The organism is Pandoraea soli (genome assembly GCF_902459595.1).
Classification (GTDB): Bacteria; Pseudomonadota; Gammaproteobacteria; order Burkholderiales; family Burkholderiaceae; genus Pandoraea; species Pandoraea cepalis.
The window spans coordinates 1-57,671 of record NZ_CABPSG010000010.1 but is presented as its reverse complement, the minus strand read 5'-3'; the positions used below and the strand labels follow the sequence as shown (position 1 = coordinate 57,671).

Annotated in this window: 49 protein-coding genes and 1 pseudogene (1 of these 50 running past the window's edge); 24 read left to right on the top strand and 26 right to left on the bottom strand. The window is 64.4% G+C overall.

Annotated features, from left to right (window positions below):
* Positions 1-202: the 3' portion of an inorganic phosphate transporter gene (locus PSO31014_RS16955; RefSeq protein ID WP_017232284.1), read on the top strand. 809 nt of this gene lie to the left of the window's left edge; only the last 202 of its 1,011 coding nucleotides appear in the window; its start codon lies beyond the left edge, outside the window; its stop codon occupies positions 200-202.
* Between the two features lie 369 nt (positions 203-571).
* Here PSO31014_RS16955 and PSO31014_RS16950 read toward each other — a convergent pair whose 3' ends face one another.
* From PSO31014_RS16950 to PSO31014_RS16900, 11 genes are all read right to left on the bottom strand, one after another.
* Positions 572-1,390, bottom strand: a complete 819-nt coding sequence (locus PSO31014_RS16950; protein WP_150552693.1) for a C40 family peptidase — start codon at positions 1,388-1,390, stop codon at positions 572-574.
* Between the two features lie 231 nt (positions 1,391-1,621).
* Complete coding sequence (locus PSO31014_RS16945; RefSeq protein ID WP_150552692.1) at positions 1,622-3,364, bottom strand: PhoH family protein; 1,743 nt, start codon at positions 3,362-3,364, stop codon at positions 1,622-1,624.
* A gap of 332 nt (positions 3,365-3,696) precedes the next feature.
* The gene (locus PSO31014_RS16940) at positions 3,697-4,158 is read right to left on the bottom strand and encodes a peroxiredoxin (RefSeq protein ID WP_150552691.1); all 462 of its coding nucleotides are present in this window, start codon (positions 4,156-4,158) and stop codon (positions 3,697-3,699) included.
* A gap of 58 nt (positions 4,159-4,216) precedes the next feature.
* A complete protein-coding gene (locus PSO31014_RS16935; protein WP_150552690.1) occupies positions 4,217-5,122 on the bottom strand; it encodes a polysaccharide deacetylase family protein in 906 nt (301 codons plus the stop codon).
* Between the two features lie 200 nt (positions 5,123-5,322).
* Entirely contained in the window at positions 5,323-6,372 is a 1,050-nt protein-coding gene (locus tag PSO31014_RS16930) for a bifunctional UDP-4-keto-pentose/UDP-xylose synthase (protein ID WP_130025768.1), read from the bottom strand.
* A gap of 7 nt (positions 6,373-6,379) precedes the next feature.
* Positions 6,380-7,303, bottom strand: a complete 924-nt coding sequence (locus PSO31014_RS16925) for a formyltransferase (RefSeq protein ID WP_150552689.1) — start codon at positions 7,301-7,303, stop codon at positions 6,380-6,382.
* Positions 7,300-8,322, bottom strand: a complete 1,023-nt coding sequence (locus tag PSO31014_RS16920) for a glycosyltransferase (protein ID WP_150552688.1) — start codon at positions 8,320-8,322, stop codon at positions 7,300-7,302. The genes PSO31014_RS16925 and PSO31014_RS16920 overlap by 4 nt, the downstream gene beginning before the upstream one ends.
* On the bottom strand, positions 8,319-9,485 hold the full coding sequence (locus PSO31014_RS16915; RefSeq protein ID WP_150552687.1) for a DegT/DnrJ/EryC1/StrS family aminotransferase: 1,167 nt from the start codon (positions 9,483-9,485) through the stop codon (positions 8,319-8,321). Before PSO31014_RS16915 ends, PSO31014_RS16920 begins: the two co-directional genes overlap by 4 nt.
* Positions 9,486-9,573: 88 nt before the next feature.
* Positions 9,574-9,945 carry an SMR family transporter gene (locus PSO31014_RS16910; protein ID WP_150552686.1) on the bottom strand — a complete coding sequence of 124 codons (372 nt, stop codon included), beginning with the start codon at positions 9,943-9,945 and terminating at the stop codon, positions 9,574-9,576.
* 142 nt (positions 9,946-10,087) lie between these two features.
* Positions 10,088-11,788, bottom strand: coding sequence for a glycosyltransferase family 39 protein (locus PSO31014_RS16905; RefSeq protein ID WP_174976559.1), 1,701 nt, complete (start codon positions 11,786-11,788; stop codon positions 10,088-10,090).
* A gap of 56 nt (positions 11,789-11,844) precedes the next feature.
* Complete coding sequence (locus PSO31014_RS16900) at positions 11,845-12,231, bottom strand: Mth938-like domain-containing protein (RefSeq protein WP_130027810.1); 387 nt, start codon at positions 12,229-12,231, stop codon at positions 11,845-11,847.
* A gap of 324 nt (positions 12,232-12,555) precedes the next feature.
* Here PSO31014_RS16900 and PSO31014_RS16895 point away from each other — a divergent pair, with 324 nt between their 5' ends.
* The 6 genes from PSO31014_RS16895 to moaE are packed head-to-tail and all read left to right on the top strand — an operon-like array spanning position 12,556 to position 18,721.
* Positions 12,556-13,782 carry a pyridoxal phosphate-dependent aminotransferase gene (locus PSO31014_RS16895; protein ID WP_017232271.1) on the top strand — a complete coding sequence of 409 codons (1,227 nt, stop codon included), beginning with the start codon at positions 12,556-12,558 and terminating at the stop codon, positions 13,780-13,782.
* Positions 13,783-13,819: 37 nt separating this feature from the next.
* Positions 13,820-15,130, top strand: coding sequence for a homoserine dehydrogenase (locus PSO31014_RS16890; protein ID WP_150552684.1), 1,311 nt, complete (start codon positions 13,820-13,822; stop codon positions 15,128-15,130).
* Between the two features lie 40 nt (positions 15,131-15,170).
* Positions 15,171-16,637, top strand: a complete 1,467-nt coding sequence (gene thrC, locus PSO31014_RS16885) for a threonine synthase (protein WP_150552683.1) — start codon at positions 15,171-15,173, stop codon at positions 16,635-16,637.
* Between the two features lie 40 nt (positions 16,638-16,677).
* Positions 16,678-17,889 (top strand): molybdopterin molybdotransferase MoeA, encoded by a 1,212-nt coding sequence (locus PSO31014_RS16880; protein WP_150552682.1) that lies wholly within the window; start codon positions 16,678-16,680, stop codon positions 17,887-17,889.
* 39 nt (positions 17,890-17,928) lie between these two features.
* Positions 17,929-18,186, top strand: coding sequence for a molybdopterin converting factor subunit 1 (gene moaD, locus PSO31014_RS16875; RefSeq protein ID WP_150552681.1), 258 nt, complete (start codon positions 17,929-17,931; stop codon positions 18,184-18,186).
* Between the two features lie 52 nt (positions 18,187-18,238).
* Entirely contained in the window at positions 18,239-18,721 is a 483-nt protein-coding gene (gene moaE / locus PSO31014_RS16870; protein WP_150552680.1) for a molybdopterin synthase catalytic subunit MoaE, read from the top strand.
* 57 nt (positions 18,722-18,778) lie between these two features.
* On the opposite strand, the gene PSO31014_RS16865 is transcribed toward moaE, so the two are convergent.
* Entirely contained in the window at positions 18,779-19,264 is a 486-nt protein-coding gene (locus tag PSO31014_RS16865) for a group III truncated hemoglobin (protein ID WP_150552679.1), read from the bottom strand.
* Between the two features lie 283 nt (positions 19,265-19,547).
* Between PSO31014_RS16865 and clpB the strand changes: the two genes are divergently transcribed.
* Positions 19,548-22,193 carry an ATP-dependent chaperone ClpB gene (gene clpB / locus PSO31014_RS16860; RefSeq protein ID WP_150552678.1) on the top strand — a complete coding sequence of 882 codons (2,646 nt, stop codon included), beginning with the start codon at positions 19,548-19,550 and terminating at the stop codon, positions 22,191-22,193.
* A 228-nt stretch (positions 22,194-22,421) separates the two neighbouring features.
* The gene (locus PSO31014_RS16855; protein ID WP_150552677.1) at positions 22,422-22,907 is read left to right on the top strand and encodes a gamma-glutamylcyclotransferase family protein; all 486 of its coding nucleotides are present in this window, start codon (positions 22,422-22,424) and stop codon (positions 22,905-22,907) included.
* A 59-nt stretch (positions 22,908-22,966) separates the two neighbouring features.
* Here the strand turns inward: PSO31014_RS16855 and PSO31014_RS16850 are convergent, their stop codons facing one another.
* Together PSO31014_RS16850 and PSO31014_RS16845 are read right to left on the bottom strand one after the other, a co-directional pair.
* Positions 22,967-23,770, bottom strand: a complete 804-nt coding sequence (locus tag PSO31014_RS16850; protein WP_174976548.1) for a VUT family protein — start codon at positions 23,768-23,770, stop codon at positions 22,967-22,969.
* Entirely contained in the window at positions 23,767-24,633 is an 867-nt protein-coding gene (locus PSO31014_RS16845; protein WP_150552675.1) for a hypothetical protein, read from the bottom strand. The genes PSO31014_RS16850 and PSO31014_RS16845 overlap by 4 nt, the downstream gene beginning before the upstream one ends.
* 240 nt (positions 24,634-24,873) lie before the next feature.
* On the opposite strand from PSO31014_RS16845, the gene PSO31014_RS16840 reads away from it, so the two are divergent.
* Both PSO31014_RS16840 and aceA read left to right on the top strand, forming a co-directional pair.
* Complete coding sequence (locus PSO31014_RS16840; protein ID WP_174976558.1) at positions 24,874-25,785, top strand: DMT family transporter; 912 nt, start codon at positions 24,874-24,876, stop codon at positions 25,783-25,785.
* 354 nt (positions 25,786-26,139) lie between these two features.
* Positions 26,140-27,462 (top strand): isocitrate lyase, encoded by a 1,323-nt coding sequence (gene aceA, locus PSO31014_RS16835; protein WP_150552673.1) that lies wholly within the window; start codon positions 26,140-26,142, stop codon positions 27,460-27,462.
* Between the two features lie 234 nt (positions 27,463-27,696).
* Here aceA and PSO31014_RS16830 read toward each other — a convergent pair whose 3' ends face one another.
* Together PSO31014_RS16830 and PSO31014_RS16825 are read right to left on the bottom strand one after the other, a co-directional pair.
* The gene (locus PSO31014_RS16830) at positions 27,697-28,134 is read right to left on the bottom strand and encodes a universal stress protein (RefSeq protein ID WP_017232258.1); all 438 of its coding nucleotides are present in this window, start codon (positions 28,132-28,134) and stop codon (positions 27,697-27,699) included.
* Between the two features lie 234 nt (positions 28,135-28,368).
* Entirely contained in the window at positions 28,369-29,310 is a 942-nt protein-coding gene (locus PSO31014_RS16825) for a LysR family transcriptional regulator (protein ID WP_150552672.1), read from the bottom strand.
* Between the two features lie 119 nt (positions 29,311-29,429).
* Here PSO31014_RS16825 and PSO31014_RS16820 point away from each other — a divergent pair, with 119 nt between their 5' ends.
* The 3 genes from PSO31014_RS16820 to pip all read left to right on the top strand — a co-directional run bounded on the left by PSO31014_RS16820 (position 29,430) and on the right by pip (position 33,159).
* On the top strand, positions 29,430-30,137 hold the full coding sequence (locus PSO31014_RS16820; RefSeq protein ID WP_150552671.1) for a haloacid dehalogenase type II: 708 nt from the start codon (positions 29,430-29,432) through the stop codon (positions 30,135-30,137).
* Positions 30,138-30,232: 95 nt separating this feature from the next.
* Positions 30,233-31,831, top strand: a complete 1,599-nt coding sequence (gene aceB / locus PSO31014_RS16815) for a malate synthase A (RefSeq protein WP_150552670.1) — start codon at positions 30,233-30,235, stop codon at positions 31,829-31,831.
* A gap of 377 nt (positions 31,832-32,208) precedes the next feature.
* Positions 32,209-33,159 (top strand): prolyl aminopeptidase, encoded by a 951-nt coding sequence (pip, locus tag PSO31014_RS16810; protein WP_174976557.1) that lies wholly within the window; start codon positions 32,209-32,211, stop codon positions 33,157-33,159.
* A 177-nt stretch (positions 33,160-33,336) separates the two neighbouring features.
* Here pip and PSO31014_RS16805 read toward each other — a convergent pair whose 3' ends face one another.
* Entirely contained in the window at positions 33,337-35,091 is a 1,755-nt protein-coding gene (locus tag PSO31014_RS16805; RefSeq protein WP_246176750.1) for a DEAD/DEAH box helicase, read from the bottom strand.
* On the opposite strand from PSO31014_RS16805, the gene PSO31014_RS16800 reads away from it, so the two are divergent.
* The 5 genes from PSO31014_RS16800 (at position 35,090) to PSO31014_RS16780 (ending at position 38,962) form a co-directional block, all read left to right on the top strand.
* Positions 35,090-35,362 (top strand): hypothetical protein, encoded by a 273-nt coding sequence (locus PSO31014_RS16800; RefSeq protein WP_150552669.1) that lies wholly within the window; start codon positions 35,090-35,092, stop codon positions 35,360-35,362. The two genes, PSO31014_RS16805 and PSO31014_RS16800, sit on opposite strands and share 2 nt — an antisense overlap.
* Positions 35,363-35,519: 157 nt before the next feature.
* Positions 35,520-36,290 carry a tRNA (adenosine(37)-N6)-threonylcarbamoyltransferase complex dimerization subunit type 1 TsaB gene (tsaB, locus tag PSO31014_RS16795; RefSeq protein WP_150552668.1) on the top strand — a complete coding sequence of 257 codons (771 nt, stop codon included), beginning with the start codon at positions 35,520-35,522 and terminating at the stop codon, positions 36,288-36,290.
* Positions 36,290-36,769 (top strand): ribosomal protein S18-alanine N-acetyltransferase, encoded by a 480-nt coding sequence (gene rimI / locus PSO31014_RS16790; protein ID WP_150552667.1) that lies wholly within the window; start codon positions 36,290-36,292, stop codon positions 36,767-36,769. The genes tsaB and rimI overlap by 1 nt, the downstream gene beginning before the upstream one ends.
* On the top strand, positions 36,756-37,820 hold the full coding sequence (locus PSO31014_RS16785) for a uracil-DNA glycosylase (RefSeq protein WP_150552666.1): 1,065 nt from the start codon (positions 36,756-36,758) through the stop codon (positions 37,818-37,820). Before rimI ends, PSO31014_RS16785 begins: the two co-directional genes overlap by 14 nt.
* Positions 37,781-38,962: a DUF1853 family protein gene (locus PSO31014_RS16780; RefSeq protein WP_174976547.1), complete on the top strand. Its 1,182-nt coding sequence runs from the start codon at positions 37,781-37,783 to the stop codon at positions 38,960-38,962. The genes PSO31014_RS16785 and PSO31014_RS16780 overlap by 40 nt, the downstream gene beginning before the upstream one ends.
* A 25-nt stretch (positions 38,963-38,987) precedes the next feature.
* Here the strand turns inward: PSO31014_RS16780 and thiD are convergent, their stop codons facing one another.
* On the bottom strand, positions 38,988-39,812 hold the full coding sequence (gene thiD, locus PSO31014_RS16775; RefSeq protein ID WP_150552664.1) for a bifunctional hydroxymethylpyrimidine kinase/phosphomethylpyrimidine kinase: 825 nt from the start codon (positions 39,810-39,812) through the stop codon (positions 38,988-38,990).
* A 1-nt stretch (position 39,813) separates the two neighbouring features.
* Positions 39,814-41,106, bottom strand: a complete 1,293-nt coding sequence (gene lplT, locus PSO31014_RS16770; RefSeq protein WP_017234102.1) for a lysophospholipid transporter LplT — start codon at positions 41,104-41,106, stop codon at positions 39,814-39,816.
* Between the two features lie 338 nt (positions 41,107-41,444).
* On the opposite strand from lplT, the gene alr reads away from it, so the two are divergent.
* Positions 41,445-42,515, top strand: coding sequence for an alanine racemase (alr, locus tag PSO31014_RS16765; RefSeq protein ID WP_150552663.1), 1,071 nt, complete (start codon positions 41,445-41,447; stop codon positions 42,513-42,515).
* 23 nt (positions 42,516-42,538) lie between these two features.
* On the top strand, positions 42,539-43,912 hold the full coding sequence (gene radA, locus PSO31014_RS16760) for a DNA repair protein RadA (protein ID WP_150552662.1): 1,374 nt from the start codon (positions 42,539-42,541) through the stop codon (positions 43,910-43,912).
* A gap of 79 nt (positions 43,913-43,991) precedes the next feature.
* Here the strand turns inward: radA and PSO31014_RS16755 are convergent, their stop codons facing one another.
* The 7 genes from PSO31014_RS16755 to dapC form a co-directional block, all read right to left on the bottom strand.
* A complete protein-coding gene (locus PSO31014_RS16755) occupies positions 43,992-45,932 on the bottom strand; it encodes an ATP-binding cassette domain-containing protein (RefSeq protein WP_150552661.1) in 1,941 nt (646 codons plus the stop codon).
* A 173-nt stretch (positions 45,933-46,105) separates the two neighbouring features.
* Positions 46,106-47,533 (bottom strand): cardiolipin synthase, encoded by a 1,428-nt coding sequence (gene cls / locus PSO31014_RS16750; RefSeq protein ID WP_150552660.1) that lies wholly within the window; start codon positions 47,531-47,533, stop codon positions 46,106-46,108.
* Positions 47,534-47,644: 111 nt separating this feature from the next.
* Positions 47,645-48,538: a 50S ribosomal protein L3 N(5)-glutamine methyltransferase gene (gene prmB / locus PSO31014_RS16745; protein WP_150552659.1), complete on the bottom strand. Its 894-nt coding sequence runs from the start codon at positions 48,536-48,538 to the stop codon at positions 47,645-47,647.
* Between the two features lie 20 nt (positions 48,539-48,558).
* Positions 48,559-49,710 carry a succinyl-diaminopimelate desuccinylase gene (gene dapE / locus PSO31014_RS16740; RefSeq protein ID WP_150552658.1) on the bottom strand — a complete coding sequence of 384 codons (1,152 nt, stop codon included), beginning with the start codon at positions 49,708-49,710 and terminating at the stop codon, positions 48,559-48,561.
* A gap of 4 nt (positions 49,711-49,714) precedes the next feature.
* On the bottom strand, positions 49,715-50,062 hold the full coding sequence (locus PSO31014_RS16735; protein WP_150552657.1) for an ArsC family reductase: 348 nt from the start codon (positions 50,060-50,062) through the stop codon (positions 49,715-49,717).
* Between the two features lie 87 nt (positions 50,063-50,149).
* Positions 50,150-50,977 carry a 2,3,4,5-tetrahydropyridine-2,6-dicarboxylate N-succinyltransferase gene (gene dapD, locus PSO31014_RS16730; protein ID WP_150552656.1) on the bottom strand — a complete coding sequence of 276 codons (828 nt, stop codon included), beginning with the start codon at positions 50,975-50,977 and terminating at the stop codon, positions 50,150-50,152.
* Positions 50,978-51,001: 24 nt separating this feature from the next.
* Positions 51,002-52,204 carry a succinyldiaminopimelate transaminase gene (dapC, locus tag PSO31014_RS16725; RefSeq protein WP_150552655.1) on the bottom strand — a complete coding sequence of 401 codons (1,203 nt, stop codon included), beginning with the start codon at positions 52,202-52,204 and terminating at the stop codon, positions 51,002-51,004.
* Between the two features lie 349 nt (positions 52,205-52,553).
* Here dapC and PSO31014_RS16720 point away from each other — a divergent pair, with 349 nt between their 5' ends.
* From PSO31014_RS16720 to PSO31014_RS16710, 3 genes and pseudogenes are all read left to right on the top strand, one after another.
* The gene (locus tag PSO31014_RS16720; protein ID WP_150552654.1) at positions 52,554-53,540 is read left to right on the top strand and encodes a DMT family transporter; all 987 of its coding nucleotides are present in this window, start codon (positions 52,554-52,556) and stop codon (positions 53,538-53,540) included.
* 123 nt (positions 53,541-53,663) lie between these two features.
* Positions 53,664-57,179 (top strand): chromosome segregation protein SMC, encoded by a 3,516-nt coding sequence (smc, locus tag PSO31014_RS16715; RefSeq protein WP_150552653.1) that lies wholly within the window; start codon positions 53,664-53,666, stop codon positions 57,177-57,179.
* A 39-nt stretch (positions 57,180-57,218) separates the two neighbouring features.
* Positions 57,219-57,671 (top strand): annotated as a pseudogene (locus PSO31014_RS16710) (cell division protein ZipA C-terminal FtsZ-binding domain-containing protein); the annotation flags it as partial.

Genomic DNA, 57,671 nt, shown 5'->3' with positions numbered 1-57,671 from the left:
GTTCTTCGCGTCGTGGCTCGGCGTGCCGGTCTCGACCACGCACACCATCACCGGCGCCATCGTGGGCGTTGGCGCTACGCGCAAGCTCTCGGCAGTGCGCTGGGGGGTGGCAGGCAACATCGTCTGGGCATGGGTGCTGACGATCCCGGCCTCGGCGTTCATCGCCGCGATCGCCTGGTGGGTCGGCAAGCAGATTCTGTGATGTTGGTTCGGCGGGCTGCCGTCTCATGACGGTGTGACCTGCCCGGGCAACGAAAAAAGCGGCTTCGGCCGCTTTTTTTGTCTCCTGCTTCAGCCTCGCGAGCGGCGTGGCGACATTGACAGGTCGTATCGACACCATCGAGAGAATCAATTTCTATAGCGAATAGCGATCAATTACTATTTTACCATAGTGTTTAATCGATCTCGTGGGAGGCTAACATGACTGCATTGATCCATCGTTGCTTGCATCGCCGTCCGGTCACCACGCTGGTGGGCATGGCGATCAATGTCGGCGGCGCCGCGACGCTGCTTGGGCACTTGCGCTGACCCTTCAATCCACTCTCAACCGATTCTCGTCTGTCGGAAGTGATTACATCGAGCTGTTGGCGAAGCGAGCGATCGGATCGTCGTCCTGCGGGGCTGGGGCGGCAAGATTGGCTGTGCGACTCGGCACCAAGACCTGCGGCGTTACCATCGGGGATGGCGTCGCCCCGGTAACCGGGTGGTTCGGTGCTGTGTTCGGCGGGGTCACAGGCTCGCTCGGCGGCGTTGCCGCGGCGGGCGTCTGAGCGAGCGAGGCCGGCGCCGACCGATTCACGTAAGTCGTATTACCCGCGGGGGCCTTGTTCGCTGCGACGCGTCGAACACCATCGATCCGGCGCGCCCAATACGGAATGAAGAGGCTCTCCAGGCGCACCATGCCGCCAGTGTTCGGCGCGTGTACGAACTGCCCCTGACCCACGTAAATGCCTACGTGCGAGTGGGCGCGTCCCGTCGTGTTGAAGAAGATGAGATCGCCCGAGGCGAGGTCGTCGCGCGCCAACGGTGTGCCCACACCACTCATGTCGGCCGTTGTGCGGGGCAGGTTCACACCAGCGGCGCGCGCCACGACATAGCGCACGAGACCGCTGCAATCGAAACCGGAATCCGGGGTATTGCCGCCGTAGCGGTAAGGAATGCCAACGAGGCTCATCGCTTCGAGCGTGATTTCCTCCTGACCCGCGCTGCGCTCCGGCCCCATCGTACGGTTGCCATAGTTCGCACTGCCGCCTTGTCGGATTGATGGGCCCGACGAACAAGCCGCGACCAGCAACGTCAGCGCCAGCGCGCCCACGCAACGGCCCCACGCGTTCGGCGGGATAGCCGGATGCGTCACGTCGCGAGCGAGGAGGCGAGGGAACAGTCGCATGCGCCGAGTTTACGACGCTTAGCGGGCCGATGCACCGTAAAAGCGCCGAAAGACGGGCGTTCTGTGGCATCGACGTCACAAATCAGCGGATTCCCGGGCGACGTTGTTGTCGGTACGCTCCGCCTTGGCGACGCCAGCGGTCAAAAAAAACGGCGCCCGAAGGCGCCGTCTTGTTGAGCGTGGAGCGTAGGGCGAAGAGTGAACAGACTCGCCGTCCGCGGTCGGCAGACGTCAGAGGATTTCCGCTGCGTAGTCGGCCAGACGCGAACGTTCGCCGCGCGCCAGCGTGACGTGCCCGCTGTGTCCCCATCCCTTGAATCGATCGACCACGTAGGTGAGGCCCGAGCTGCCTTCGGTCAGGTACGGCGTATCGATCTGCGCGATGTTGCCCAGACAGATCAGCTTGGTACCGGGGCCTGCGCGTGTCACGAGCGTCTTCATCTGCTTCGGCGTAAGGTTCTGCGCCTCGTCGATGATGACGAACTTGTTCACGAACGTGCGACCGCGCATGAAGTTCATGCTCTTGACCTTGAGTCGCGAGCGAATCAGTTCCTGCGTGGCCGCGCGGCCCCATTCGCCGGCGGAATCGTCGGTCTTCTGCAGCACTTCGAGGTTGTCGTCGAACGCGCCCATCCACGGTTGCATCTTCTCTTCCTCGGTGCCGGGCAGGAAGCCGATATCTTCACCGACAGGCACGGTGGCGCGCGTGATGATGATTTCGTTGTAGCGCTTCTCGTCGAGCGTTTGCGCCAGACCGGCAGCCAGCGCCAGCAGCGTCTTGCCGGTACCCGCCTGGCCGAGCAGCGTGATGAAGTCCACTTCGGGATTCATCAGCAGGTTCAGCGCGAAGTTCTGCTCACGGTTGCGCGCCGTGATGCCCCACACGTTGTTCTTGTGGTGGCCATAGTCGCGCAGCGTTTGCAGCAGCGCCGTCTTGCCGTTGATCTCGCGAACCTGCGCGTAGAACGGCGCCTCGCCGTTGTTCGTCTCCAGATAAACGAACTGATTGATGAGGAAGCTCGCGCAGAGCGGCCCGGTAATGCGGTAGAACGTGGTGCCGGTGCGATTGTCCTGCCAGCTCTCCATGCCCTTGCCGTGCTTGGTCCAGAAGTCCGTCGGCAGGGGCATCACGCCCGAGTAGAGCAGATCGCTGTCCTCGAGGACCTTGTCGTTGAAGTAGTCTTCCGCGGGCAGGCCGAGCGCATGCGCCTTGACGCGCATGTTGATGTCCTTCGACACCAGCACGACCTGGCGATCGCGGAACTTGTCCTGCAAGGCCCGTACGACGCCGAGAATCTGATTGTCGGCCTTGCCTTGCGGCAATCCGTCGAGCGGCGGCACGTCGGTCAGGTCGGTCTGGAAGTACAGGCGGCCCGTGGCGTCCTTGTTGCCGAGCCGCGAGAGGAGAATGCCTTCGGCCATCGACTTCGTGCCGCTCTCGGCGACCAGCCCGTCGAGGGTGCGGCTCACCTGACGCGCATTGCGCGCCACTTCCGACATGCCCTTCTTGTGGTTGTCCAGCTCTTCCAACGTCATCATCGGCAGATAGACGTCGTGCTCTTCGAAGCGGAACAGGCTGCTCGGGTCGTGCATGAGCACGTTCGTATCGAGCACGAAGAGCTTGGCGGGCTCCTGATCCTTGACGCGTGCACGTTTCGACCCCGTGCCCGTCGCCGTCGGCTTCACGGCCTTGAGAGAGGGCGTCGCGCCGTTCGACTCGGCCGCCGGGGGCGACTGGGGCGAACGCGCGGCAGGCGACGGCTGTACTGTCGTCTGCGGTGCGGCCGCAGGTTTCGGGACGACTTTCAATTCGGTCGTGCCGGCACCCGTGGCACCGGACGTCTCGCCCAGTGCGAGTTGCTCAGACGAGGGGATCGGTTTCTTGGCCTCCGTGCGCGAAGGTTTGAGGCGAGTGGGGAATTGTTCCGGGGCGAGCAACGAGCCCGGTTTGGTCGGCGCCGATGGCAATGGCATAGATTTCCCGTTCAAGAAAACACAACACGACTCGGCCGGGACAGACTGCGGTACCCCACGTCCCGGCAACAAAAAAGCCGCCTGCCCGGACGCACCGGAGAGGCGGCTTGGCTGAAGGCGCCGCCGTGGCAACGCCTGCAATAGTCTGGTTCAATGCGCTTCATCATTACGGCTGACTATAACGTCTCTTGTCGTGCTTGTATAGCGCCGAATGTCCGCACTGGCGGTCGCTTTCGGTCCTCATGCAACACCTGACAGAAGCGCGCTTGCGCGGGGCCGGCGACGACACCCGGCGCCTGATGCGCCAAGGCATTGCCAAGGCCTGTCGCGGATCAGAGCGCCTGCACGACGCTCAGCACTTCGGCAACGTGATCGGGCACGCGTACGCTGCGCCACTCGTTGCGCAACACCCCTTTTTCGTCGATCAGAAACGTGCTGCGTTCGATCCCCAGATGTTCCTTGCCATACAGTTTTTTCAGCTTGATGACACCGAACAATTGGCAAATCGCTTCGTCGCCGTCCGAGATCAGCGGGAATGGCAGTTCGAGCTTTCTCTGGAAGTTTTCGTGCGAGCGAAGGCTGTCGCGCGACACGCCGACGATTTGCGCCCCGGCGGCCTGGAACTGATCGTAGTTGTCGCGGAAGTTCATGCCTTCCGTCGTGCAGCCGGGGGTATTGTCCTTCGGGTAAAAATAGATCACCACCTTCTGGCCGCGATGCGCCTTGAGCGAAAAATCGCCGCCGGTGGCCGGTGCGGTGAAATCGGGCACGGGGGTGTCGATGGCTACCGTCACTATGGTCTCCTTGGGTGGCCTTGCAAGGCCGGAACGGGGAAGTGGATCGAAAACGGGTTCAGGCAGTGGCCTGGCCCTCGAGAATCAGATCGCCCGAGCGGCCCGGAATTTCGCCCCACACGACGGGATGCGCCGGTAGCGAGGCAAGATCGAGCGTCTCGTAATATTGACCCATCGTCACCAGGGCGTGTCCTTGGCGGCGCCATCCGGCCAGCAATTGACGGAACAGCGGGGCCAGTTTCTGACCTTCGAGTTCTGCGTGAAGGGTGAACACGTGATCTTGCGCCGGATCGCGGGTCAGGGCAAGCAGATGCTCGGCCACGCCGTGGATGTCGCGACCGTCGATGCCCAGCAACTCGTCCACCGTCGGCAGCGTCGTCGGCATCTGTACATGCTGCAGCCGTACGCCATCGACGATTGGGTAGTGCGGGGCCGCGCCGCGTCCGTCCGACGCATACTTCATGCCCCAGGCGTCGATCTGCCGAAACGCGTGAGGATTCATCTGCCAGCCGGCCGCGCCATGCGTGCGCGGCGGCGCACCGAAGACCTGGATGAAACGCGCATGCGCCTGCGACATCTGATGCTGCGTCCAGGCAGCGTCGCGCGTGCGCACATTGTCTTGCCAATACGTGTGGTCCCACGTGTGGATGCCGGTCTCGTGGCCCGCGTCTCGCACGGTGCGCATGACGTCGGCCGCACGCCGCCCGATATCCGGGCCGGGGAGCAACGTGCCGTACATGAGCGTTTTGAAGCCGTAGTGCTCAACCACTGACGTGCGCGAGACCTTCTTCAGGAAGCCGGGACGGAAGACGCGCTTGAGCGCCCAACCGGTGTGGTCCGGCCCGAGGCTGAACAGGAACGTCGCTTGCGCGTCATGCTCGGCCAGTGCGGCGAGCAGATTGGGCACGCCTTCGCGTGTGCCGCGCAGCGTGTCGACGTCGATCTTCAGGACAATGTTGGCCATAGCCGCCCTTGAGTGAGATATCGCGATGACCTCAAGCGATATCCTGAACTGCGAAACAAACTACCGAGTCAAAAACGCCCGATGCGCCGAGGGCGCACCGGGCGTGCAATGCGATGGACTGCAATGGGCGGCAATGCGCTGCCCGCAACCCCGAGGCGAGAGACCGGACGGAGGCCGCCCGGGCGTGCCTCGACTGTGCCTTACTCGGCCTCGACCAGACGGCGCGCTTCGGCAACATGGCCACGATACGCTTCGAAAATCTTGCGCAGCGCGTCGTCCATCGACGTGGTCGGTGCCCAGCCGAGTTCCTGCATGGTGTTCTCGATCTTCGGCACGCGATTTTGCACGTCCTGATAGCCGTTGCCGTAGTAGGCGCCCGACGAGGTCTCGACGAGTTGAACCTTCTTGGCCGTGTCGGCGTACTCAGGATATTCGGCGGCCAGCTTGAGCATCATGTTGGCCAACTCGCGCACCGAGAAGTTGTTCGTCGGGTTGCCGATGTTGTAGATCTTGCCGCTGGCGATGTTGTTCTTGTTATCGATGATGCGCACCAGGGCGTCGATACCGTCGTCAATATCGGTAAAGGCACGCTTCTGGCTGCCGCCGTCGACCAGGCTGATGTTCTCGCCGCGAGCGATGTGGCCGAGGAACTGCGTGACCACGCGCGACGACCCTTCCTTCGGCGTGTAGATCGAGTCGAGGCCGGCGCCGATCCAGTTGAACGGGCGGAACAGCGAGAAATTCAGGCCTTCCTGCATGCCGTAGCCCCAGATCACACGATCCATGAGCTGCTTCGAGCAAGCGTAGATCCAGCGCGGCTTGTTGATCGGGCCGTAGATCAGCGGCGAGTTTTCCGGATCGAACTCGCCGTCGGTGCACATGCCGTAGACCTCGGAGGTCGACGGGAACACCAGGTGTTTGCCATACTTCACGGCCGAGCGCACGATCGGCAGGTTCGCCTCGAAGTCGAGTTCGAACACACGCAGCGGGGCCTTCACATAGGTGGCCGGCGTGGCGATGGCGACGAGCGGCAGGATCACGTCACACTTGCGGACGTGGTACTCGACCCACTCCTTGTTGATCGTGATGTCGCCTTCGAAGAAGTGCATGCGCTCGTGGTTGATCAGATCGCCGAGGCGATCGGTGAGCATGTCCATGCCATAAACTTCCCAGTCGGTCGTCTCCAGGATGCGCTTCGACAGATGGTGGCCGATGAACCCGTTGACACCGAGAATCAGGACTTTTTTCATATTGCGGTCAGTGATTGAGCTGGGAAAACTGTGCCGGCGTGACTGCTTTGCCGTCCAGCATTAGTTCATGAATGACGACAGCATTTGCGTCGCCACAAACGCCAAGGAGCGCATTATCCACTACTTGCAGTCCGCAGGGCAAACCGGCGGGCGCCGGCGCGCGTGACAAACGGGCGTGCGTGACAACCCAGCGACGGTCCGCCACATCGGTAAACGCCCCCGGATAGGGCGGCGCGACCGCGCGAATGAGGTTGTAGACGTCCTTTGCGGGTTTCGACCAGTCGATGCGGCCGTCTTCCGGCTTGCGTCCGCCAAAGTAGCTACCTGCGCTCAGTTCGTTCACCTGTCGCGGTGCCGTGCCGGCGATCAGGCCCGGCAGGCAGCGCCAGAGCGTCTGCTCGGCGGCAACCGTGACTTTCTCGAAGACCTCGCCCGCCGTATCGTCCGGCAGGATCGGCACGGCGGTCTGGTCGATGATGGCGCCGGCATCCGGCTTGGCGGCCATCTCGTGCAGCGTTGCGCCCGTTTCTGTTTCGCCTTGCAAAACCGCCCAATTCACCGGTACGCGGCCGCGATACTTCGGCAGCAGCGACCCGTGCATGTTGAAGGCGCCGCGCGAGGCGATTTCGAGCACCGCCACGGGAATCATGTGGCGGTAGTAAAAGGAAAAGATGAAGTCCGGCGCGATGGCGCGCAATTGCGCGGCGAGCGCGGGATCGGTCGGATCGTCGGGGGTGACGACCGGGATGCCGTGCTCGGCGGCGATACTGGCCACGCTGCCGAACCAGATGTTCTCGTTCGGATTGTCCTGATGGGTGACGACGAGTGCGACGTCGACACCGCGCGCGAGTAGCACCTGCAGGCAGCGCACGCCGACATTGTGATACGCAAAGACGACGGCTTTGGCGGCTTGGGGCACTTGAGCGCTCATGAGGCGTGCGATCCCAGTTCCGTGGCGCCGGTCGTCTGACGCACGCTCGACGTCGCGCCGGTCCCCTTGTCCGGTTGGCCGGACGACGTGTCTTCCAGCACGGCTTGCACCAGATAGCGCGGACGCTGGCGAACCTGTTGGTAGATGCGGCCGATGTACTCGCCGAGCAGGCCCATGCCGAACAGGATCACGCCCAGCAGACAGAACGTGACGGCGAACAGCGTGAACACGCCCTGAACTTCCGAGCCGAAGAGGAAGCGGCGGGCGATCAGCACGACAAACAGCAGGCCGGAGGCCGCCGAGAGCGTAATGCCGACGCCCGAGAGCCATTGCAACGGCACCACCGAGAAGCCAGTGACGAGGTCGAAATTCAGACGAATCAGGCTATAGAGCGAATACTTCGACTCGCCGGCGAAGCGCTCTTCGTGGGCGACGTCGACTTCGGTGGGGTTTTGCGCGAACGTGTAGGCCAGCGCGGGAATGAACGTGTTGATCTCACGGCACTGATTGACCGTGTCGACGATATGGCGGCTGTAGCCGCGCAGCATGCAGCCCTGATCGGTCATGCGAATGCGCGTGATGCGCTCGCGCAGGCGGTTCATGGCGCGCGAGGCATGGCGGCGGAACCATGTGTCCTGACGGTTCATGCGCACCGTGCCCACGTAGTCGTGACCGGCCGCCAGTTTCTCGACGAGCTTGCCGATTTCCTCGGGCGGGTTCTGCAGGTCGGCATCAAGCGTGACGACCCATTCGCCGCGCGTGTGTTCGAAGCCGGCCAGAATGGCCATGTGTTGTCCGTAGTTGCCGTTGAACAGCACGACGCGCGTCGTGTCCGGGCGCGCGCGGAACTGCTCGGCAAGCAATGCGGCCGAGCGGTCGCGGCTGCCGTCGTTGACGAACACCACTTCATAAGCCACGCCCAGCTTGTCGAGCGCCGGATACAGCCGGGCGAAGAGGGCGGCGAGCCCGGCCTCTTCGTTATAAACCGGGATGACGATGGAGAGTTGTGGACAGGTCATTTTTGATGGTCGGCGCAGAGGGCGTTGACGGCTTCGCAGACGCGCGCAACGTCGGCATCCGTCATGGCGGGGAAGAGAGGCAACGTCAGGATCGAACGGCCCAGACGCTCCGTATGCGGGAACTGCCCTTCCCGGAAGCCGAGCCTGCGGTAGAGCGTAAACAGGTGGATGGCCGGGTAATGCACGCCACTGCCGATGCCGCGCGCCTTGAGTTTTTCCATGAAACCCGCGCGGTCGATCGTGAGGCGCTCCAGCGGCAGCTCGACCTGGAACATGTGCCAGTTCGAGTTCGTGAAGTCGGCGTGCGGCAGGCCGAGGCCGAGCGCCACGGCCGCGCCGCCCGCGAACGTATCGAAATACAGCCGCGCCAGCGCCGTGCGACGGTGATTGAATTCCGCCAGATGCGGCATCTGGCCGAGGCCGACGCGTGCGGCAACGTCCGTGAGGTTGAACTTGCCGCCGAGCACGTCGACGTCCATGCCGTCGAAGCCCGTGCGGGTCACGCCCTGCAGACGGTACTTCTCGGCCAGACGGGCTTCGTCCTCATTGTTGAAGACGAGTGCACCGCCTTCGATGGAGGTCAGGTTCTTGTTGGCGTGGAAGCTGAACGAGACGAGGTCGCCGAAGGCGCCGATGCGCTTGCCGCCCCAGGTCGAACCCATGGCTTGCGCGGCGTCCTCGATCACGCGAAGGTTGTGACGGCGCGCGATGTCGTACAGCCGGTCCATGTCGAGCGGCAGCCCGGCGAGATAGACCGGGATGATCGCGCGGGTCTTGGGGGTGATCGCCTTTTCGAGCAGATCGAGATCGAGATTGCGGGTCGCCGGGTCGACGTCGACGAATACGGGCGTCGCGCCGACTTCCAGAATCACGTTGGCCGTGGCGACCCACGACAGCGACGTGGTGATCACTTCGTCACCGTCTTGCACGCCGGCGAGGCGCAGGCCGATTTCGAGCGTCGCGGTGCCCGAGTTGAAGACGCGCACCGGGCGTCCGCCAAAATAGTCGGACAAGGCCTTCTCGAAGGCCTGCACTTGCGGGCCCGAGGTGATCCAGCCAGAACGCAGCACCTCGGTAACGCCGGCGATGGTGGCGTCGTCGATGCTCGGCCGCGTGAACGGCAGAAACGGTAGATTCGGTTGGGCGGTTGCCGAGTCGCTCATGATTAAGACCAAGCCTCAGATAAACAGGGGGAGAAGCGCCAGCGCTTGCTTGTTGCTGCGCGTCCGTGATTACGGTCCGTCAGCAGCCTTAGCTGCGCGCAAGAATATAAACGCCGACCAGGATGATGCCGATGGCCACGACACGCTGCATCGACAGCGCCTCGCCAAACAGGTACCACGCGGCAAAGGCGTTCACCACGTAGCCGAGCGAGAGCATCGGGTACGCGATCGAGACCTCGACGCGCGAGAGTGCCAGAATCCAGACGACCACGCTGATCGCATAACACACGAGCCCGCCCATGATCGGCACTTGCGTGGCCAGCTTGAGGCCGATGGGCACGATGTTGGCACGCGTGAACTCAAGCGCGCCGATCGAGTTGGCGCCGGCCTTGAGCAACAACTGGGCGCATGCATTGAGCAGTACGCCCGTGAGAATAAGTGAAAACGTAGCGAGATTCATGGAACGTTGATGAACGTTTGTGAATAATTATGGATACCGCAAATTGGCTGGCGCTTAGTTTCCCTAAGCGCGTCAGCCGGTTTTTGTCGCCGTCTCCGGCCAGAGCCGTCGACGCAAACGGATCAAACGATAGCCGGATGCACTATTTTACGTTGTCTTCCGCCAGGGGTTTGGCGATCACGACGCGGCGGGCGTCACGCGCGACGATCCGCATGGGCAAGTGCTCGGCTTCGAGCTTGCCGAATGTGTCCGGATCGACCAGCGCGAGCGCTTTCGGATCGGCGCGCCAGCGGGCGTAGAAGTCGTCGAGCGTGGACAGCCATTTCTGCGGCTCCTGCTTCACACCGAATTCCAGTTCGTCCGGGTGCTGCACCATGATCATCGTGCGGCCGAGGTAGTACGGCAGGGTGTGATCGAGCACATTGACCGAATAGAACGGCACATTCGGCCCGAGACGCTGCATCTCGGCCTTGATGGCCGGCACGAGCAACACACCTGAGCTTTGGCGCCCGAATACTTCGTGTCCCATGCCGCCGACGGTCACGAACAACAGCATGCCGCCGGCAAAGGTGAGCAGCGCGCGCCGCGCACTATGGCGCGCCAGTCGCCATGCCACGAGCGTGCCGGCCAGGCCGATGCCGATCGCGACATACAGCCAGATCTGGAACGCCTTGTACAACTCGTTCGGATTGCGCACGCTCGCGGGACGTCCCGCGAAGATGGCCACCATCACGAGCGCGGCAATCAGCAGGATCGCATAACCAGCCAGGTGCAAGCGCACGGTGTCGCGCCGCAATTGCGCCAGATACAGGCCGAAGAGCAGCGCCATGGCCGGCGCAATGGGCAGCAGATACGAGATCAGCTTCGAGTGCGAGGCGCTGAAGAATACGAAGATGAACGCCGACCACACCCACAGCATCAGCGCGGGGGCGAAGCCGTTGGGCTGGCGGGGCATGCGCAGCGTGGCGCGTACGGTGCCCGGCAGGACCGACAGCCAGGGCAGGAAGCCGACGAGGAACACGGGCACGAAGTACCACGGCGCGCCATCGCGGTTATGCCCCTCCATCGCGAAGCGGCGGAAGTGTTCGTTGATGAAGAAGAAGTCGAAGAATTCGGGGTTGCGCATTTGCACCAGCACGAACCACGGGGCCGCCAGCGCGAAAAAAACGATCAGGCCGCTACCCAGGTACAGGCGTCGCCACAAGGCCCAGTCCCGTGCAATGAGCGTATAGAGCACGAGCACGGCGCCCGGCAGCACGATGCCGACGAGCCCCTTGCTCAGCACGGCGAGCGCCATGGCCGCCCAGCACAGCCACATCCAGGCGCGCACGGCGGGGCGCGGAAGTCCCGGGCGCTGTGCCAGAAGCAGGGCGCACAGCGAGAGTCCCATGAAAAACGACAGGCCCATGTCCAGCACGTTGAAGTGCCCGAGCAACGACCACAGCGGCGCGCTGGCGAGTGCGACGGCCGCGAACAGACCCACACGGGCATTGAACACGCGCCGGCCGGTAAAACCGACCATCAGCACGCCCGCGAACCCCGTGAGCGCGGTCCACAGCCGGGCTTGCCATTCCCCAAGCCCGAACGCCGCGAACGTGAGCGCATTCATCCACGTTTGCAGCGGCGGCTTCTCGAAATATTTGTAGCCGTTGTAGCGGGGCGTGATCCAGTCGCCCGTGACCCACATCTCGCGCGCCATTTCCGCGTAACGGCCTTCGTCGCTCGCGATCAGGTGGCGGTAGTCGAGCACGCCGAACCATACGAGCGCGAACACCACGAGCAGCAGCCAGAAGGCGGCCGGCGAGAGCGGGTAGGCCGCGGGCGGCGCGGCGGGGGCGGGCAGGGCAGAGGACGCGAGCGGGGCAGCAGCCGGCAGGCCGGAGGCGAGCGGGCGGCGGCTCACGCAGTCGCCTCGGTCTCGATGAGCAGGGCGAGCACGACGCGGCGCCCTTCGCTCATCAGGATGTTGTAGGTGCGGCAGGCGGCCTGGGTGTCCATGGAGTCGACGCCAACGCGCCGGCTGGTGAGCGACGTGGTCAGGCGCGGATGCGCGAAGCGCAGGCGCTCACCGCTGCCGAAGATCACGACTTCGGGGTCGAGGGCATGCAATTGGTCGAAATGGGCGGATTCGAGCGCGTCGAAGCGCGACACCGGCCAGGCCTGGATCTCGCCCTCGGGCGCAATGATCACGCTGTGCTCGTGACGAATCTTGTTGACCTCGACATAGCCCCGGCCGTAGCCGGTGACCGTGTTCAATGCTTGCGACGGGTCTTGATGCAGTTTCACTTTAGAAAGATTCCCTGCCCAGGGCTTGCCCCGGGGGTGGATGCACGTCGGCAGATCGTTCAACGGGCGGGCATCTTGCCTCGCATGGCGCAAACCGTCAATGATGCATTGCCGAACTCTGTCATAATTGGCTAAATTATAGCTTTTTGCCGTACGCAGCACGGCAAAACCGTTGCAGTGCGGCATTTGCCACGCCTAAACCGGGGAAATGCGGTGCCCTGTGCGCTTCGCGCACATCGCCGTCCGACCGCCGGTGCGCCGTGCGTCCCGCCTGCTTGCCGGCTCGTCCGGACCCCTGCGCCGCCCGTCAAGACCACAACCGCCGTGAAACCGATCCTCAAATCGCTGAAATTGCAGAATGTCTGCTACGACATTCGTGGCCCCGTGCTCGAACATGCCAAGCGCATGGAAGACGAGGGGCATCGCGTCATCAAACTGAACATCGGCAATCTGGCGCCGTTCGGTTTCGAGCCGCCCGACGAAATCGTGCAGGACATGATCCGAAATCTGCCGAATTCGGCCGGTTACTCGGACTCGCGGGGCGTGTTCGCGGCGCGCAAGGCGATCATGCACTACTGCCAGCAAAAGCGCATCAAGGACGTCCAGCTCGACGACATCTACCTCGGCAACGGGGCCTCCGAGCTGATCGTGATGGCCATGCAGGCGCTGCTCAACGACGGCGACGAAGTGCTCGTGCCCGCGCCCGACTACCCGCTCTGGACGGCAGCCGTCAGCCTGTCGGGCGGCACGCCGGTGCATTACGTCTGCGACGAGCAGGCGGACTGGCAACCGGATCTCGCCGACATCCGCAAGAAGATCACGCCGAATACGCGCGCGATCGTCATCATCAACCCGAACAACCCGACCGGCGCGCTCTACTCGGACGAACTGCTCAAAGACATCGTCGCCCTCGCGCGCGAGCACAAGCTCATCATTTACGCCGACGAGATCTACGACAAGATCGTCTACGACGGCGCGGAGCACACCTCGATCGGTTCACTGTCCGAGGACGTGCTCACCATCACGTTCAACGGCCTGTCCAAGAGCTATCGCGCGTGCGGTTACCGCGCGGGCTGGATGGTCGTGTCGGGCGACAAGCGTCCGGCGAGCGACTACATCGAAGGGCTGAACATTCTGGCCTCGATGCGCCTGTGCCCGAACGTTCCCGGCCAGTACGCCATCCAGACGGCGCTCGGCGGCTACCAGAGCATCAAGGACCTGATCGTGCCGGGCGGACGCCTGTATGAGCAGCGCGAGATCGCGCACCGCATGCTCACCGACATTCCCGGCGTGACCTGCGTGAAGCCAAAGGCCGCGCTGTATCTGTTCCCGCGTCTCGATCCGGCGATGTATCCCATCGCCAACGATCAGGACTTCATTCTCCAGTTGCTGCTCGAAGAGAAGGTCCTGCTGGTGCAGGGCAGCGGCTTCAACTGGATGCATCCCGACCATTTCCGCGTAGTGTTCCTGCCTCACGAGGGCGACCTGGAAGACGCCATCAGTCGCATTGCCCGCTTCCTTGACGGTTATCGCCGTCGCCACGGCAAGTGATGCGCGCCACCCGATTTCGACTTTTGAGTAAAACTGCATGAAACCGATCAAAGTGGGCCTGCTCGGCCTTGGCACGGTAGGCTACGGCGCCTTCCAGGTACTGGCTCGCAACCAGGAAGAAATTCAACGTCGCGCCGGCCGGGGGATCGAGATTACGAAGGTCGCGGTGCGAAATGTCGAACGCGCCCGAGGCCTCGTGGGCAGCGCCGCCGTCGTGACGGGCGATCCGTTCGACGTGGTCAACGATCCGGACATCGATGTCGTGGTCGAGACCATCGGCGGCTACGACCTCACGAAGGAACTGGTCCTCAAGGCGATCGAGAACGGCAAGCACGTGGTCACGGCCAACAAGGCGCTGCTGGCCCTGTACGGCAACGAGATTTTCGCCGCCGCGCGCAAGGCCAACGTGATGGTCGCCTTCGAAGCGGCCGTCGCCGGGGGCATTCCCATCATCAAGGCGCTGCGCGAGGGCCTGACCGCCAACCGCATCGAGTGGATCGCCGGCATCATCAACGGCACCACGAACTTCATTCTTTCGGAGATGCGCGACAAGGGCATCGACTTCGACGTGGCCCTTGCCGACGCGCAGCGTCTGGGCTACGCGGAAGCGGACCCGACGTTCGACATCGAAGGCGTTGACGCCGCGCACAAGCTCACGCTCATGAGCGCCATCGCGTTCGGCGTCCCGGTGCAGTTCGAGCGCGCGTATGTCGAAGGCATCACCAAGCTCTCGGCGCTGGACATCAAGTATGCGGAGGAGTTTGGCTACCGCATCAAGCTGCTGGGGATCACGCGTCGCACCGAGGCCGGTATCGAATTGCGCGTGCATCCGACGCTGATTCCGGCCAAGCGCCTCATCGCCAACGTGGAAGGCGCCATGAACGCCGTGCTGGTGCAGGGCGACGCCGTGGGCGCCACGCTGTATTACGGCAAGGGCGCGGGCGCCGAGCCGACCGCCTCGGCCGTGGTGGCCGACATCGTCGACGTGACGCGTCTGCAAACGGCCGATCCGGAGCATCGCGTGCCGCACCTGGCGTTCCAGCACGACGCGCTGTCGAACACCCCAGTGCTGCCCATCGACGAGGTCACGACCAGCTACTACCTGCGTCTGCGCGTGGTCGATCGCGCGGGGGTGATGGCGGAAATCACGCGCATCCTCGCCGATCTGGATATCTCCATCGACGCCTTGCTGCAGAAGGAATCGCGTGAGGGCGAGCATCAGACCGACATCATCATCCTGACGCACCAGACCCAGGAAAAGCACATCAATTCGGCCATCGCGAAGATCGAGTCGATGGACACCGTGCTCTCGAAGGTCACGCGCATCCGTATGGAGGCGCTCAGCTGAGCGCCGGCCACACGAACCGATACGACAGGACACGATCCCCATGAAATACATCTCCACGCGCGGCGCGGGCCTCACCTCGGGCGAGCCGCAATCGTTCTCCAGCATTCTGCTTGGCGGCCTGGCCCCGGATGGCGGTCTGTATCTGCCGACGCAATACCCGCAGGTGACGGCTGACGAGCTGCGCGCCTGGCGCCAGTTGTCGTACGCGGAGCTGGCCGCGAAGGTGCTGGCCAAATTCGCAGGCGACATTCCGGCCGAGATCCTGGCCGACCTGACGGCGCGCACGTACACCGCCGAGGTGTACCGCAATGTGCGTCCGGGCGAGGATGCGGCCGATATCACGCCGCTGCTGCCGCTGGGGGTCGAAGGGGGCACGCAACTCTCGCTGCTGGCGCTCTCGAACGGCCCGACGCTGGCGTTCAAGGACATGGCCATGCAGTTGCTGGGCAACCTGTTCGAGTATGCGCTGGCGCAGCACGGCGATGCACTCAACATTCTCGGCGCGACGTCGGGCGACACGGGCAGCGCGGCCGAGTATGCCATGCGCGGCAAGGAAGGCATTCGCGTCTTCATGCTCTCGCCGGCCGGCAAGATGAGTGCGTTTCAGACGGCCCAGATGTACAGCCTGCAGGATCCGAACATCTTCAACCTCGCGGTCGAGGGCGTGTTCGACGACGCACAGGACATCGTCAAGGCGGTGTCGAACGATCATGCGTACAAGGCGCGCTACAAGATCGGTACGGTCAATTCGATCAACTGGGCGCGGGTCGTGGCGCAGGTCGTGTACTACTTCAAGGGCTACTTCGCCGCTACGGGCGGTCAGTCGGGCCACGACGGTGAGGTGTCGTTCACGGTGCCGTCGGGCAACTTCGGCAACGTTTGCGCCGGCCATATCGCCCGCATGATGGGTCTGCCGATCCGCAAGCTGGTCGTGGCCACGAACGAGAACGACGTGCTCGACGAGTTCTTCCGCACCGGTCACTACCGCGTGCGCAAGTCCGCCGAAACCTTCCACACCAGCAGCCCGAGCATGGATATCTCGAAGGCGTCGAACTTCGAACGTTTCCTGTTCGATCTGCTCGGTCGCGATGCGAAGGCGACCGCCGAGCTGCTCTCGAAAGTCGAGCGCGAAGGCGGCTTCGATCTGTCGGGTACCGAGGCGTTCGCGCGTGTGGCGCGGTTCGGTTTCGTTTCGGGGCGCAGCACGCATGCCGATCGCGTGGCGACGATCCAGGACGTGGCCAAGCGCTACGACGTGGTCATCGACACGCACACGGCCGACGGTGTGAAGGTCGCGCGCGAAGCGCTCGAACCCGGCGTGCCGATGGTGGTGCTCGAGACCGCCCAGCCCGCGAAGTTTGCCGAGACGATTCGCGAGGCGTTGCATCGCGAGCCGCCGCGCCCGGCCGGATTCGAGCAGCTCGAATCGCTGCCGCAGCGCGTCGAGACGGTGCCGAACGACGTCGCGAGCGTGAAGGCCTATATTGCTGAGCATACCGGCCTGTAAGGCGGCGCTCGCCCTGTCCCCTGACTTTCCCGCCTCTGCCATGCTGAGTACACAAGACGCCCTGGATGCCGTGCTGGCAGCGGCTCGACCGCTGGATCGGCAGGAGACGGTCGACACGCTTGCGGCCAACGCTCGCGTGCTGGCCGCCGACGTAATCGCCACGCTCGATGTGCCGCCGATGGATACGAGTGCCATGGACGGCTACGCCGTGCGGGTCGCGGACCTGACCGGGGATGAGGCCGTGCTGCCGGTCTCGCAGCGTATTCCGGCGGGGCATGCCCCTGAGACGCTCGCCCGCGGCACGGCGGCGCGCATCTTCACGGGCGCGCCGGTGCCGCCGGGGGCCGACGCCGTCGTCATGCAGGAGCAGTGCGAAGCGCGTGAGGACGGCACCGTCGTGATTCGCCATAGGCCTGCGGTCGATGAGTTCGTCAACCGGCAGGGGTCGGATATTCGCCGTGACAGCGTCGTGCTCGCCGCCGGGACTCGGCTGCGCGCCCCGGCGCTGGGGCTGGCGGCGTCCGTAGGCATGGCGAAGCTGCAAGTCGCGCGTCGCTTGCGTGTGGCCGTCTTCTTCACCGGTGACGAGCTGACCATGCCCGGCGAGGCGCTGCGTGCAGGCAGCATCTACAACTCGAACCGCTTCGTGCTGCGCAACCTCCTGGAAAATCTGGGCTGCGAGATGACCGATTACGGCATCGTGCCGGACAATCTGGCCGCCACGCGTGCAATTCTGCGCGACGCGGCCCGTGGCAACGACCTGATCATCACGTCCGGCGGCGTGTCGGTGGGCGAGGAAGATCACGTCAAACCCGCCGTGGAAGCCGAAGGCCGCCTCAATCTGTGGCAGATCGCGCTTAAGCCGGGTAAGCCGCTGGCGTATGGCGAGGTCAATCGGCCTGGCGGCGAGACGGCGCATTTCATCGGCCTACCCGGCAATCCGGTGTCGAGCTTCGTGACGTTCCTGCTCTTCGTGCGCCCATTCATTCTGCGCTTGCTGGGGGCGACGGCGGTGACGCCGCGTCGCATTCCCATGCGCGCGGACTTCACGCAGACGAAGGCGGACCGTCGCAATGAATTCGTGCGCGCCCGTATCAACGAGCAAGGCGGCCTCGACGCGTTTCCCAACCAGAGTTCGGCGGTACTGACGTCGACCGTCTGGGGCGACGGCCTCATCGACAATCCGCCGGGGCATCGCATCGAAGCCGGCCAGACGGTGGCGTTCCTGCCGTTCTCCGACCTCCTATATTGAGAGACAGGTACGTCGCCGATGTGGCGTGCCAGCCAGACTATGCAGATCGAACTTCGTTTTTTCGCCAGCGTCCGCGAGGCACTGAATGTCGCTGAGGAGCGTGTGGATGTTCCCGCCGGGATTGCCACCGTGGGAGACGTGCGCCAGTGGCTGTGTGGCCGCGGCCCCGTCTGGGCCGAGACGCTCGGCGCGCAGCGCGCGCTGCGCACGGCGCTCGACCATACGATGGTGCCGGCGGCCACGCGCTTGACCGACGGGTGTGAAGTCGCGTTCTTCCCGCCTGTGACGGGCGGTTGAGCCACATGTCGTCGCCAGCGTAGCGATTCACGGGACAGGAGATACCGCCAGCATGCCGATTCGTGTACAGACCGAGGATTTCGACCTGTCGGAGGAGATTCGACGGCTGCGCGCCGGCGATCTACGCGTGGGCGCCGTGGCGAGCTTCGTGGGCACGGTGCGTGATTTGAACGACGGCAACGACGTTTCGCGCATGACGCTCGAGCACTATCCGGGCATGACGGAGAAGGCGCTGGCGGCGATCGTCGAGCAAGCGCTCGCGCGTTGGCGCCTGTTCGACGCACTGGTGATTCACCGCTACGGCGAGCTGGGCCCCGGCGATCAGATCGTGCTGGTGGCCGTCACGTCCGCCCATCGGGGCGACGCGTTTGCCGCCTGCGAGTTCATCATGGACTATCTGAAGACCGAGGCGCCGTTCTGGAAGAAGGAAGCGACGCCGCAAGGCGAGCGCTGGGTCGATGCGCGCGAGACGGACACGGTTGCGCGCGAGCGTTGGGCGACGAGCGATGCGTCTGGGGTCGCCGAAAAACGCTGACTTCCCCTTTTATTGTCCGTCAACATCGGCGAAGATTTTGAATTTTCGCCGATCGTGTCATTCGCGAGGTCGTACTGACCTTGCCTGCTTCACGCTGTCGAGTAGCGCACGCTGCGCTGGCGGCAGCGTGTATTCCCATCCGAACAGATTCAACTGAAGACTCTCCGCGATCCGGATGGCCGGTTCCGCGAAGGCGAAGGCGGCCTGCGGTTCGAAGAGCCTGTCCAGCGTATCGAAGAAGAGGGCGAGCCAGCGGCTGAAATGCTCGCCGCTCAGGTGGCCGAACGGCTGATGCGCCTGCGTCACATTGCCGCGGTAGCGTTTGGCGCCGAGCACGATGCTGGACCAGAACGCCACCATTTTTTCCAGATGCATGTCCCAGCGGCCTTCGAGTGCTTGCCGAAAGACAGGGCCGAGCATCTCGTCGTCGCGGATGCGCCCGTAGAAGGTGTTCACGAGCAGTCGCACGGCGTCTTCGTCGATCTCGGCGAGGCGCGTTGCGGGCCACGGATCCGGCGGCTGGCGGGAGGTTTGTGCTGACATTTCTAGTGGCACCCGGGCGAGCGCGCCGGCGATTCCCGACGTCTTGGCGTCAGCGCGACGCATGGTGCCGGAGGCTAAAAATGGCTATTATGAACTTCAAAATCGAGCGTGTCCTGCGGTCGTTTCACGCCCCCCGTATGGTGGCATCTCGCCCGCGGCTGGCTCGGTGCCCATCCGTTCCGGCGTCGCACGACAATGTCAATCGTCGCGCTGCCATGCCCCTTGAAACCGCAGGGGCTTGTCCGCACATCCGATCCAGAAAGATTTCTTACCGGAGCCCTAGATGCGACAAGACAAATTCACCACGCAGTTCCTGGAAGCGCTGGCTGATGCTCAGAGCATGGCAGTCGGTCGCGACCAGCAATACATCGAGCCGCTGCATCTTCTCGCAGCGCTGATCGCACAACCCGAAGGCGCCGCGCGCTCGTTGCTGCAGCGTGCCGGCGTGCAGGTGCAGCCGCTCGCGCACGACATCGAGACGGCCCTCGCAAAGCTGCCGCAAGTTCAAGGCACCGACGGCAACGTCCAGGTCGGCCGCGAACTCGCGGGCCTGCTCAATCAGTCCGACAAGGAAGCGCAGAAGCATGGCGACAGTTATATCGCCAGCGAAATGTTCTTGCTCGCGCTGGCCGACGACAAGGGCGAAACGGGCAAGCTGGCGCGGGCGCGTGGCCTGACGCGCAAGTCGCTCGAAGCCGCCATCGAAGGCGTGCGCGGCGGACAATCCGTCAACAGCCAGGATGCCGAGAATCAGCGCGAAGCCCTCAAGAAATACACGCTGGACCTGACCGAGCGCGCGTCGCTTGGCAAGCTCGATCCGGTGATCGGCCGCGACGACGAAATTCGTCGCACGATCCAGATTCTGCAACGCCGCACGAAGAACAACCCGGTGCTCATCGGTGAGCCGGGCGTGGGCAAGACCGCCATCGTGGAAGGGCTCGCGCAGCGTATCGTCAACGGCGAAGTGCCGGAGTCGCTCAAGAACAAGCGCGTGCTCGCCCTGGACATGGCGGGGCTGCTCGCCGGCGCGAAATTCCGTGGCGAATTCGAAGAGCGGCTGAAGAGCGTGCTGAGCGACATCGCCAAGGATGAAGGCCGCACGATCCTGTTCATCGACGAAATTCACACGATGGTCGGGGCCGGCAAGGCCGAGGGCGCCATGGACGCGGGCAACATGCTCAAGCCGGCGCTCGCGCGGGGCGAACTGCACTGCATCGGCGCGACCACGCTCGACGAATACCGCAAGTACATCGAGAAGGACGCCGCGCTGGAGCGTCGTTTCCAGAAGGTGCTCGTCGACGAGCCGAGCGTCGAGGCGACCATCGCCATTCTGCGTGGTCTGCAGGAGAAATACGAGCTGCACCACGGGGTGGAGATCACCGACCCGGCCATCGTGGCGGCGGCGGAGCTCAGCCAGCGCTACATCACCGACCGGTTCCTGCCGGACAAGGCCATCGACTTGATCGACGAGGCCGCGTCGAAGATCAAGATGGAGATCGACTCGAAGCCGGAAGTGATGGACAAGCTGGACCGTCGCCTGATCCAGTTGAAGATCGAGCGCGAAGCCGTCAAGAAGGAAACCGACGAAGCCTCGCAAAAGCGCTTGGCGCTGATCGAGGAAGAGATCTCGCGCCTGGAGCGCGAGTACGCCGACCTCGAAGAAGTGTGGACCGCGGAGAAGGCAGCGGTACAGGGCAGCGCGCAGGTCAAGGAAGAGATCGAGCGCGTGCGTGCCGACATTACGAAGCTGCAACGCGAAGGCAAGCTCGACAAGGTGGCTGAACTGCAATACGGCAAGCTGCCACAGCTCGAAGCCCGGTTGAAGGACGCCGACGCGGCGGAAGCGGCGGGCCAGCAGTCGCATCCACGCCTGTTGCGCACGCAGGTGGGCACCGAAGAGATTGCCGAAGTGGTCTCGCGGGCGACCGGCATCCCGGTCTCGAAGATGATGCAGGGCGAGCGTGAAAAGCTGCTCCACATGGAAGACAAACTGCACGAGCGCGTGATCGGGCAGGACGAGGCGATTACCGCCGTGGCCGACGCCATCCGGCGTTCGCGCGCCGGGCTGTCGGATCCGAACCGTCCGTATGGCTCGTTCCTGTTCCTCGGGCCGACCGGTGTGGGCAAGACCGAGCTGTGCAAGGCGCTGGCGATGTTCCTGTTCGACGCCGAGGACCACCTCATCCGCATCGACATGAGCGAGTTCATGGAGAAGCACAGCGTCGCGCGGCTGATTGGCGCGCCTCCGGGCTATGTCGGTTATGAAGAGGGCGGCTACCTGACGGAAGCGGTGCGTCGCAAGCCGTACAGTGTGATCCTCCTCGACGAAGTCGAAAAGGCGCACCCTGACGTGTTCAATGTGCTGCTGCAAGTGCTCGACGACGGCCGCATGACCGATGGCCAGGGCCGCACGGTGGACTTCAAGAACACGGTGATCGTGATGACGTCGAACCTCGGATCGTCGATGATTCAGTCGATGGTCGGCGAGCCGCAGGAGCGCATCAAGGATGCCGTGTGGGTGGAAATCAAGGATCACTTCCGTCCGGAGTTCCTGAACCGTATCGACGAAGTCGTGGTGTTCCACGGTCTCGACCAGAAGCACATCGAGTCGATTGCCACGATCCAGATCGAGATCCTGCGTCAACGTCTGGCCAAGCTTGAAATGACGCTCGACGTGACCAAGGCGGCACTCACGCATGTGGCGCGCGAGGGCTTCGACCCGGTGTTCGGTGCGCGGCCGCTCAAGCGGGCGATCCAGCAGGAGATCGAGAACCCGATCGCCAAGCTGGTGCTGGCGGGCAAGTTCGGGCCGAAGGACACCATCCCGGTCGACTGGCGCAACGGGCGATTCACGTTCGAGGGCGACGCCGCCCGGCCGGTGAACGCGGCGACCGAAGCGACCGACGCGACGCCACCGGTCGCCGAGTAAGCGCGAGCGCGGTTCCCGCAACTTGCATGGACCGCATGATCCGTCCCCGCGTACCGGAATGTGCGCGGGGATTTTTTTCTCTAAGGGTTGCGCGCGCGATCCTGTCCTCGGTCAGTCAGTCGAAAGGACGACCATTGGCTCGGACAGCGGGCGTGTCGGACGCGGTATGTGTCGTTGAGGGCCGACGCGTCGCCTGCGGTCCCACTTTTTCGGCTTTGGATGCTCGAGATGAACACTGCAACGCGTGACCGGCATGATGCCCATGACTCGCAGGACGAGGGGGTCTATGTTTTTGTCTATGGCACGCTGCGTGCTGGAGAAATCAACGACGTGTCGTATGCCGCCGAGCGACACGGCATCGAGGCGCCAGTCTATGTCGGCACCACGTCACTTGGCGGGCGGCTGTACGATTTCGGGGACTATCCTGGCATGGTGCTCGACGCCGCGGCGTGCGACGGCCACAGCGCGGGCCGTGTGACCGGCGACGTCTACCGCATCGCAACGGCGCTGGTCCCCGTGCTCGACGAGATCGAAGCCGTGTATCCGGGCGAGGCGGGGTTGTTCGTTCGAGACATGCGCGATGTCGCGTGTGACGGCGCGACCTACGCCTGTATCGTCTATCCGGTGAGCGAGTTCGCCGTCCAACAGTTGCCGCAGATTGCCGGTGGGGACTGGGTCACGTATCGCCGCGCGCGCGACGCCAACGCGGCGTAATCCTGGCGGAACCGTGGCGTCGCTGCGGCACGGCTGTGACAGCGCGCGAGCGACATGCGCTATCGAATCTCGACGGATTGCCGCGGCATCGATGCTCGAAAGCGGAACGGATTGAGCGAGGTACCGACGTCATAGTGGTCGATGCCGTCCACGCGCTTGAGCACCTGCGCCAGACCCACCGTGAGCGGCAGCACCAGCCATTGCATCGCACATTTGAAGACGAATTCGAGTCCGGCCATGCGGGCCATCGCGTCCAGGTCGAGCACGTAGGCGAATGCCACCGTCACGAAGACGACCGTATCGAGCATGGCGGCCAGCGCGCTGCCGGCCATGAGGCGCAGGCTCGCCTGTCGGCCGTGCATCGCCACCTTCATGCGCGCGAGCGTGGCGGCGTTCGCGAACTCGCCGACGAAGCATGCCGACACCGATGCCAGGAACATATGGGCGATGGCCTCGTACCAGTGGCGCTGCACCTCGTCCGTGAAGCCGGTTTCCGCCGCCCAGGCCGCTTCGGTTGGCAGCAGGGTCATCAGCAAGAGAAATCCGATCATCACCAGATTGGCCGCGAGTCCGCTCCAGATCACGATGCGGCTGATGCGATAGCCGTAGACCTCCGTGAGCACCGACGCAAAGAGGTAAGCAAACGGGAAGCTGATGAGGGCGGCCGAGAATGTCAGTCGCAACGGCTCACCCCCGACCGACCAGGGCAGTGTGACCTCGCATACGCGAGCGCCCAATGCGTTCGAGATCAGCAGGAAGCTCACGAAGGCGATCGCAAGCACGATGACGGCGGGCGTCATGCGCGTGGCCTGGCGTGCGGCGAGCGCCACGGGCAGTGGGGCAGGGGAGATCGTCGAGGTCATTGGCGAATGGTGCGCAGATTGGTGAGGGCGATGGCATGCGTCGAGCGCACGGGATTGATATCGAGTCCGTAACGCCGCGTGAAACGTGCGCCGACCGCCAGTCGCGTTGGCGCGCATCGCGTGAGCACGTCACTGAAGAGCGTATCCACGCAGTGCTCGATGAGCATCGCGCTATCGCGAAACGACAGGACGTACGCCAGCAGTGAGCGACGACAGATCGGGGCGCCTGTGTAGTCGAACCAGACGGTTCCGTAGTCGACGCCGTCGGTGAGCGGGCATCGCACGCTCAACAGGTCGGAGACCAGGCATTCGCGAATCGGCGAGGCCGGTGCCACATCGGCGTCGCTGGCGAGGCGCAGGACAGTCGCCTGCACGCCTCCGCGTATCACGCTGACCGGCGCGAGGTCGAGACTCTCCGTGCCGGGACCGCAGGCGGCCGTGGCGCGAACGGCTTGCCGGACCGGTGTCATGCGCACGAGGACGTACGCTTGCAGACAGCGCGATAACTCGCCCGCCACATGCGCTTCCAGTGCGTCGGGAGATTCGAAGCATCGCTCGCGCAACGTCAGGAAATAGCGTTGCGCGTCCGACATCTCCAGCGTGAACGGGGAATCGCACGGAATCACGATTTCCGCCACGGCGATCTGGGGGCGCTCATGCATGTCGAGCCAAGCGACCTCATAGTGATTCCAGAGGTCGTAACCGCGCGGCAGCACCAACGACGACGCGCGCGACGAGGTCGTGTGGGGTTGAAAGCGGGTGCGGGGAATCGGATGAATGACGGTGTTCTGGCTGCGAGGTGGCCCGTCGGACGGGGGCCGGGCCTCGTGAGGAGAGACGGCCCGTGAATCTTGATACGTCATGTCTGTGAAATCTCCGATCGATCAGCCAGTCACCATAGCGCGCGACCGCTTGCCTGTTCAATGCGACGATTCCGAAAATGGACCGTGCGTGACCCACCATGGCGGGCGTTCTGGGTTGACGATGAACGCAACTGTGCCGTTGCCGCCATGTCCGATTTTGACCAGCAGGCCTGCCGTCGATGTGGGACGATTCACGCGTTCCCATTCTTTCCGGCGGCCAACCGTGCCGTCATGCCGACTATGCGTTCGTCCGACATTGCCCGTTTGCTGACGCTCTCCGCCATCTGGGGCGCGAGCTTTCTTTTCATGCGCATCATCGTCCCCGTGCTCGGGCCGCTACCCACGGCGTTCCTTCGCGTGACCCTCGGCGCCATCGGCCTGGCGGTCATCCTGCTGGTAATGCGTGTGCGCTGGGAGTTCAAGGGGCGGCTCGGGGCGTCGATGCTGCTCGGCGTCATCAATTCCGGCATTCCGTTTGCGATGTACTGCCTCGCCGCGCGTGTGCTGCCGGCCGGTTACTCGGCGATTCTCAACGCGACCACGCCGCTGATGGGCGTCATCATCGGTACGTTGTTCTTCCGTGAGCGGCTGACGGGTGCCAAGGGGCTGGGGGTGTTGCTCGGGCTCGTCGGGGTCGCCGTATTGACGCGCGCCGGGCCGGTCACGATGTCGGGGCCGGTGGTCATGGGGGCGTTGGCGTGTCTCGTCGCTACGTCCTGCTACGGTCTGGCGGGCTATCTGACGAAGCGCTGGATTTCCGACCGGGGCGGCCTCGACGCGAAGCTGGTTGCCTTCGGCAGCCAGCTGGGGGCGGCCGTCGTGCTGCTGCCGTTCTTCGGCTACGTGTCTGCAACGTCCGGCATTCCCGGCCCGGCCACCGGCGGCGTGTGGGCCGCGATGGCCGCGCTCGGTTTCATGTGCAGCGCGGTGGCCTACATGATGTTCTTCCGCCTGATCGCGGATCTGGGCCCGTTGCGCTCGCTGACCGTCACGTTCCTCATTCCGCCATTCGGTGTGCTGTGGGGCGCCTTGTTCCTGAATGAAGCGGTCACGATGGCTCACGTCGTCGGCGGCTGTTTCATCGCGCTTGCCGTGTGGTTCGTGTGCAAGCCGCCCAGGGCGGCGACGGCGGCCCGTCGGGCCGCATCGTAACCGCCGCGCTCGCGCCCCCGCGCCGATTCGCGCGGCGGTGCATCGCGTTGACAAAGCCGGGACTCGACGTCACCGGCTTTTTTCATGATACGGAATGTTCTTGCGATGCGTAAAAATTTGCGCTGCTCGGCACAACGATGCCATTTCAGGAAGGAAGATATCGTTTCTTATTAAGAAATATTATTTTTATGTTATTGATTTATATGATTAAAAAATATTAGTCAGTGACGCGATTCGTTCTGTTGCGTTGCATGAATAATCCCTAGACTCTTATACAAGACATGCCGATTTCAGGACGCGCCGGCAGTCAAGCGTCACCGCTTTATTTGTATCGAGAAACCAGGAGAGATCATCATGACGACACGTCAAGACCAGGTGAAGCAACTCGAGCAGGACTGGGCGAACAATCCGCGCTGGCAGGGCATCAAGCGTGGCTACTCGGCGGAAGACGTGGTGCGTCTGCGTGGATCGATCCAGCCGGAACAAACGCTCGCCCGCCGCGGTGCAGAGCGCCTGTGGCAAATGATCAACGAAGAGCCGTTTGTGAACGCACTCGGCGCGCTGACCGGCAATCAGGCCATGCAACAGGTCAAGGCCGGCCTCAAAGCCATCTATCTGTCGGGCTGGCAGGTCGCCGGCGACGCGAACATGGCGGGTGAAATGTACCCCGACCAGTCGCTCTATCCGGCCAACTCGGTGCCGCAAGTCGTGCGCCGCATCAACAACACCTTCACGCGGGCCGATCAGATCCAATGGTCGGAAGGCAAGAACCCGGGCGACGAAGGATATATCGATTACTTCGCCCCGATCGTGGCCGACGCCGAAGCCGGCTTCGGCGGCGTGCTCAACGCCTTCGAACTGATGAAGGCGATGATCGAAGCGGGCGCCGGGGGGGTGCACTTCGAAGATCAGCTCGCGTCGGTCAAGAAGTGCGGTCACATGGGCGGCAAGGTGCTCGTGCCGACGCGCGAAGCCGTGGCCAAGCTGGTGGCGGCGCGACTGGCGGCCGACGTGCTCGGCGTGTCGACCGTCCTGATCGCCCGGACCGATGCCGAAGCAGCAGACCTGATCACCGCCGACGTCGATCCGATCGATCAGCCGTTCTGCACCGGCGAGCGCACGGTCGAAGGCTTCTACCGCACGCGCAATGGCCTCGACCAGGCGATTGCCCGTGGTCTGGCTTACGCGCCGTACGTCGATCTGGTGTGGTGCGAGACCGGCAAGCCCGATCTCGACTTCGCCAGGCAATTTGCCGAGGGCATTCACAAGCACTTCCCCGGCAAAATGCTTTCGTATAACTGCTCGCCGTCGTTCAACTGGAAGAAGAACCTCGACGATGCGACCATCGGCAAGTTCCAGAAGGAACTCGGTGCCATGGGCTACAAGTTCCAGTTCATCACGCTCGCTGGCTTCCACAGCCTGAACTACTCGATGTTCAACCTGGCGCATGGCTATGCCCGTCGTCAGATGAGCGCCTTCGTGGAGTTGCAGGAAGCCGAATTCGCGGCGGCGGACAAGGGCTTCACCGCGGTGAAGCACCAGCGTGAGGTGGGTACGGGCTACTTCGATGCCGTTACGCAGACGATTGAGCGTGACGCATCGACCACGGCCCTGAAGGGTTCGACGGAGGACGAACAGTTCTTCGACGAGAAGAAGGCAAAGGTCAAGGCAGCCTGACCGGGCTGAGGGAGGGCGCGGTGCGCCCGCCTGCGACGATGCGCGTGGGGGCACATCGTCAGCCGGCGGTGCGACATCGCGCCATGACCGCGCGTCCGGCCTATCCGGTCGGGGCGGCCCTGACTGCGGTCCCGTCGCGGTGAGGGTGCCATGCACGCCTGAACGAGAGGAGGCTCGTGAGCGTATCCCGCTCACGGGCCTTTTTTCATGTGCGGCCGAATTGCCGCGAATGGATCAGCGGTAGACGAGCACCGGAATCTTGGAGTGCACGAGAACACGTTGCGTCTCGCTGCCAAGCAGCAGGCTGGTCAGCCCGCGCCGTCCGTGGGAGGCCATCAGGATGACATCGCATCCGTGACGTTGCGCCGCGTCGATGATGCCGAGATAAGGCGCCGGGAAGGTGGAGCTGTCGCGCTCGAACGGCACGCCCGCCGCCGCGGCGGCTTCGGCCAGCTTGTCGAGATGCGCGCATGCCTCTTCGGCAATGCGCTCGCTGAAAGTGGCCGGCGCTTCCAGTACATACTCGCTGAAGGGCGAATACGGATACTCCGCGAGGCAGCAATAGCCCGTCACCTTCGCGCCGAGCGCTCGCGCCAGTTCGAGTCCGCCCGTGACCGCTTTTTCGGAAAGCTCCGAGCCGTCGGTCGGAATGAGGATGTGGGTAAATAGCATATGACCTCCCGCAGTTGGCGTTGCTGAACACGCGCTCACAGGCTCGCGCAGGTATCACGGTCTTGCCTCCGCTCCGCTGTCCCGAGGCATCCGATGCCATTCTGTGCCATGCCATGCCCTCAAGCCTGCGCATCGCCAGCGGACCCTTCGTTTCGATTCTATGGCTTTGGCGCGACGCAACAACGGGGGCAAACCCGATAGTCCCGATAGTGCGGCGCTGCCGCGTGCCGCCGCTCAGAAGGCCTCGCTGTGCAACGCGATGGGCGCCGCATCGTCTCGCCAGTAGACCGAACTGCTGTAGTGGTGCTTGAGATGGTCGATGAACAGGCGCACACGCAGCGGCAGGTGACGGCGTTGCGGGAAGACGGCGTGAATGCCGATGGGCGGCGCGGCAAAGTCGTCGAGTATGCTCACCAGCCGGCCCGCCCGCATATCGTCGCCCACTTCCCACCAAGAGCGCCACGCGAGGCCGTAGCCGTCCAGACACCAGTCGTGCAACACCGCACCGTCGGTGCATTCCATCGTGCCATTGACCCGGATGGTGACGACCTTGCCGTCCTGCGCGAACGTCCAGCCGCGCTGCTGGTTGGCGGTCGATCCGAAGGCGAGGCAGTTGTGACGGGCGAGGGCGTCGAGCGATTCGGGGCGTCCGTGACGTGCCAGGTACTCTGGCGACGCCACGCACACGCGGCGGTTCTCGCCCAGTCGCAGGGATACAAGGCTCGAATCGGGCAACTCGCCCAGCCGGATGGCGCAGTCGAAACCTTCATTGACCAGATCGACGAGACGGTCGGAGAGGTCGAGCGTCACGGTGACGTCCGGGTGTGTCTCGATGAACACAGGCAACAGCGGGGCAACGTGCCGTCGCCCGAAGCCGGCCGGGGCCGACAGCCGCAGGTGGCCGCTTGCCTTCACCCCGCCCGCCGATACGGTGGCCTCGGCGTTGTGCATCTCGTTCAGAATGCGTTGGCAGTCCTCGAGAAACGCCGACCCCTCGAACGTAAGCGTGACCCGCCGAGTCGTGCGCACGAGCAGCTTCACGCCCAGTCGGAATTCGAGCGCGTCAATGCGGCGTCCGATCACGGCAGGCGCCACGCCCTCAAGTGTCGCGGCGGCCGACAGGCTTCCCTTGGCGGCCACGGCGACGAACGTTTCGATTTGTTTGAAGCGGTCCACGCGATCGATTATGTACGTAAAAGTAAAAGATAAAGTGATTTTTGTGCACTTTTATGTCGTCTGCCATCAATAATACAATTGACGGGTAATAACAAGCGATATCGAGTGATACCCAAGTGATGGCCCCCCGTATACAGGCTGTGATCTTCGACGCTTACGGTACGTTGTTCGACGTGTACTCCGTCGCGGCGGCCGCCGAGCAGCAGTTCCCAGGGCGCGGCGCGGCGCTGGCCGACCTGTGGCGCCAGAAGCAGATCGAGTACACGCAACTGCGCTCGCTCTCGGGCCCGCGCGGAGAACGCTACCGTCCGTTCTGGGACATCACCGTCGACGCGTTGCGCTACGCCGCGGCGCGTCTGAACCTCACGCTCTCGCTCGTCGCCGAGAAGCGGTTGATGGACGAATACACCTGCCTGTCGGTCTTCCCCGAAAACCCGCCCGTGCTGCGCGCGTTGCGTGCAATGGGTCTCAGACTCGGCGTGCTCTCGAATGGCGATCCCCGCATGCTCGACGTCGGCCTCAAGAGCGCTGGGATCAAGGATCTGTTCGAGCATGTGCTGTCGGTCGACGCGGTACGCAAATTCAAGACCGCCCCGGAGGCCTATCAACTTGGCCCCGACGCGTTTGGCGTGCCTGCCGACGCCATCGTTTTCGTCTCCAGCAATGGCTGGGACGCGGCCGGTGCCACCTGGTTCGGTTACCCGACGTTTTGGGTCAACCGGGCCGGGCTACCGGTCGAACAACTCGGCGTCACGCCGCAAGGGATGGGGCGCGATATGCGCGACTTGCAGCGGTTCGTCGAGGCAGTGACGGGAGCGCGCGCCTGACGCCCAACGCGGTGTGAGGCCTTGTGCAAAGCCCCTGAAGTTCTTCCTTGCGGCGCACTCCCCTATATATAAATCAAGATCGTTGGAGATCCCTGATGTCCCTGATTCTGCCCCCCGGCATGCAACTGCATGTCGATGCCAGCACCGATATTCGTCCTGAGTACGAAGCGATCCTGACCCCCGAGGCACTCGCTTTCATCGCCAAGTTGCACCGCGCCTTTGAACCGCGCCGTCAGGCACTACTTGCGGCCCGCGCGGACCGCGCCGCGCGACTCGACGCCGGCGAAGTGCCCGACTTCCTGCCCGAGACTCAGGTGATCCGCGACGGCGACTGGCGGATCGCGCCGCTGCCGGCGGCGTTGCAATGCCGCCGTGTGGAAATCACGGGGCCGGTCGAGCGCAAGATGATCATCAACGCGCTGAACTCGGGGGCGGACAGCTACATGACCGACTTCGAGGACTCGAATACGCCGAACTGGCACAACCAGATACAAGGGCACATCAACGTGCGCGACGCGGTGCGCGGCACCATCAGTCTCGAGCAGAACGGCAAGCGTTACGCACTGAACGACAAGGTCGCCACGCTGATCGTGCGTCCGCGGGGCTGGCATCTCGACGAGAAGCACGTGAGCGTGGACGGCGTGCGCATGTCGGGCAGCCTGTTCGATTTCGGCTTGCATGTCTTCCATAACGCGAAGGCGTCGCTCGAGCGCGGCTTCGGGCCTTACTACTATCTGCCGAAACTGGAGAGCCATCTCGAGGCGCGCCTGTGGAACGACGTGTTCGTGTTCGCGCAGAACACGTTGGGTCTGGCGCAGGGCACCATCAAGGCGACGGTGCTCGTCGAGACCATTCTCGCGGCGTTCGAAATGGACGAGATCCTGTACGAACTGCGCGAGCACAGCGCGGGCCTGAACGCCGGCCGCTGGGACTACATCTTCTCGTGCATCAAGAAGTTCAAGGTCGATGCCGATTTCTGCCTGGCCGATCGCAGCCGCATCAACATGACGGTGCCGTTCATGCGTGCCTACGCACTGCTGCTGCTCAAGACGTGTCACCGCCGCAATGCCCCTGCCATTGGTGGCATGAGCGCGCTGATTCCGATCAAGAACGATCCTCAGGCCAACGAACTGGCGATCGCTGGTATTCGCGGCGACAAGGCACGCGACGCCGCCGACGGTTACGACGGCGGCTGGGTGGCGCACCCGGGGCTCGTGCCCGTGGCGATGGAAGCGTTCGTGAAGGTGCTGGGCGAGCGTCCGAACCAGATCGACAAGCAACGCGACGACGTGACGGTCTCGGGCCGCGACCTGCTGACGTTCCAGCCGGAAGCGCCGATTACCGAGGCGGGGCTGCGCAACAACATCAACGTCGGCATCCACTACCTGGGTTCGTGGCTGGCGGGCAATGGCTGCGTGCCGATTCACAACCTGATGGAAGATGCCGCAACGGCCGAAATCTCGCGCTCGCAGGTGTGGCAGTGGATCCGCTCGCCGAAGGGCAAGCTCGACGACGGCCGCAAGGTCACCGCCGAGCTGGTGCGCGAGCTGATTCCGCAAGAGCTTGCCAACGTGAAAGCACTCGTGGGGCAAGCGGCGCCGACGTACGATCGCGCGGCCGTCATCTTCGAGCAGATGAGCACTAGCGACGACTTTGTCGAGTTCCTTACGCTGCCGCTGTACGAAGCGGTTTGACGGGTTCCGAAGGGGGGCTGAAACGGTCTGACTCGGCTCGAATCGGACTCCCCCTAGGTTGACGCGGCGAGTGCATCGCCGTGCGAATGGGACGATGGCAACATCGTCCCATTTCGTTTTGAGCGCGTGCTTTGTTTTGTCTGTGGCGCCGCGCTACACTGAACTTCGACGGATGGATCCTCGTGCTACTCGTTCGAGTTTCCATGGTCGGCGTTGCGCTTGGGCGCGACGCTGGCAATGCCCCGACCCTTGTTCATGTGAGGATGCCGATGTCGCTCGACTTTCCCGATGATGCCGCCCGCAGCCTACCGAACGGTCCTCGCGCGCAGGGCCATGTGCCGCGGGGGCCTGGCAAGGTCGTGGAGAGTCGCCCGGAGATGCTGCGCGGCCTATACCCGCCGGTCGAGCCGTTCGAGTGCGGCATGCTCGATGTGGGCAATGGGCACCAAGTCTATTGGGAGCGGTGTGGCAATCCGCAGGGCAAGCCGGCGGTGTTTCTGCACGGGGGGCCCGGGGGCGGCTGCTCGCCGGAGCATCGGCGATTGTTCAATTCGGCCAAATACTGCATCACGCTGTTCGATCAGCGTGGCTGCGGACGCTCGGCGCCGCATGCAAGTCTGGACCACAACACCACGTGGGATCTGGTGGACGACATCGAGCGCTTGCGCGTCAAGTTCGGATATGACCGTTGGATGGTGTTAGGGGGCTCGTGGGGGAGCACGTTGGCACTGGCCTATGCGCAGGCGCACGTCGAACGCGTAAGCGAATTGATCGTGCGCGGCATTTTCACCGTGCGCCGCGACGAGTTGCAGTGGTATTACCAGAAGGGCGCATCGTGGCTGTTTCCGGATCGCTGGGAGTCGTTCCTCGCGCCGATCCCGCTTGAAGAGCGGGGCGACCTGATGCGTGCTTACCAGAAGCGGCTGACCCATCGCGACGAGGCCGTGAGGATCGAGGCAGCGCGGGCATGGAGTATGTGGGAGGGCAGCACCATCACGCTGCTGCCCGACGACCGTCTTGCCGAGGCGTTCGGCGATCCGCGCTACGCGATTGCGTTCGCTCGCATCGAGAATCATTACTTCGTCAACGATGGCTTTCTCGCGCCGAATCAGTTGATCGACGGTGCGCGCGGCCTGCGCGACATTCCGGGGGTGATCGTCCAGGGTCGGTACGACGTGGCGACGCCCGCCCGCACGGCGTGGGACTTGCACAAGGCGTGGCCGGAGGCGGATTTCTATTGGGCGCCCGACGCCGGACATGCCTTTAACGAGCCGACCATCCTGCACTGGTTGATCGAAGCGACCGACCGGTTTGCGTCGACGCCGTGAGATCGACGGAGTCTCCTGGCGTCGGTCGATTGACGGCGCTGGCGTTTGCGCGTCGACATCGTGCCATCCGGCGCGCATAAGCAAAAACCCCGGCGTTGACAGTTGACGTCAACATCCGGGGTTTTCTGGTACTAGCGCAGGACCGATGTAGCACCGGTCCTGACCGTCTTAGGCCGTTCAGTCGCCGCGACGCTTGTTGAAGCCGCTACCGCTTCGATTGCTGAAGCCGCGATCCTGACGATAGCCGCCTTCGGTCGGGCGCGGGGCGCGACGCTCGAAGCGGTCGGTCGCGCTGCCGTTCGAGAAGCCGTTACCGCCGTTTCCAGCGTTGCCGCCGTTACCCGCGCCGTTCCCTTGGTAGCCATTGCTCTCGCGACGCTCGAACGGCGCACCGGCCGGCTTGTTGGCGCCAAAGCGCTGACCGCCCTGATAACCGCCGCTGCCGCTACCGCCGTTACCGGCGCTGCTCGCGTGACGCGGGCCATTGCTGTTCCAGCGGCTGCCGCCACCATTGCCTTGACGCGGACCGCTGCGGCTCGGGCCCGGACGCTTGCCGCCGGCACCGGCCTTCGGTGCGGCACGGCGCGGTTCGAAACCGGCCACGACATTTACCGGCAGCAGTTCACGCGTGTAGCGTTCGATGCGACGCACCGCGCCGATTTCGGCGTGTGCGGCGAGGCTCACGGCCACGCCACTACGACCGGCACGGCCCGTACGGCCGATACGGTGGACGTAGTCTTCCGCAAACTTCGGCAGATCGTAGTTGAACACGTGCGTGATGCCCGGCACGTCGATGCCGCGTGCGGCCACATCGGTAGCCACGAGAACGCGCACACGACGCTCGCGCAGGGCGCGCAGCGTACGGTTGCGCACGCCTTGCGGCATGTCGCCGTGCAGTGCGGCGGTGTCGAAACCGGCTTGTTCGAGCTGGTCGGCGATCAGGTCGGCATCGCGCTTGGTCGACGTGAACACGATGGCCTGGTCGAGCGAATCGTTGCCGAGCAGGTGTGCGAGCAGGCGATCCTTGTGGGCGCGGTCGTCCACGTAATGGAGCGTTTGCTCGATGTTGGCGTTGGTGCGCTGGTCGGAGCCGCGCGTGATCTCGATGGTTTCCGGATCGCGCAGCAGACGACGCGTGATTTCGCCCATGCGACCGTCGATCGTTGCCGAGAACAGCAGCGTCTGACGCGATGCCGGCGTGGCGTCGACGATGGTCTGGATGTCGTCGATGAAGCCCATGTCGAGCATGCGATCGGCTTCGTCGAGCACCAGCATCATCAATTGCGACAGGTCGATCTTGCCGCTGGAGATGTGATCGAGCAGACGGCCCGGCGTCGCCACGATGATCTCGGGCTGCTTGGCCAGCATTTCGAGCTGACGGGGGTAGGGCATACCGCCGAGAATGCTCACCGTGCGCAGACGGCGCAGTTGCTTGCCGTACGTGTCGGCAGCGGTCGAGACCTGTTGCGCCAGTTCGCGCGTCGGCGTGAGCACGAGCAGCAGCGGTTGGGCGGCCACGCGACGCACGCGCTGGCCCTTGCGGGGCTTTTCGCCCGGCTCTGCCGGCTCGTTGCGCGGATGTGCGGCCGGGGCGCGGCTGTTCAGCTCGCCGCTGGCCTGCATTTCCGCGAAACGGTGGATGGCGGGCAGCATGAAGGCGGCCGTCTTGCCGGAGCCCGTCGGGCTCGACACGAGCAAATCGCGACCGGCGAGCGCGGAGGGAATCGCGCGCTGCTGCACCGGCGTCGGGTGGGTATAGCCTGCGGTGGTGAGCGTCGACAGAATCGCCGCGTTCAAGCCGAGTTCGGCGAACGTGGGCTTGCCGTCGTCGCTGGCTGCCGGAGCGGCATCAACAACAATAGCGTTAGCGTTTTCTTCGGACGAAGGGAAATACGTCTGCGCGAGCGCAGACATCTTGGAAGTTTGTTCCATGAAGCCTCTTGCGGATCAAAAAGGTGATGTCGGGGCGTTGGCGCCAATCGGCAAACCCAATTCGTCGCAAGCAGGAAGCAAATCGCGGATGGGGCAGAAAGCGGATCGAAATCCGTATCGTAAGCCAGGGACGGTGGCGGGTCGTTCCTATCAGGAACGCCAGTACCGGCAAGAACTACAGCGGCTTATCACAGGATTGGGGCAAAACGCAGTTTTTCGTCGCTTTGCAGGAAGTCCAATGACGATCCGCGAAGCGAAGCGCGGATTATAGCAGTGTTTTTGGGGAAGTGCACGTTCGGATTTGCACGGAGTGATGTGAGCCGTCGTCAGCGGTTGGCTACGCGGAATGCGGGATGCCGCATCGGCCAGGGGCGGGTGACCGTCGGTGCCGCTAGGTGGGTCGCCGTCCACCCGATTACAATAGCGACATGTCTTCGATTACGCTTCTTGCCCTCGATACCTCGACCGAATTCTGTTCGGTTGCCGTATACCGTCACGATCCCGCCGACGGCGCTCCGGCCCTTGTGGTCGAGCGCCACCTCGATACCGGCCCGGTCTCCAGCACCCATATTCTGCCCGCCGCCCGTGACGTGCTGCGCGAGGCCGGTGTCACGCTTGCCGAATGCGACGCGATTGCCTTCGGGGCGGGGCCGGGGTCGTTTACCGGGTTGCGCACGGCCTGCGGTGTCGCGCAGGGGTTGGCGTTTGGCGCCGCACTGCCCGTGGTGCCGGTCGGCACGTTGCTCGCGTGTGCCGAAGCGGCGCGCGCATTGCGCGTCGACACACAACGCGTGCTCGTCGCACTCGATGCGCGCATGAATGAGGCCTATTGGGCCGATTACGCCTGGGACAGTGCCACAGGCGACTGGCGCGAAGTCCAGCCTGCGGCGCTCGACGCCGCCGAAGCGGTGCGCGCGCCCGAGGCGGATTTCGTCGTCGCGGGCAATGCCGCGCTGGCGTTTGGCGATCGATTGCAGGCGAGCGCGCGGGCGCAGGCAGTGCTGACCAACGCCATGCCGCGTGCCCGTTACGTCGCGGCGCTCGCCGCCCGCGCCTTCGCGCGGGGCGGTGCCATTCCCGCCGATCAGGCCATGCCGGTCTATATCCGCAACAAGGTGGCGCAAACGACCGCCGAGCGCGAAGCGATCAAACAGGCTGCCGCGCAGGCCGTGAAGGCAAATGCCCCGGAGGTGCCCTGATGCGCCAGACCGGCCCGAACCATTATTCACCGATGACGCTGGCCGATCTCGACGAGGTCGTGGCCGTCGAAGTGCGCGCGTACCCGTATCCCTGGACCCGCCAGAACTTCGCCGATTCGCTCGACGCCGGACATCAGGGCGTCTGCCTGCGCGCGGTCGACGGCACGCTGCTCGGCTATTTCCTGCTGATGCCGGTCGTCGACGAGTCGCATTTGCTCAACGTGTGCGTTGTGCCGGAAATGCAGGGCAACGGGCTGGGGGTGCAGTTGCTTGACGAGGTGGTGCGGGCCTCGCGTGCGCAGGGCATGGGCGGGGTCTTGCTGGAGGTGCGTCCGTCGAACGTGAGGGCGCTGCGCGTGTACGAGCGTTTCGGATTCATTCAGATTGGCCGGCGCAAGGGATATTATCCGGCGAGCGGGCGTCGTGAAGACGCCATTGTGATGCGCCTGACGTGGGAGACCGATCGTGCCGTGGCCTAAAGCGATTCTGGAAGAGTTCGGGCTGTGGCCGGTGTGGATGTCGCACGAGGCCGTGGCCAGGGCGGCAACGGTAACGGCGACTGACGAGGACGGCGACGTAGCGATACGCGTCGAAGCGGCGACCCTTCGGGGCGAAGCCCATGCCGACGATCTGCCACCGTGGGACGTGACGCCGAGCGTCGGCCCGGCGATGGCGCCTGCTACCGCGCGCGTCGCGACGTTGGATGAAGTGCCCGCGGCCCCTGTCCGCCGTGAGTCTGCACCGATGCCGCCACAGACATCCGAGCCGCGTGGGGCCAACCGTCGCACGGAGGACCTGCCGCCCGACGACCGGCCGATGTGGCTCGACAGCGATGGCAGCGGCGATGGCGACGCAGCCGCCGATGCTGCGCTGTGGTCGATCATGTGCGATGCGGGAGAGGCCGCGGCGCCGTCGCGCCCTGCGCTGCCGGGCGTCGAGACACTGGACTGGGAGGCGCTGACGGAGCGCGTCGCCAATTGCCGCCTGTGCGGCCTGTGCGAAAAGCGCACGCAGACGGTCTTCGGTGTGGGCGACCGCGAGGCCGACTGGCTGCTCGTGGGGGAAGCCCCGGGCCAGCAGGAGGATTTGCAGGGCGAGCCGTTCGTCGGTCAGGCCGGCAAGCTGCTCGACAACATGCTGCGTGCCGTGACATTGCAGCGCGGCGAGAACGTGTATATCGCGAACGTGCTCAAATGCCGTCCGCCGAACAACCGCGATCCCGAGGCGACCGAAGTGGCGAGCTGCGAGCCTTACCTGAAGCGTCAGGTGGCACTGCTCAAGCCGCGCGTGATCGTGGTGATGGGGCGTTTCGCCGCGCAGAGCATTCTGCGTACGCAGGCGAGCATCGCCAGCCTGCGCGGGCGCGTGCATGAATATGAAGGCGTGCCGGTGATCGTGACGTACCATCCGGCCTACCTGTTGCGCAGTTTGCCCGACAAGGCCAAGGCCTGGACGGATTGGTGCCTGGCGCGGGCTACCTACGAGGCTGTGTGCGAATCGACTCCGTCCAACACGCCTACGGCGAACTGATCGAGACGCTGCGCGAGGCGCCGGTGCGCGACCTCGCGTGGCTGTTGTTGTCCGCCGATCTGCTCAGTGCCACCCGCTTTCCGGCAGCGCTGGCGCAGTTCGATGGCGTGCAGGCAGTGGATGACGCGCCGCGCCACCCCGCCGCGCCGGCCTCGGGCGGGGCGCCTGCAACGCAGCCCGACATCGCCGGCCCCGTCTCCCATTCTCGAATCCTGCACGACTGGCTACTGGCCTGCGATGCCGACGTCGATCCGTTGCGCGATTTTCTGGCGCGCGGCGAAAGTCATCGCCTGGGGCGCTATGCGGAGCAACTGCTGCATTTCGCACTGCTGCACAGTCCTCGCTTCGATCTGCTCGCCGCCGGTTTGCAGGTGCGTGACGCCCGGCGCGGCAACATGACGCTCGGCGAGTGCGATTTCCTGTTGGCGCGGCGCGCCGACCGTCAATTGCTGCATTGGGAGTTGGCGGTGAAGCTGTATCTGTTCGTGCCGCCTGCGACGCCATCGTCGGGGCTCGACGAGCGGGCCGTGCAGTTTCACTGGCTCGGACCGAACCTGGCCGACAGCCTGGCCGACAAGGTGGCGCGGTTGCTCGATCATCAATTGCGCCTGACCACGGTGGACGCAGCGCTTAGCGCATTGCCCGCGGCCGGGCCGTGGCTGCCGCAGGTCTATCTGAAGGGCTGGCTTTTCCATCCACTTGCGCAACGTGGGCAGTTGCCGGCGGTGGCGTCTGAAGCGCACGGTCGAGGCTGGTGGGCGACGCTCGACGAGTGGTGGGCGCACGCACAGTCGACACAGCGCGCGCCGAGCGCCGCACGCGAACGCACGTGGGCATTGCTGCCGCGCGCGCGTTGGCTGGCCCCCGCGCGCGTTAGCGATTCGTCGGCGTTATCGCTGACCGCGATGCATGCCCGAATCGAGACGCACTGGCGCGAACGCGGCGCCGAGCCGTTGCTGGTCGTGTCGTTGTATCGGCGGGCGGGCGAGGGGGATTGGTTCGAGGATGAGCGCGGATTTATCGTGCCGGATTTCTGGGCACCGCGCGCCCGGCATCGCATCGAGGAATTGAGCGAACGGGCTGACGCGGCCGCGCGTCGCGCGCTGGCGCAGAGTGCCGACGACGGCGCGCCGTCGATCTGAGCCGGCGCATTAGCGCCTCACTCTCTCACCCCTTGGGCCAGACGGCGTGGAAGTGATGCACGGGGCCGACACCGTGGCCAATGTGCAATGTGTCGCTGGCGGCAAGCGCGCCGTTGAGATACGCCTTGGCGTCGCGCACGGTGTCCGACCAGTCGTGGCGACGGGGTCGCAACGCGGCCAGCGCGGCGGAGAGCGTGCAGCCGGTACCGTGGGTGTTGTGAACGGCGATGCGCGGGGCGGTGAACCGCTCGACACCCGCCGCGCTCACGAGCCAGTCAGGGCTGAGATCGCTGGCCAGATGGCCTCCCTTGACCAGCACATGGCGAGCGCCCAGCGCGCGCAGCGCTTGCGCTTGCTGTTCCATCTCGCGTTCGTCGGTCGCCGGCTCGACACCGAGTAGCGCCGCGGCTTCCGGCAGGTTGGGGGTGATCAGGTCGGCCAGCGGCAGCAGTTCATCGCGCAATGCGGCGACGGCGTCCGGTTGCAGCAACGCGTGGCCGCTCTTCGAGATCATCACGGTATCGAGCACGACGAAGCGCGGCTTGTACTGCCGCAATCCAGCGGCAACGGCGCGCACGACCTCGGCATTGCCAAGCATGCCCAGTTTGACGGCATCGACCGTCAGATCCTGGAAAACGGCATCCATTTGCGCAGTGACGAAACTCGCCGGCGGCGTATGGATGCCGGTGACCCCCTGCGTGTTCTGCGCGGTGAGGGCGGTAATCACGCTGGCGCCGTAGGCGCCCAGTGCGGAAAACGTTTTCAGATCGGCTTGGATGCCGGCACCACCGCTGGAATCCGAGCCGGCGATGGTGAGGACGATGGGAACGGACGACTGACGCGAAGACATATCAATGCTTGATTTCGCCGATGAGCGCGACCGAATCGAATTCGCGCTGATTGGCCTGGTGACGCCGCATGACGAGCCACATCGTGCCCGAGACAAACACGCCGAACAGAATGATGACGACCCCCACCGGCACGTTGAACCAGATCAGCAGCGCGTAGAGGCACAGCATGATGAGCACGGAAAGGTTCTCGTTGAAGTTCTGCACGGCGATGGAATGGCCCGCCGAGAGCAAGACGTGACCGCGATGCTGGAGCAGGGCGTTCATCGGTACCACGAAGAAACCCGCGAGCGCGCCGACGATGATGAGGAAGATATAAGCGACGATCAGGTACAGCGGCACTTTCCAATCGGCGCCCCACGGCAGCAGGTCCTTCGAGAAGAAGGCCATCGCCATCACCGCGATGCCCATGGCGATGCCCACCGGCAGTACTGAGAGTGAACGCTTGAGCGGGATGCGCGATGCCGCGGCGATGGCGCCGATGGCCACGCCCACAGCGGATACCGCCTGCAGGATGGCCCCTTCCGACAGCGTCATGCCCAGCGCTTTTTCGGCCCAGCGCAGCACGATGAACTGCAGCGTTGCCCCCGCGCCCCAGAACAGGGTCGTGACGGCGAGCGAGATCTGGCCCAGCTTGTCGCGCCACAACGTGGTAAAGCAGTCGGCAAAATCGGAGACGAGGCGGATCGGATTACGTTGCTGACGCGCGTAGCGCGCGCCCGTGTCGGGGATGCGCAAATTGAACAGCGCGGCAATCACGTAGATGACCATGATGACCACCATCGAGGCCATCGCCGGCGTATTGATGACCTCTGGCGTGCGTTGGAGCACCCATTCGGAAATATGTGGACTGATGAGTGTGCCGCCGAGGACGGTGCCGAGAATGATCGAGCTGACCGTCAGCCCTTCGATCCAGCCATTGGCCGCGACCAGTTTCTCCGCGGGCAGCAATTCGGTGAGAATGCCGTACTTCGCGGGCGAGTAGGCCGCCGCGCCGAAGCCGACTACACCATACGCGATCAGTGGGTGCGAGCCGAACAGCATCATCAGGCAGCCGGCGACCTTGATCGAGTTGCTGATGAACATGACCTTGCCCTTGGGCATCGAGTCGGCGAAGGCCCCAACGTAGGCGGCGAGAATGACGTACGAGAGCACGAAGAAGAGCTTGAGCAGCGGCGTCATCCACTGCGGGGAGTGCAGATCTTTCAGGAGCGCGATTGCGGCGATGAGCAATGCATTGTCGGCCAGCGACGAAAAAAACTGCGCGGCCATGATGGTATAAAAGCCTTTCTTCATCGTTCCTTGAGTCGATCCCGTGCTGCGTAAAACTTGCGTGTCTCGGTTGTCGGTATCCGCAGCGCCCGCAACGGGCTCCCCTACGGAAGAAACCGGGCTTAAACATCGGGGTATCGGCGCGCTTCGGCCAATCAACTGTCGCTATTCGGCCGTATATTCGGCCTTGATGTCCCCCGTGTCGGGCGCCCGGTCGCCCTCGGTCTGAGACCGGTCTTGTTATCGGGAGAAAAATTTCGGCAAAACAAGTTGTGCGCACGGCTTTATAACACGAAAATATGCCGATGCGTTATGCCGCCAGCCTGTCCTGGCGAGCGTCTCCTTCGATCCCGTATCCGCTTATGCCTCGTCCAATCAAAGTCTCGATTCACACCGCAGCCCTCGCTCACAATCTCGATGTCGCCCGCCGCAGCGCGCCCAGCGCCAAGGTGTGGGCCGTGGTCAAGGCCAATGCCTACGGGCATGGCCTTGAAAACGCGTATCCCGGATTGCGCGACGCCGATGGCTTCGGCCTGCTCGATCTCGACGAGGCCGTGCGTTTGCGCGAACTCGGCTGGGCCGGTCCGATTCTGCTGCTCGAAGGGTTCTTCAAACCGGAAGATCTGGCCGTCGTCGACAAGTATGGTCTGACGACGACCGTGCACAGCGACGAACAACTGCGCATGCTGGAGACCACTCGCCTGAGCAAGCCGCTCAACGTGCAGCTCAAGATGAATTCGGGCATGAACCGTCTCGGCTTCGCCCCTGAGCGTTTTCGCGCCGCATGGGAGCGTGCTCGCGCGATTCCATGCGTGAGCCAGATCGTGCTGATGACCCACTTTTCCGATGCCGACGGTCCGCGCGGCATCGCGTATCAGATGGAAGCGTTCGAGCGTGGCGCATGCGACGTGCCGGGCGAGCGCAGCCTGGCCAACTCGGCCGCCACGCTGTTCCATCCGGAAGCGCACGGCGCATGGGTGCGCCCGGGCATCATGCTCTATGGCTCGTCGCCGAAAGGCCTCGAAGTCTCGGCGGCGGCGCTCGATCTGCAACCGACGATGACGCTCGAAGCCGAGCTGATCGGCATTCAGGACGTGCCGGCGGGCGGTACGGTGGGTTACGGTAGCGTTTTCACCACCGAGGCGCCAATGCGCGTGGGCACGGTCGCCTGCGGCTATGCCGACGGCTATCCGCGCGTTGCACCCTCGGGCACGCCGATACTGGTCGACGGTGTGCGCACGCGAACCGTGGGCCGCGTGTCGATGGACATGTTGGCCGTCGATCTCACGCCGGTGCCGCAGGCACGCGTGGGCGCGCCTGTCACGTTGTGGGGGCGGGGTCTTTGCATCGACGAGGTCGCAGCGTCGGCCGGCACGCTCGGCTATGAGCTGATGTGTGCCGTGGCGCGCCGCGTGCCGGTGTACGCGAACTGAGCATCAGGACAGGATCGCCACGCATGGCCAAAGCCAAGACTGTCTATATTTGTACCGAATGCGGCGGGCAGACGCCCAAGTGGGCGGGGCAGTGTCCGCACTGCAACGGCTGGAATTCGCTCGTCGAATCGGTGGCGGAAGCGCCGACCGGTCATCGATATCAATCGCTCGCCAAGAGTACGCCGGTGCGCAAGCTGGCGCAGATCGAGGCGGCCGATGTGCCGCGCTTCTCCAGCGGCGTGAGCGAATTCGACCGTGTGCTGGGCGGCGGTCTGGTCGCGGGCGGCGTGGTGCTCATCGGCGGGGATCCCGGGATCGGCAAGTCGACGCTGCTGCTCCAGTCGCTTGCGCATCTGGCGCGCGAACGGCGTGCGCTGTACGTCAGCGGTGAAGAATCGGGCGCGCAGATTGCCTTGCGTGCGCAGCGCCTGGGCCTCGGCGCCGCGGGCGAGGGGGGCGGCGAATTGGATTTGCTGGCGGAAATCCAGCTCGAGAAGATTCTGGGCGCCATCGAGTCGGAGAAGCCTGACGTCGTCGTGATCGACTCGATCCAGACGGTCTACTCCGAAGCACTCAGCTCGGCGCCGGGCTCGGTCGCGCAGGTGCGTGAATGCGCGGCGCAACTCACGCGCAGCGCCAAGCAGAGCGGCGTAACCGTGATCTTGGTTGGCCATGTGACCAAGGAAGGCAGTCTCGCCGGGCCGCGCGTCCTCGAGCACATCGTCGACACGGTGCTGTATTTCGAGGGCGATACCCACTCGTCGTATCGGTTGGTGCGGGCGTTCAAGAATCGCTTCGGTGCCGTCAACGAGTTGGGCGTGTTCGCGATGACGGAGAAAGGCCTGCGCGGCGTGGCAAATCCGTCGGCCTTGTTCCTCTCGCAACATGAGCAAAGCGTGCCGGGCTCGTGTGTGCTCGTGACGCAGGAAGGTACGCGCCCGCTGCTCGTCGAGGTGCAGGCGCTGGTCGATACGGCGCAGGTCCCCAATCCGCGGCGTCTGGCGGTGGGGCTGGAGCAGAATCGGCTGGCGATGTTGCTCGCCGTGATGCATCGTCATGCGGGCATCGCCTGTTTCGATCAGGATGTGTTCCTGAACGCCGTCGGCGGCGTGAAGATTACGGAGCCGGCGGCCGATCTGGCCGTGTTGCTGGCGATTCATTCGTCGCTGCGCAACAAGCCGTTGCCGCGCGGCATCGTGGCATTCGGCGAGGTCGGGCTGGCAGGCGAGATCCGGCCGAGCCCGCGCGGTCAGGATCGTCTCAAGGAAGCCGCCAAACTCGGCTTTTCGATTGCGATCATCCCGAAAGCGAACGCGCCGAAGCAACCCATCGACGGCCTCGAAGTGCACGCGGTCGACCGTCTGGAGCACGCGATTTCCGTCGTGGCGGGGTTGTAGTCCCGCTGGCGCTTGGGGCGTTCCGGGGCAGGCCTTCTCAGGCCATGCCACCGTCCCGGCATCCCGGGTCTGACGCCTGTCAGACGATCTGCTCGAGCGCTTCCTGTGCGTCGAGCCATTCGGCTTCAATGTCCGACAGTTTGGCCGTGACGTCCACCTGCTGCTTGAGGCTGTCGGTCAACAGGGCTTTTTTCGCGTCTTCATAGGTACCGCTGTCGGCGAGAATGGCGTCGAGCCGCGCTTTTTCGTCCGAGAGTTTCGCCATCGATTGCTCCAGCTTCTCGATCTTGCGTTGCAGCGGTTTGCGCAGTTGAGACAGCCGCTGGCGTTCCTGCGCTTCGGCGCGCTTCTGATCCTTGCGATTGACGCCGTCGACACCGTCGGCCACGTCGCCGCTACCGTTGCTGGCATCGCGTGCGGCGGCCCGTTGGTCGGCCGCGTGTTGCAGCAGCCAGTCGCGATAGTCGTCGAGATCGCCATCGAACGGTTTCACTTCGCCGCCGGCCACGAGCAGGAACTGATCGGTGGTCGCGCGCAGCAAATGCCGATCGTGCGAGACGAGAATCAATGTGCCGTCGAACTGCGCCAAGGCCATCGTGAGCGCGTGGCGCGTTTCGAGGTCCAAGTGATTGGTCGGTTCGTCGAGCAGCAGAAGGTTCGGCTTGCGCCAGATGATGAGCGCGAGCGCCAGACGCGCCTTCTCGCCGCCAGAGAATGGGGCAATCGACGACGTGGCCATGTCGCCACGGAAATTGAACCCGCCGAGAAAATCCCGCAGCTCCTGCTCGCGCGTATCCGGGGCGAGCCGCTGCAAGTGCTGCAACGGCGAATCGTCGTGACGCAGCGTTTCGACCTGATGCTGGGCAAAGTAGCCGATCTGCAGGCCCTTGCCGGTTTTCACCGAGCCGGTGAGTGTCGCCAGCGTGCCGGCGAGCGATTTTATGAGCGTCGATTTGCCCTGACCGTTGGCGCCGAGCAGGCCGATGCGTTGCTCGTTCTGCACCGACATCGTGACATGCGGCAGGATGACTTTCTCGCTGCCGTCCTCGAGCGGGTAGCCGCAACGGACGGCTTCGAGCACGAGCATCGGGTTCGGCGCGCTGTCGGCTGGGCGGAACTCAAACGTGAACGGCGACGCGATATGCGCGGGGGCGATGCGCTCCATCTTTTCGAGCGCCTTCACGCGACTCTGCGCCTGACGTGCCTTCGTTGCCTTGGCCTTGAAGCGCGTGATGAACGACTCCAGGTGTGCAATCGTTTTCTGCTGCTTCTCGAAGGCGCTTTGCTGCAGCGTCAGTTGCTGGCCGCGCAGGATTTCGAACTGGCTGTAGTTGCCGCCGTAACGCTTGATCTGCTGATTCTCGATGTGCAGTGTGACGTTGCAGACCTCGTCGAGAAATTCGCGATCGTGCGAAATCACGATGAGCGTGCCCGGGTAACGCTTGAGCCAGTCTTCGAGCCAGACGATGGCGTCCAGATCCAGGTGGTTGGTCGGTTCGTCGAGCAGCAACAGATCGGACGGGCACATGAGCGCCTGCGCCAGATTCAGGCGCATGCGCCACCCGCCCGAGAAGCTGGCGACCGGCAACTGCGTTTGTGCCAACGTAAAGCCGAGGCCGAGCAGCAGCGCCTCGCCGCGGGCCGGGGCAGTGTAGCCGTCGGCGTCGGCGAAGGCCGCGTGGGCGTCGGCCTGGGCATGGCCGTCGTGAGCGATTTCCGCCGCCGCGATGTTCGCTTCGATCTCGCGCAGCCGCGTGTCGCCGTCGAGCACGTAATCGAGCGCGGTACGTTCGACCGCCGGCGTCTCCTGCATCACATGCGCCAAGCGCCAGCTACTGGGCACGAAGACATCGCCGCCATCGGCGTGCAACTGCCCGCGCAACAACGCGAACAGCGTGGACTTGCCGGCGCCGTTGGCGCCGACGAGGCCGACGCGCTCGCCCGGGTTGAGCGTGACGGAGGTGTCCTCGAAGAGCGGCTTGGTGCCGCGCGCGAGGGAAAGGTGTTCGAATCGGATCACGAAAAAGGCCGAGGGGAAAGCGGGTCAGTGCGTCCTTGGCCCGCGCGGCAGGCATGCGCCGTTGATCCGATGTGGACCGAACGGGCCCATGCAGGCAAACCCACGCGCAGAGGACGGCAAAACCGCTATTTTACCGGTCCGCGGAGGCGAATGCGATGCGCGCCGTCGACTGGCTACAGAATTGGGGCAAAAAGTCGCGCCGCGCGCATCACAATCTGGCGCCATTTCGGAATCGTCCGAAATTCATCCTTGTCCACCAGGACGGCATGCTCGAAGTCGTGCGTCAGCATGAACGCGACGTCATCGGCAAAGGCGCGATCGACGGTCAGCAGCATGATCTCGAAATTCAGGCGGAACGACCGGTTATCAAGGTTGGCGCTGCCAACGGCGGCCGCGCTGTCGTCGATCAGCACGACCTTCTGGTGAATGAAGCCGTGTTGATATCGGTAGACGTTGATGCCGCTGCGGGCAGCTTCGAAGGCGTATGACGTGGTGGCTTCGAACACCACGCGGTGATCGGCCCGATCGGGAATCAGGATGCGTACGTCCACACCGCGCAGCACCGCCAGGCGCAATGCGGAGAACACCGCTTCGTCGGGCACGAAATAGGGGGTGGTGAGCCAGACCCGTTGTTGCGCGGCGTTGATGGCGGTGACGAAGAAGAGCGACGACGTTTCCAGCCGGTCGGCGGGGCCGCTGGGCACCACCTGGCAGTGCATGTCTTCGCCGGAGGCGACCGGTTGACGGTTCAGTTCCGGTACCGTGCCCGTACTCCAGTGCCAGTCTTCGGCGAACGCGCGTTGAATGCCGACCACTGCCGGGCCGCGCACGGCAATGTGCGTGTCGCGCCAGGGCGCCAGCGGCGGCTTCTCGCCGAGATATTCCACGCCGACGTTGTGGCCGCCGATGAACGCTTCGTTGCCGTCGATCACGACGATTTTGCGGTGATTGCGAAAGTTCAACTGGAAGCGATTCACGAAGATACCGCGCTTGGCGGCGGCGAACTCGTGTACGAGGACACCGCCCTGGCGCAGCGTGTCGCAGTAGCTGCGCGGCAAGTCGTGGCTGCCGATCCGGTCGTAGAGAAAGAAAACCTTCACGCCCGTGGCGGCGCGCGCGAGCAGGCGGGCGGACAGGGCGCGTCCAAGGGCATCGTCCTTGACGATGAAGAACTGAATGACGATGTACTCACGCGCGCGATCGATGGCGGCAAAGATGGCGTCGAACGTGGCGTGGCCGTTCACCAGCAGACGCACGCGATTGCCCGCGACGAACGACATGCCGGTCATGGCGGTGAGCGCCGCAAACTCGGGATGGGCTTCCATCGCGACAGGCGGCTCACCGCTCCATTGTGTTTCGCCGATGCGCGATTGCAACGCTTGATTACGGGCGCGCCGCGCCTCGACGTAGCCGATGAACTTCGATCGGCCGAGGAACAGGTAGGGGATGAGCGTGAGGTAGGGCATCGTGACGAGCGATACCGCCCACGCCACGGCGCCTTGCGACGTCCGTACCGTCAGCACGGCATGGATCGCGGCGATCGCCCCCAGTGCATGGATACAGGCGACGGCAAAGCCGACGTCGAGCCAATTGAGCACCATGACGGACAATCTTCCTCCATGCCGTGAGTCGCGCGGACCCGGGAACCCGAGTGTAACCGGGCTGCATGACCTTAGGCGAGAACTCGCTGCAATGAGCGAGCCCGGAGGCGATTACGGCAGATCGGCGGCCTGTACCAGGAACACCATGTCGTCGCCGGCGCTCGTGGCGAGCCACGTCATCGGCAGATCGGGGAACGCGGCTTCGACGAAGTGACGTTCGTTGCCGATTTCCACCACCAGGACGCCATGATCGGTCAGGTGCTCGCGTGCGCCGGCAATGATGCGTCGAACCACGTCCATCCCGTCGTCCCCCCCCGCCAGGGCAAGACGCGGCTCGTGGCGATACTCGGCTGGCAGCACTTGCATCGAGCCTTCGTTCACATACGGCGGATTGGTGAGGATGACTTCGTAACGCTTGCCTGCGGGCAGCGGCGCATACAGGTCGCCCAGATGCAGCGCGACGCGATCGCCGAGGCCGTAGTCGGCCACGTTGATCTTGGCCACCGCGAGCGCGTCGGGTGAAATATCGACGGCATCGATCTGCGCGGCCGGGAAGGTCTCGGCGGCCAGGATCGCCAGGCAACCCGAGCCGGTGCACAGTTCGAGCACGTCGGCCACGTCATCCGCGTGATCGACCCACGGCTGCAACGCATCTTCGAGCAACTCGCCGATGAACGAGCGCGGCACGATCACCCGCTCATCCACGTAGAACCGGTGACCCTGCATCCATGCTTCATTCGTGATGTAGGACGCCGGTACGCGCTCGCCTGCGCGGCGGTTGATCACCGACAGCACGCGCTCGATTTCGTCGGGCAGCAAGCGAGCGTCGAGAAACGGGTCGAGCGTGTCGATGGGCAGGTGCAGCGTATGCAGCAGCAGATAGGCGGCCTCGTCGTACGCCGTGGCCGTGCCATGCCCGAAGGCCAGCTCGGCCTCGGTAAAGCGCGAAACGGCGTAGCGCAACAGGTCGCGTAACGTCTGGAAGGGATGGGCCTGTGTCGTCATGGTGGAATGCCTCGTGCGCCTCAGGCCACCAGGCGCGTCAACACGCCCCGATAGATGTTCTTGAGCGGTTCGATGTCGGCCACCGCAATGTGTTCGTCGATCTTGTGGATGCTGGCGTTGCACGGACCGAATTCGATGACCTGCGGGCAGATGCGCGCGATAAAACGTCCGTCGGACGTGCCGCCCGTCGTCGAGAGTTCGGTCTCGAGCCCCGTCTCCTCGCGGATGGCGCTCGAGAGCGCTGCCGACAGGTCGCCACGCGGCGTGAGGAACGGCTGGCCGCTGATCGACCAGTCGAGCGTATACGTCAGGCCGTGACGGTCGAGCAACGCGTGCACCCGTTGCTGGAGGCCGTCGGACGTGCTGGCCGTCGAGAAGCGGAAGTTGAACATCACCGTCAACTCGCCGGGAATGACGTTGGTCGCGCCGGTGCCTGAGTGAATGTTCGAGATTTGCCACGTGGTGGGCGGGAAATACTCGTTGCCGTTGTCCCACACGGTTTGCGTCAGCTCGGCCAGTGCCGGTGCGAACAGGTGCGTTGGGTTCTTGGCGAGATGCGGATACGCAATGTGGCCCTGCACGCCCTTGATGACGAGCTTGCCCGACATCGATCCGCGCCGGCCATTCTTGACCATGTCGCCCAGGCGCTGGCTCGAGGTCGGCTCACCGACCACGCAGTAGTCCAGGCGTTCGCCACGCGCCGTGAGCGCTTCAACGACCTTCACGGTGCCGTCGGTGGCGGGGCCTTCCTCGTCGCTGGTCAGCAGGAATCCCAGGGAGCCGGTGTGATCCGGATGTTGGGCGACGAACTCCTCGGAGGCGACCACGAACGCCGCCAGCGACGTTTTCATATCGGCGGCGCCACGGCCGTAGAGCATGCCGTCTCGATGCGTGGGGGCAAACGGATCCGAATGCCATTGCTCCAGCGGGCCGGTCGGTACAACGTCGGTGTGGCCCGCGAAGACGAGCAGCTTGCCGTCGGTGCCGCGCGTGCCGCGCTTGAGCGCCCACAGGTTGGTCACGCCGTTCGACGCGATGGTCTCGCACACGAAGCCGATGGCGTCGAGGCGGCGCGCCAGGATGGCCTGGCAATCGCGGTCTTCGGGCGTCACCGAGTGACGGGCGATCAGTTGCTCGGTGAGCGCCAGCGTGGCGCCTTGGGAGAAAGTCATGAAATCAGAATCGTGAGGCGTAACTGTCGGGCGTGAAGCCCACGGAAAACTGGCCGTCGGCCACCAGCACCGGGCGCTTGATGAGCGACGGATTTTCGACCATCAGCGTGCGGGCCACCGACGCATCGGCCGCCGCGGCTTGTTGTGCCGGCGAGAGCTTGCGCCAGGTCGTGCCCTTGCGGTTGAGCAGTGTGGCAAGCGGCACCTGGGCGAGCCAGGTGTCGAGCAGCGCGTTGTTCACGCCCGCCTTCTTGAAGTCGTGAAAGTCGTACGCCACGCCGTGCTCGTCGAGCCACGTGCGCGCCTTCTTCACGGTGTCGCAGTTGGGAATGCCATACAGCACTGCCGTCATTGCCGGAGCTCCTGGTGTCGCGATTGCAAAAACGCGCCGAAGCCGTCGCCGCCGGACAGGCGGCGAAGCCTCGGATGCCGCCTCGTCTTACTCGCCGCGCAGCAGGTCGTTGATGGCCGTCTTGGCGCGCGTTTGCGCATCGACCTTCTTCACGATCACGGCGCAGTACAGGCTGTACTTGCCGTCCTTCGAGGGCAGGTTGCCCGGCACCACGACCGAGCCGGCCGGCACGCGGCCGTAATGCACTTCACCCGTTTCGCGGTCGTAGATCTTGGTCGACTGCCCCAGATACACGCCCATCGAGATCACCGAGTTTTCTTCAACGATCACGCCTTCCACGACTTCCGAGCGGGCGCCAACGAAGCAGTTGTCTTCGATGATGACCGGGTTGGCCTGCAGCGGCTCGAGCACGCCTCCGATGCCAACGCCGCCCGAGAGGTGAACGTTCTTGCCGATCTGGGCGCACGAACCGACGGTGGCCCAGGTGTCGACCATCGTGCCCTCGTCGACGTAGGCGCCGATGTTGGTGTACGACGGCATCAGCACCACGTTCTTGCCGATGAACGAGCCACGACGCGCCACGGCCGGCGGCACGACGCGGAAACCACCGCGCGCGAAGTCGTCGGCGGTGTAGTTGGCGAACTTGCTCGGCACCTTGTCGTAGAACTGGCTAAAGCCGCCAGCCGGCATTACGGCGTTGTCTTCGAGGCGGAATGACAGCAGCACGGCCTTCTTGACCCATTGGTTCACGATCCAATGGCCGTCTTGCTTCTGGGCCACGCGCAGGGCGCCCTTGTCCAGTTCGGCGATGACGTGGGCGACGGCCTCACGCACCTCGGCTGGTGCCGACTTCGCCGAGATCTCGGCACGGTTGTCCCAGGCTTGGTCGATGGTGGTTTGCAGTTGTTGCGACATGGCGAGAATCGGTTGCAGTGAGAATTAAAGGGATTGGCAGAACTGCACGATGCGCTGGGCGCCTTCGGTGCATTCGTCCACATCGGCCACGAGGGCGATGCGCACATAGTTCTCGCCCGGGTTGACGCCGTGCGCCGCGCGGCCCAGGTACGACCCGGGCAGGACGGCCACATTGTATTGCGCCAGCAACTGGCGCGTGAATTCCGTGTCGGACAGGCCGGTTTTCGTGTCGACCCGGGCCCACAGGTAGAAGCCCGCGTCGGGCAGGCGCACGTCGAGCACGTCGGCGAGCATTGGCGTGACGGTCTGGAACTTCTTCAGGTACTTGCTGCGGTTCAGGCGCACGTGGGCTTCGTCGTTCCACGCAGCAACGCTCGCCGCTTGCACGGCCGGACTCATCGCGCAGCCGTGGTACGTGCGGTACAGCAGGAATTTCTTGAGGACGGCGGCGTCGCCGGCCACGAAGCCCGAGCGCATGCCCGGCACGTTCGAGCGCTTCGACAGGCTCGAGAACACGACCAGACGGTCGAAGCCCCGGCCCAGTCGGTGCGCCGCCGCGAGACCGCCCAGCGGGGCGTGCTCTTCGTCGAAGTAGATCTCGGAATAGCACTCGTCAGACGCGATCACGAAGCCGTATTCGTCGGAGAGGTCGAACAGGCGCTTCCAGTCGGCAAGACTCAGCACGGCGCCGGTCGGATTGCCCGGCGAGCAGAGATAGACAAGCTGGACGTCGCGCCAGACGTCGGCCGGCACAGCGTCGTAGTCCGGGGCGAAATTGCGCGCGGGATCGCTGTCGACGTAGTAGGGCGTCGCTCCGGCGAGCAGCGTGGCGCCTTCATAGATCTGGTAGAACGGGTTCGGACACACCACGCGCGCGCCGGGCTTGCTACCGTCGACGACCGCCTGTGCGAACGAAAAGAGCGCCTCGCGCGAGCCCGTGACCGGCAGGACTTCCGTGGCCGGATTCACGTTGGGCAGTGCGCACCGGCGCTCCAGCCACTGCGCGATCGCCGCGCGCAGCGGCTCGCCGCCCGCGGTGGCCGGATAGTTCGAGAGGCCGCCCAGCCCGTCGATCAGGGCTTCCTTGATGAACTGCGGCGTCGGGTGCTTGGGCTCCCCGATGCCGAAGCTGATGGCCTTGTACGCGCTGGCGGGCGTGATGTCCGCCACCAACGACTTCAGGCGTTCAAAGGGGTAGGGCTGGAGCTTGTCGAGTAATGGGTTCACGAGAATTCAAACAGACTCAGGGCTAGGGTTCGCGCCGCCATGCATGGCGGCTTTCGAGACAATCCGGCGCCGTGCGGGCCGGCCGGGCGTTGCGCCGCGCCGCCGCGCGGCACGACGAGCGCTTTCCAGGGCCGGACTGGCGGGACGCAGGCCACACAGGGCGGCGGTATCGTTCGTAACAACGCCCGAAGGACAGTTCCCGAACGCGCTAAAGAATGGCAAGATCGGCAAAGCGAAAATTATACCGTTATGGCGCGCACAAAGCGCGACCGCCGCGTAATTCAGCCTATTCCGAGGCGCCGATGGGGCGAGCCCGAGGAATATCTCGGATTTTTCAGGAGTCAACAGCATGACCGTAGTCGGCAACGGCACGCACGGCCCGGCGTCGACGGGGAGCGCTTCGCTGCGCGTTCGGGCGGCACCTGCCTTGGCCATTCTTATGGGTTCGTCGGTGTGGGGGCTGGCCTGGTTTCCCTATCGCGTGCTCGCCCAGTGGGGCGTGGCGGCGGTCCCCGCGCAGATCGGTACCGCCAGCGTCGCGCTGCTGTTGCTCACGCTCGTATATCGCCGCTCGCTCGGCACGCTGCGGTGGTCGTGGCTGCTCGCGGGGGTGGCGTTCGCCGGCGGCGCGACCAACGTCGCGTTTGTCTGGGGCACGACGCACGGACATGTGATGCGTGTGCTGCTGCTGTTCTACCTGACCCCGGTCTGGACGGCGCTGTTCGCCCACTGGCTGCTCGGCGAGCGCGTCGGTGTGCGCGGCGTGGGGCTGATCGCGCTGGCGCTCGGCGGGGCGGGGCTGATGCTCTGGACACCCGCGCTGGGCTGGCCGCTGCCCAACAACGCCGGCGAATGGGCGGGCGCCATTGCCGGTGCGGCCTTCGCGCTCAACAACGTGCTGCTGCGGCGCGCGAGCCAGGCACTGCCGGACGTGCGCGCGGAAATGCGCAGCTGGACGCTGTACCTCGGCTGTGTCGTCGGCGGGTTGCTGGTATTGCCGTTCGACGGCGGGGCCGAGTCGGGGCGCGCTGCCGTCTCGACGCTCACGTCGGGTACGGCTGCCGCTGCCGTGGCACTCGCCTTGGGCTGCGCGATTGCGCTGACCAACGTCGTGGTGCAGTTCGGGCTGGCCCGGGTGCCCGCCAATCAGGCGGCGCTCATCATGCTCTTCGAGATCGTGGTGGCGGCGGTATCGTCCTGGTGCCTGGCGAGCGAAGGGTTGGGCGTGCGCGACATTGCGGGCGGGCTGTGCATTGTGGCCGCCGGCGTGATGTCCGGTATTTTGCCGGATTCCAGGCGTTGTAAATCCGCGACGGCGGGGGATGCGATGGTATGATGCGAACCGATGTTATGTCGATGTCAGCGGCCAGTGTGCGGCAGTTCGCGCAAGGCCCGACAGGACCAGCTAAACGCGTCTGCGTCTTTCCCATCATTCCATGACCGATAAAGCGAACCTGCCGTGCGTCTGACCTCCATCAAACTCGCCGGCTTCAAGTCCTTCGTCGATCCGACGAACTTCGCGGTGCCTGGCCAACTGGTCGGGATCGTCGGCCCCAACGGCTGCGGCAAATCCAACATCATCGATGCCGTGCGCTGGGTGCTCGGTGAGTCGCGCGCCTCGGAGCTGCGCGGCGAATCGATGCAGGACGTGATTTTCAATGGGTCGACCGCCCGCAAACAGGCGAGCCGCGCCAGCGTCGAACTCGTGTTCGACAACAGCGCCGGGCGCGCCGCCGGGCAGTGGAGCCAGTACGCCGACATCGCGGTCAAGCGCGTGCTCACGCGCGATGGCACCTCCAGCTACTACATCAACAACCTGCCGGCCCGCCGGCGCGACATTCAGGACATCTTTCTCGGCACTGGCCTCGGGCCGCGCGCCTACGCCATCATCGGGCAGGGGATGATCTCGCGCATCATCGAGGCCAAGCCGGAAGAGTTGCGCGTGTTCCTCGAAGAAGCCGCGGGCGTCTCCAAGTACAAGGAGCGCCGTCGCGAGACCGAGAACCGCCTGCAGGACACGCGCGAGAACCTCACGCGCGTCGAAGACATTCTGCGCGAACTCGGCAGCAATCTCGAAAAGCTGGAATCGCAAGCCGTGGTGGCCAATCGGTACAAGGACTTGCATCGCGACGGCGAAGAAAAGCAGCAGTTGCTGTGGCTGCTGCGCAAGAACGAAGCCCAGAACGAGCAAGAGCGTCAACAGCGCGCAATCGAGTCGGCGCAGGTCGATCTCGAAGCGCAGATGGCGCGTCTGCGCGGCTCCGAATCGGATCTCGAAACGCTGCGCGCCGCCCATTACACGGCCACCGATGCCGTGCAGGCCGCGCAAAGCGCCATGTACGAGGCGAATTCGGAGGTCAGCCGGCTGGAAGCCGAGATCCGCTACGTCGTCGAGTCGCGCAACCGCGTGCAGGCGCAACTGGCGGCGCTCACCTCGCAGCGCGAGCAGTGGCAGGCCCGCTCGGCGCAGTCGGAAGAGGCCCTGGCGCTCGCGGAAGAGGAACTCGTCATCGCCGAAGAGCGCGCGGCCACGGCGCAGGACCAGGCGGCCGATCAGAACGACGCGCTGCCGGCGCTGGAAGCCGGCTGGCGCGACGCGCAGACCTTGCTCAACGAGCAACGCAGCGAGATTTCTCAGGTCGAGCAGAGTCTGAAACTCGAAGCGGCGCACCAGCGCAATGCCGATCAGGCGTTGCAGCAGTTGCAGCAGCGTCAGGAACGTCTGCAAGGCGAGGCGCGCGGGCTCGACAAGCCCGACGAAGCCGAACTGGAGATGCAGCGCGCCGACCTGGCCGAACATCAGGCGATGCTCGAAGACGCTCAGGCCGAGCTTGCCGACGCGCAAGAGCGGCTGCCACGGCTCGAAGCCGAGCGTGCCGAGGCGCAGGCGCGGGTGCAATCCGAAGCCGCGTCCATTGCGCAGCTCGAAGCGCGTCTCACCGCACTCAAGCAACTTCAGGAGAGTGTGCAGACGGAGGGCAAGGTGCAGCCGTGGCTCGACAAGCACGAGCTGGCGCAATTGCCGCGTCTGTGGAAGAAGCTGCACATCGAGCCGGGCTGGGAAAACGCACTCGAATCGGTGCTGCGCGAGCGTCTCGCCGCACTGGAAATCAGCAATCTCGACTGGGTGAAGGCGTTTGCGAGCGACGCGCCACCGGCCAAGCTGGCGTTCTATTCGCCGCCGCCGGCCGCGCGTCCGCTTGACGCTCCGGCGTCGCTGCGCTCGCTGCTTTCGTTGCTGCGCATCGACGATCCGGGCCTTCGCGCCGTGCTGCAGGAGTGGCTCGGTCACGTGTTCGTCGCCGACGATCTCGCGCAGGCGATGGTCGCCCGGGCGGAACTGCCGGAGGGCGCGTCGCTCGTCGTCAAGGCGGGGCACCAGGTCACGCGCGTGGGGGTGCAGCTTTACGCCGCCGACTCCGAGCAGGCCGGTTTGCTCGCACGTCAGCAGGAAATCGAGAACCTGGGCAAGCAACTGCGTGCGCAGGTGTTGCTGTCGGACGAAGCCAAGGCCGCCGCCGTGCGGGCGGAGGCTGCCTACAGCCAGGCGGCACAGTCGCTCACCGAGGTGCGCGGGCGTGCGGAGCGCGCGACCCAGCGTGTGCATGCGCTGCAGATGGACGTGCTCAAGCTCACGCAAGCCTATGAGCGCTTCAATGCCCGCAGCACGCAGATCGACGAAGAGCTGCGTGAAATCGCCGCGCAGATCGAGGAGCAACTGGCGCTGCGTGCCGAATCGGAGGCGAACTTCGAGCAGAGCGACGCGCGTCTGGCCGAATTGCAGGCGACGTTCGAAGACGGGCAGCTCGAATTCGAATCGCTCGACAGCCGGCTCTCGGATGCCCGCAACCGTGCACGCGAGCTGGAGCGTCTGGCGCAGGAAGCGACGTTCGGTCAGAAGGGGATTTCCAGCAAGATCGACGAGCACCGACGCAGCATCCAGACGGCACTCGAGCAGGCCGAACGTCTGGTGGTATCGATCGAGCAGGCACAGGCTGAACTCGCGCAGATCACCGAACAGACGGTCGAGAACGGTTTGCAGGACGCGCTGGAACTCCGCGCGCAGAAGGAAGAGATTCTTGGGGCCGCACGTATCGAACTCGAGGCGCTCACGCACAAGTTGCGTCAGAGCGACGAGGAGCGGCTGGCGGCGGAGCGCGGGCTGCAGCCGCTGCGCGACCGGATCACGGAATTCCAGTTGAAGGAGCAGGCGGCACGCCTGAACCGCGAGCAGTTCGTCGAGCAACTGACGGCGGCCGAGGTCGACGAGGAGGCGCTCGCCGTCAAGCTGACGCCGGATATGAAGCCGTCGTACCTGCAAGGCGAAGTCACCCGTATCAACAACGCGATCAACGCGTTGGGTCCCGTCAACATGGCCGCGCTGGAAGAGTTGGAGACGGCGCGTGAGCGCAAGGTCTTCCTCGACGCACAGTCGGCCGACTTGAACGACGCCATCGATACCCTCGAAGGCGCGATTCGCAAAATCGACGAAGAAACGCGGGTGATGCTCCAGGGCACGTTCGACGAAGTGAACAAGCATTTTGGCGAACTGTTCCCGCTGCTGTTCGGCGGCGGGCAAGCCAAGCTCATCATGACCGGCGACGAAATCCTCGACGCTGGCGTACAAGTCATGGCGCAACCGCCGGGCAAGAAGAACTCCACGATTCATCTGCTGTCGGGTGGAGAGAAGGCGCTCACGGCCATTGCGCTGGTATTCGGCATGTTCCAGCTCAATCCGGCGCCGTTCTGTTTGCTCGACGAGGTGGACGCGCCGCTGGACGATGCCAACACCGAGCGCTACGCCAAGATGGTGGCGCGCATGTCGGACCGTACCCAATTCGTATTTATTTCGCATAACAAAATCGCGATGGAAATGGCCAATCAGCTCATCGGCGTCACCATGCAGGAACAAGGGGTGTCGCGGATCGTTGCGGTGGACATGGAGTCGGCGATCAATCTGGCCGAGATCGTCTGACCCCGCGCCCACGATGGAGAAGAGAGAGGAACGCCGCGCATGAATGAACTGCAGCTCAGCTTGATTGGCGCAGGAGTAGTGGTACTGCTTGGGGTCGTGGCCTATAACGCCTGGCAGGGCAGCAAGGCACGAGCCCGAATACCGCGTCGCATGCCGGTCGACGGGGCCGGCATCGATGCGACCTCCGGCATGCCGGACGCCGACGACGATCGTCCGTTCATCGAACCGACGCTTTCGCCGCCGCGGGTGCCGGCACAGTCGAGCGAACGCCGTGAGCCCACACTGGGGCCGGCGGTGGCGACCGGCAATTCGGTGCAGGATGCTTTCGCGATCAACGAGGATGCCTGGGACGCGCCGCCGGCGTCGCGCAAGCGTGCCGCGCAGGACGCCGCCGCCCATGCCGCCCGCGCGGACGAGCCCGTGACTGCCACGGCCGAGACGACGATGGAGGCCGACGCCGCCGCGCTCGACCGGCAAGCGCAGGCCCGCGAC

Bases quoted from the DNA above. Each gene is read 5' to 3' on its own strand.
- PSO31014_RS16950 (WP_150552693.1), bottom strand. From the start codon at position 1,390: ATGCGACTGTTCCCTCGCCTCCTCGCTCGCGACGTGACGCATCCGGCT.
- PSO31014_RS16945 (WP_150552692.1), bottom strand. From the start codon at position 3,364: ATGCCATTGCCATCGGCGCCGACCAAACCGGGCTCGTTGCTCGCCCCG.
- PSO31014_RS16935 (WP_150552690.1), bottom strand. From the start codon at position 5,122: ATGGCCAACATTGTCCTGAAGATCGACGTCGACACGCTGCGCGGCACA.
- PSO31014_RS16930 (WP_130025768.1), bottom strand. From the start codon at position 6,372: ATGAAAAAAGTCCTGATTCTCGGTGTCAACGGGTTCATCGGCCACCAT.
- PSO31014_RS16925 (WP_150552689.1), bottom strand. From the start codon at position 7,303: ATGAGCGCTCAAGTGCCCCAAGCCGCCAAAGCCGTCGTCTTTGCGTAT.
- PSO31014_RS16920 (WP_150552688.1), bottom strand. From the start codon at position 8,322: ATGACCTGTCCACAACTCTCCATCGTCATCCCGGTTTATAACGAAGAG.
- PSO31014_RS16915 (WP_150552687.1), bottom strand. From the start codon at position 9,485: ATGAGCGACTCGGCAACCGCCCAACCGAATCTACCGTTTCTGCCGTTC.
- PSO31014_RS16910 (WP_150552686.1), bottom strand. From the start codon at position 9,945: ATGAATCTCGCTACGTTTTCACTTATTCTCACGGGCGTACTGCTCAAT.
- PSO31014_RS16890 (WP_150552684.1), top strand. From the start codon at position 13,820: ATGAAACCGATCAAAGTGGGCCTGCTCGGCCTTGGCACGGTAGGCTAC.
- thrC (WP_150552683.1), top strand. From the start codon at position 15,171: ATGAAATACATCTCCACGCGCGGCGCGGGCCTCACCTCGGGCGAGCCG.
- PSO31014_RS16880 (WP_150552682.1), top strand. From the start codon at position 16,678: ATGCTGAGTACACAAGACGCCCTGGATGCCGTGCTGGCAGCGGCTCGA.
- moaD (WP_150552681.1), top strand. From the start codon at position 17,929: ATGCAGATCGAACTTCGTTTTTTCGCCAGCGTCCGCGAGGCACTGAAT.
- moaE (WP_150552680.1), top strand. From the start codon at position 18,239: ATGCCGATTCGTGTACAGACCGAGGATTTCGACCTGTCGGAGGAGATT.
- PSO31014_RS16865 (WP_150552679.1), bottom strand. From the start codon at position 19,264: ATGTCAGCACAAACCTCCCGCCAGCCGCCGGATCCGTGGCCCGCAACG.
- clpB (WP_150552678.1), top strand. From the start codon at position 19,548: ATGCGACAAGACAAATTCACCACGCAGTTCCTGGAAGCGCTGGCTGAT.
- PSO31014_RS16855 (WP_150552677.1), top strand. From the start codon at position 22,422: ATGAACACTGCAACGCGTGACCGGCATGATGCCCATGACTCGCAGGAC.
- PSO31014_RS16850 (WP_174976548.1), bottom strand. From the start codon at position 23,770: ATGACCTCGACGATCTCCCCTGCCCCACTGCCCGTGGCGCTCGCCGCA.
- PSO31014_RS16845 (WP_150552675.1), bottom strand. From the start codon at position 24,633: ATGACGTATCAAGATTCACGGGCCGTCTCTCCTCACGAGGCCCGGCCC.
- PSO31014_RS16840 (WP_174976558.1), top strand. From the start codon at position 24,874: ATGCGTTCGTCCGACATTGCCCGTTTGCTGACGCTCTCCGCCATCTGG.
- aceA (WP_150552673.1), top strand. From the start codon at position 26,140: ATGACGACACGTCAAGACCAGGTGAAGCAACTCGAGCAGGACTGGGCG.
- PSO31014_RS16830 (WP_017232258.1), bottom strand. From the start codon at position 28,134: ATGCTATTTACCCACATCCTCATTCCGACCGACGGCTCGGAGCTTTCC.
- PSO31014_RS16820 (WP_150552671.1), top strand. From the start codon at position 29,430: ATGGCCCCCCGTATACAGGCTGTGATCTTCGACGCTTACGGTACGTTG.
- aceB (WP_150552670.1), top strand. From the start codon at position 30,233: ATGTCCCTGATTCTGCCCCCCGGCATGCAACTGCATGTCGATGCCAGC.
- pip (WP_174976557.1), top strand. From the start codon at position 32,209: ATGCTGCGCGGCCTATACCCGCCGGTCGAGCCGTTCGAGTGCGGCATG.
- PSO31014_RS16800 (WP_150552669.1), top strand. From the start codon at position 35,090: ATGAAGCCTCTTGCGGATCAAAAAGGTGATGTCGGGGCGTTGGCGCCA.
- PSO31014_RS16805 (WP_246176750.1), bottom strand. From the start codon at position 35,091: ATGGAACAAACTTCCAAGATGTCTGCGCTCGCGCAGACGTATTTCCCT.
- tsaB (WP_150552668.1), top strand. From the start codon at position 35,520: ATGTCTTCGATTACGCTTCTTGCCCTCGATACCTCGACCGAATTCTGT.
- rimI (WP_150552667.1), top strand. From the start codon at position 36,290: ATGCGCCAGACCGGCCCGAACCATTATTCACCGATGACGCTGGCCGAT.
- thiD (WP_150552664.1), bottom strand. From the start codon at position 39,812: ATGTCTTCGCGTCAGTCGTCCGTTCCCATCGTCCTCACCATCGCCGGC.
- lplT (WP_017234102.1), bottom strand. From the start codon at position 41,106: ATGAAGAAAGGCTTTTATACCATCATGGCCGCGCAGTTTTTTTCGTCG.
- alr (WP_150552663.1), top strand. From the start codon at position 41,445: ATGCCTCGTCCAATCAAAGTCTCGATTCACACCGCAGCCCTCGCTCAC.
- radA (WP_150552662.1), top strand. From the start codon at position 42,539: ATGGCCAAAGCCAAGACTGTCTATATTTGTACCGAATGCGGCGGGCAG.
- cls (WP_150552660.1), bottom strand. From the start codon at position 47,533: ATGGTGCTCAATTGGCTCGACGTCGGCTTTGCCGTCGCCTGTATCCAT.
- prmB (WP_150552659.1), bottom strand. From the start codon at position 48,538: ATGACGACACAGGCCCATCCCTTCCAGACGTTACGCGACCTGTTGCGC.
- dapE (WP_150552658.1), bottom strand. From the start codon at position 49,710: ATGACTTTCTCCCAAGGCGCCACGCTGGCGCTCACCGAGCAACTGATC.
- PSO31014_RS16735 (WP_150552657.1), bottom strand. From the start codon at position 50,062: ATGACGGCAGTGCTGTATGGCATTCCCAACTGCGACACCGTGAAGAAG.
- dapD (WP_150552656.1), bottom strand. From the start codon at position 50,977: ATGTCGCAACAACTGCAAACCACCATCGACCAAGCCTGGGACAACCGT.
- PSO31014_RS16720 (WP_150552654.1), top strand. From the start codon at position 52,554: ATGACCGTAGTCGGCAACGGCACGCACGGCCCGGCGTCGACGGGGAGC.